Origin of the sequence: Autumnicola patrickiae (genome assembly GCF_031846525.1) — a bacterium.
Lineage (GTDB): Bacteria > Bacteroidota > Bacteroidia > Flavobacteriales > Flavobacteriaceae > Autumnicola > Autumnicola patrickiae.
This window is the reverse complement of sequence record NZ_JAVRHM010000014.1, coordinates 57672-115342: the sequence shown is the minus strand read 5'-3', so window position 1 is coordinate 115342 and position 57671 is coordinate 57672. Positions and strand designations below refer to the sequence as shown.

Annotated in this window: 48 protein-coding genes and 1 other RNA gene (2 of these 49 cut by a window edge); 19 read left to right on the top strand and 30 right to left on the bottom strand. The window is 38.4% G+C overall.

Annotated elements, in window-relative coordinates; genetic code table 11:
* Positions 1 to 248 carry the end of a Ppx/GppA phosphatase family protein gene (locus RM549_RS12830; protein ID WP_311685451.1) on the top strand. It extends 646 nt beyond the left edge of the window, so only the last 248 of its 894 coding nucleotides appear in the window; its start codon lies off the left edge, out of view; the stop codon is at positions 246 to 248.
* A 241-nt stretch (positions 249 to 489) separates the two neighbouring features.
* Here the strand turns inward: RM549_RS12830 and RM549_RS12825 are convergent, their stop codons facing one another.
* Entirely contained in the window at positions 490 to 1071 is a 582-nt protein-coding gene (locus tag RM549_RS12825; RefSeq protein WP_311685449.1) for a MiaE family protein, read from the bottom strand.
* Between the two features lie 2 nt (positions 1072 to 1073).
* Entirely contained in the window at positions 1074 to 2906 is a 1833-nt protein-coding gene (locus RM549_RS12820; protein WP_311685447.1) for a DNA polymerase III subunit gamma/tau, read from the bottom strand.
* 127 nt (positions 2907 to 3033) lie between these two features.
* On the opposite strand from RM549_RS12820, the gene rnpB reads away from it, so the two are divergent.
* Positions 3034 to 3372, top strand: an RNA gene (gene rnpB / locus RM549_RS12815) — RNase P RNA component class A.
* On the opposite strand, the gene RM549_RS12810 is transcribed toward rnpB, so the two are convergent.
* The 4 genes from RM549_RS12810 to RM549_RS12795 all read right to left on the bottom strand — a co-directional run bounded on the left by RM549_RS12810 (position 3370) and on the right by RM549_RS12795 (position 6287).
* On the bottom strand, positions 3370 to 4164 hold the full coding sequence (locus RM549_RS12810) for a glycoside hydrolase family 16 protein (protein WP_311685446.1): 795 nt from the start codon (positions 4162 to 4164) through the stop codon (positions 3370 to 3372). The two genes, rnpB and RM549_RS12810, sit on opposite strands and share 3 nt — an antisense overlap.
* A gap of 128 nt (positions 4165 to 4292) precedes the next feature.
* Positions 4293 to 4832: an RsmD family RNA methyltransferase gene (locus RM549_RS12805; protein ID WP_311685444.1), complete on the bottom strand. Its 540-nt coding sequence runs from the start codon at positions 4830 to 4832 to the stop codon at positions 4293 to 4295.
* A complete protein-coding gene (locus RM549_RS12800) occupies positions 4829 to 5650 on the bottom strand; it encodes a DUF3822 family protein (protein WP_311685442.1) in 822 nt (273 codons plus the stop codon). Before RM549_RS12800 ends, RM549_RS12805 begins: the two co-directional genes overlap by 4 nt.
* Entirely contained in the window at positions 5637 to 6287 is a 651-nt protein-coding gene (locus tag RM549_RS12795; RefSeq protein ID WP_311685440.1) for a hypothetical protein, read from the bottom strand. The genes RM549_RS12800 and RM549_RS12795 overlap by 14 nt, the downstream gene beginning before the upstream one ends.
* 121 nt (positions 6288 to 6408) lie before the next feature.
* Here RM549_RS12795 and RM549_RS12790 point away from each other — a divergent pair, with 121 nt between their 5' ends.
* Entirely contained in the window at positions 6409 to 7854 is a 1446-nt protein-coding gene (locus RM549_RS12790) for an ATP-dependent DNA helicase (protein WP_311685438.1), read from the top strand.
* Between the two features lie 373 nt (positions 7855 to 8227).
* Positions 8228 to 8947: a 3-deoxy-manno-octulosonate cytidylyltransferase gene (kdsB, locus tag RM549_RS12785; RefSeq protein ID WP_311685473.1), complete on the top strand. Its 720-nt coding sequence runs from the start codon at positions 8228 to 8230 to the stop codon at positions 8945 to 8947.
* Here kdsB and RM549_RS12780 read toward each other — a convergent pair.
* Genes RM549_RS12780 through RM549_RS12770 form a run of 3 tightly spaced genes read right to left on the bottom strand, consistent with a single transcriptional unit; the run spans position 8944 to position 11484 of the window.
* Positions 8944 to 10251, bottom strand: a complete 1308-nt coding sequence (locus RM549_RS12780; RefSeq protein ID WP_311685437.1) for a cryptochrome/photolyase family protein — start codon at positions 10249 to 10251, stop codon at positions 8944 to 8946. The genes kdsB and RM549_RS12780 overlap by 4 nt on opposite strands.
* Positions 10252 to 10950 (bottom strand): SDR family NAD(P)-dependent oxidoreductase, encoded by a 699-nt coding sequence (locus RM549_RS12775; protein WP_311685436.1) that lies wholly within the window; start codon positions 10948 to 10950, stop codon positions 10252 to 10254.
* A gap of 15 nt (positions 10951 to 10965) precedes the next feature.
* The gene (locus tag RM549_RS12770; RefSeq protein ID WP_311685434.1) at positions 10966 to 11484 is read right to left on the bottom strand and encodes an SRPBCC family protein; all 519 of its coding nucleotides are present in this window, start codon (positions 11482 to 11484) and stop codon (positions 10966 to 10968) included.
* A gap of 159 nt (positions 11485 to 11643) precedes the next feature.
* On the opposite strand from RM549_RS12770, the gene RM549_RS12765 reads away from it, so the two are divergent.
* Positions 11644 to 12492: a DUF2911 domain-containing protein gene (locus tag RM549_RS12765; RefSeq protein ID WP_311685432.1), complete on the top strand. Its 849-nt coding sequence runs from the start codon at positions 11644 to 11646 to the stop codon at positions 12490 to 12492.
* A 185-nt stretch (positions 12493 to 12677) separates the two neighbouring features.
* On the opposite strand, the gene RM549_RS12760 is transcribed toward RM549_RS12765, so the two are convergent.
* From RM549_RS12760 to RM549_RS12720, 9 genes are all read right to left on the bottom strand, one after another.
* On the bottom strand, positions 12678 to 13652 hold the full coding sequence (locus RM549_RS12760; RefSeq protein WP_311685430.1) for a Gfo/Idh/MocA family protein: 975 nt from the start codon (positions 13650 to 13652) through the stop codon (positions 12678 to 12680).
* Between the two features lies 1 nt (position 13653).
* Positions 13654 to 15345, bottom strand: a complete 1692-nt coding sequence (locus RM549_RS12755; RefSeq protein ID WP_311685428.1) for a sodium:solute symporter family protein — start codon at positions 15343 to 15345, stop codon at positions 13654 to 13656.
* Between the two features lie 106 nt (positions 15346 to 15451).
* Entirely contained in the window at positions 15452 to 17944 is a 2493-nt protein-coding gene (locus RM549_RS12750) for a PIG-L family deacetylase (RefSeq protein ID WP_311685426.1), read from the bottom strand.
* Between the two features lie 82 nt (positions 17945 to 18026).
* Entirely contained in the window at positions 18027 to 18566 is a 540-nt protein-coding gene (locus RM549_RS12745; RefSeq protein WP_311685424.1) for a mechanosensitive ion channel domain-containing protein, read from the bottom strand.
* 110 nt (positions 18567 to 18676) lie between these two features.
* On the bottom strand, positions 18677 to 19264 hold the full coding sequence (locus tag RM549_RS12740) for a Maf-like protein (protein ID WP_311685422.1): 588 nt from the start codon (positions 19262 to 19264) through the stop codon (positions 18677 to 18679).
* Between the two features lie 3 nt (positions 19265 to 19267).
* On the bottom strand, positions 19268 to 20179 hold the full coding sequence (locus RM549_RS12735) for a geranylgeranylglycerol-phosphate geranylgeranyltransferase (RefSeq protein ID WP_311685420.1): 912 nt from the start codon (positions 20177 to 20179) through the stop codon (positions 19268 to 19270).
* Positions 20180 to 20187: 8 nt separating this feature from the next.
* On the bottom strand, positions 20188 to 20514 hold the full coding sequence (locus RM549_RS12730) for a DMT family transporter (protein ID WP_311685419.1): 327 nt from the start codon (positions 20512 to 20514) through the stop codon (positions 20188 to 20190).
* Entirely contained in the window at positions 20511 to 21023 is a 513-nt protein-coding gene (locus tag RM549_RS12725) for a KdsC family phosphatase (protein ID WP_311685418.1), read from the bottom strand. Before RM549_RS12725 ends, RM549_RS12730 begins: the two co-directional genes overlap by 4 nt.
* Positions 21007 to 21765 (bottom strand): Rossmann-like and DUF2520 domain-containing protein, encoded by a 759-nt coding sequence (locus tag RM549_RS12720; protein WP_311685417.1) that lies wholly within the window; start codon positions 21763 to 21765, stop codon positions 21007 to 21009. Before RM549_RS12720 ends, RM549_RS12725 begins: the two co-directional genes overlap by 17 nt.
* Before the next feature lie 126 nt (positions 21766 to 21891).
* Here RM549_RS12720 and RM549_RS12715 point away from each other — a divergent pair, with 126 nt between their 5' ends.
* Positions 21892 to 25083 (top strand): cytochrome c biogenesis protein CcsA, encoded by a 3192-nt coding sequence (locus tag RM549_RS12715; RefSeq protein WP_311685415.1) that lies wholly within the window; start codon positions 21892 to 21894, stop codon positions 25081 to 25083.
* Between the two features lie 156 nt (positions 25084 to 25239).
* On the opposite strand, the gene fumC is transcribed toward RM549_RS12715, so the two are convergent.
* A complete protein-coding gene (fumC, locus tag RM549_RS12710) occupies positions 25240 to 26637 on the bottom strand; it encodes a class II fumarate hydratase (RefSeq protein ID WP_311685412.1) in 1398 nt (465 codons plus the stop codon).
* A 201-nt stretch (positions 26638 to 26838) separates the two neighbouring features.
* Here fumC and RM549_RS12705 point away from each other — a divergent pair, with 201 nt between their 5' ends.
* Entirely contained in the window at positions 26839 to 27024 is a 186-nt protein-coding gene (locus tag RM549_RS12705) for a hypothetical protein (protein WP_311685410.1), read from the top strand.
* Between the two features lie 50 nt (positions 27025 to 27074).
* Here RM549_RS12705 and RM549_RS12700 read toward each other — a convergent pair whose 3' ends face one another.
* The 7 genes from RM549_RS12700 to RM549_RS12670 all read right to left on the bottom strand — a co-directional run bounded on the left by RM549_RS12700 (position 27075) and on the right by RM549_RS12670 (position 35068).
* Entirely contained in the window at positions 27075 to 29639 is a 2565-nt protein-coding gene (locus tag RM549_RS12700; protein ID WP_311685409.1) for a TonB-dependent receptor, read from the bottom strand.
* A 117-nt stretch (positions 29640 to 29756) separates the two neighbouring features.
* Positions 29757 to 30128: a hypothetical protein gene (locus RM549_RS12695; RefSeq protein ID WP_311685407.1), complete on the bottom strand. Its 372-nt coding sequence runs from the start codon at positions 30126 to 30128 to the stop codon at positions 29757 to 29759.
* A 30-nt stretch (positions 30129 to 30158) separates the two neighbouring features.
* Positions 30159 to 30500 (bottom strand): arsenate reductase (glutaredoxin), encoded by a 342-nt coding sequence (arsC, locus tag RM549_RS12690; protein ID WP_311685405.1) that lies wholly within the window; start codon positions 30498 to 30500, stop codon positions 30159 to 30161.
* Between the two features lie 68 nt (positions 30501 to 30568).
* Positions 30569 to 31666: a peptide chain release factor 2 gene (gene prfB / locus RM549_RS12685; RefSeq protein WP_311685403.1), complete on the bottom strand. Its 1098-nt coding sequence runs from the start codon at positions 31664 to 31666 to the stop codon at positions 30569 to 30571.
* 65 nt (positions 31667 to 31731) lie between these two features.
* Positions 31732 to 32601 carry a transglutaminase-like domain-containing protein gene (locus RM549_RS12680; RefSeq protein ID WP_311685401.1) on the bottom strand — a complete coding sequence of 290 codons (870 nt, stop codon included), beginning with the start codon at positions 32599 to 32601 and terminating at the stop codon, positions 31732 to 31734.
* Positions 32602 to 32644: 43 nt separating this feature from the next.
* Positions 32645 to 33592 (bottom strand): alpha-E domain-containing protein, encoded by a 948-nt coding sequence (locus tag RM549_RS12675; protein ID WP_311685400.1) that lies wholly within the window; start codon positions 33590 to 33592, stop codon positions 32645 to 32647.
* 9 nt (positions 33593 to 33601) lie between these two features.
* Complete coding sequence (locus RM549_RS12670) at positions 33602 to 35068, bottom strand: circularly permuted type 2 ATP-grasp protein (RefSeq protein ID WP_311685398.1); 1467 nt, start codon at positions 35066 to 35068, stop codon at positions 33602 to 33604.
* A 253-nt stretch (positions 35069 to 35321) separates the two neighbouring features.
* Here RM549_RS12670 and RM549_RS12665 point away from each other — a divergent pair, with 253 nt between their 5' ends.
* Positions 35322 to 36356, top strand: coding sequence for a threonine aldolase family protein (locus RM549_RS12665; RefSeq protein WP_311685396.1), 1035 nt, complete (start codon positions 35322 to 35324; stop codon positions 36354 to 36356).
* Positions 36357 to 36620: 264 nt separating this feature from the next.
* A complete protein-coding gene (locus RM549_RS12660) occupies positions 36621 to 37136 on the top strand; it encodes a redoxin domain-containing protein (RefSeq protein ID WP_311685394.1) in 516 nt (171 codons plus the stop codon).
* A 174-nt stretch (positions 37137 to 37310) separates the two neighbouring features.
* Here the strand turns inward: RM549_RS12660 and RM549_RS12655 are convergent, their stop codons facing one another.
* Positions 37311 to 37634 carry a YbaB/EbfC family nucleoid-associated protein gene (locus RM549_RS12655; protein WP_311495856.1) on the bottom strand — a complete coding sequence of 108 codons (324 nt, stop codon included), beginning with the start codon at positions 37632 to 37634 and terminating at the stop codon, positions 37311 to 37313.
* Between the two features lie 124 nt (positions 37635 to 37758).
* On the opposite strand from RM549_RS12655, the gene RM549_RS12650 reads away from it, so the two are divergent.
* The 9 genes from RM549_RS12650 (at position 37759) to RM549_RS12610 (ending at position 48088) form a co-directional block, all read left to right on the top strand.
* The gene (locus RM549_RS12650; RefSeq protein ID WP_311685392.1) at positions 37759 to 39816 is read left to right on the top strand and encodes a S9 family peptidase; all 2058 of its coding nucleotides are present in this window, start codon (positions 37759 to 37761) and stop codon (positions 39814 to 39816) included.
* Between the two features lie 106 nt (positions 39817 to 39922).
* Positions 39923 to 40963: a cysteate synthase gene (gene capA, locus RM549_RS12645; protein ID WP_311685390.1), complete on the top strand. Its 1041-nt coding sequence runs from the start codon at positions 39923 to 39925 to the stop codon at positions 40961 to 40963.
* A 145-nt stretch (positions 40964 to 41108) separates the two neighbouring features.
* Complete coding sequence (gene capB, locus RM549_RS12640) at positions 41109 to 42374, top strand: cysteate-C-fatty acyltransferase (RefSeq protein ID WP_311685388.1); 1266 nt, start codon at positions 41109 to 41111, stop codon at positions 42372 to 42374.
* 293 nt (positions 42375 to 42667) lie between these two features.
* The gene (locus RM549_RS12635; RefSeq protein WP_311685386.1) at positions 42668 to 42907 is read left to right on the top strand and encodes a hypothetical protein; all 240 of its coding nucleotides are present in this window, start codon (positions 42668 to 42670) and stop codon (positions 42905 to 42907) included.
* Complete coding sequence (locus RM549_RS12630; RefSeq protein ID WP_311685384.1) at positions 42900 to 43955, top strand: LPO_1073/Vpar_1526 family protein; 1056 nt, start codon at positions 42900 to 42902, stop codon at positions 43953 to 43955. Before RM549_RS12635 ends, RM549_RS12630 begins: the two co-directional genes overlap by 8 nt.
* A gap of 90 nt (positions 43956 to 44045) precedes the next feature.
* A complete protein-coding gene (locus tag RM549_RS12625; RefSeq protein ID WP_311685383.1) occupies positions 44046 to 44642 on the top strand; it encodes a DUF4145 domain-containing protein in 597 nt (198 codons plus the stop codon).
* Positions 44643 to 45060: 418 nt separating this feature from the next.
* Positions 45061 to 45735, top strand: a complete 675-nt coding sequence (locus tag RM549_RS12620; protein WP_311685382.1) for an ATP-binding cassette domain-containing protein — start codon at positions 45061 to 45063, stop codon at positions 45733 to 45735.
* Between the two features lie 167 nt (positions 45736 to 45902).
* A complete protein-coding gene (locus RM549_RS12615) occupies positions 45903 to 46694 on the top strand; it encodes a hypothetical protein (protein WP_311685380.1) in 792 nt (263 codons plus the stop codon).
* Positions 46695 to 47122: 428 nt separating this feature from the next.
* Positions 47123 to 48088 (top strand): acyl-CoA thioester hydrolase/BAAT C-terminal domain-containing protein, encoded by a 966-nt coding sequence (locus RM549_RS12610; RefSeq protein WP_311685378.1) that lies wholly within the window; start codon positions 47123 to 47125, stop codon positions 48086 to 48088.
* Between the two features lie 369 nt (positions 48089 to 48457).
* On the opposite strand, the gene glgB is transcribed toward RM549_RS12610, so the two are convergent.
* The 3 genes from glgB to RM549_RS12595 form a co-directional block, all read right to left on the bottom strand.
* Positions 48458 to 50362: a 1,4-alpha-glucan branching protein GlgB gene (gene glgB, locus RM549_RS12605; RefSeq protein ID WP_432264715.1), complete on the bottom strand. Its 1905-nt coding sequence runs from the start codon at positions 50360 to 50362 to the stop codon at positions 48458 to 48460.
* Between the two features lie 745 nt (positions 50363 to 51107).
* Positions 51108 to 54428 carry a maltose alpha-D-glucosyltransferase gene (treS, locus tag RM549_RS12600; RefSeq protein WP_311685375.1) on the bottom strand — a complete coding sequence of 1107 codons (3321 nt, stop codon included), beginning with the start codon at positions 54426 to 54428 and terminating at the stop codon, positions 51108 to 51110.
* Positions 54429 to 54443: 15 nt separating this feature from the next.
* Positions 54444 to 56420: an alpha-1,4-glucan--maltose-1-phosphate maltosyltransferase gene (locus RM549_RS12595; RefSeq protein ID WP_311685472.1), complete on the bottom strand. Its 1977-nt coding sequence runs from the start codon at positions 56418 to 56420 to the stop codon at positions 54444 to 54446.
* A 173-nt stretch (positions 56421 to 56593) separates the two neighbouring features.
* Here RM549_RS12595 and treZ point away from each other — a divergent pair, with 173 nt between their 5' ends.
* A protein-coding gene (treZ, locus tag RM549_RS12590) for a malto-oligosyltrehalose trehalohydrolase (RefSeq protein WP_311685373.1) crosses the window boundary here: on the top strand, positions 56594 to 57671 show its 5' portion. Its footprint extends 719 nt past the window's final position; only the first 1078 of its 1797 coding nucleotides appear in the window; it begins with the start codon at positions 56594 to 56596; its stop codon lies off the right edge, out of view.

Here is a 57671-nt window from a genome sequence, read left to right as displayed (position 1 = left end):
GAAAGAAAGAAGGTAAACCTTTAAGTCTGGCTTATCTGAAGAAATATGATGAATTGATCAACTCTTACACCTACGAAGAAAGGATTACAGAGCTGGATCTTAAAAGCGATAGGGCAGATGTTATCATTCCTGCATCCAAGATTTATGTAAATTCTATGAGATGGGCTAAAGCAAATCAGATTTATGTTCCAAAAATTGGTCTTTCTGATGGGATCATTAAATCGTTATATAATGAGAATCAGAGTTAGTTGTTGTAAGGAATCAAAATCAAGAGAAGGTACGAATTTGCCAATTTTCGATATACTGAAGCAGTCGGCAATAAAAACCTTGATATTTACTTGTAATCAGCTATAATTTATAATTTTTTTTCGGATTTCTGGCAGCGATAATCAGCGGGAAAAACCCAATTTGTGCCTATAAATTACCTGGAGATCGAAAATTGCAATTTTTGAAGCTCCTTTATACTGGGGAACGAAAAGTTTTATAAGATTACCCGTGAATGCTTTCTTTTTTTCCAAGATCTTTCATTACTTCAGCTTCAAATTCGAGCAGATCCTGCCATTTTTGGTCTACAATTTCACGATCCCCGTATTTTCTTGCAAATTGAAGAAACATCGTGTAATGGTTAGCCTCACTTACCATTAAGCTACGGTAAAATTCGGCAAGTTCTTTGTCTTCCAGTTTTTCTGAAAGCAACCGGAAACGTTCGCAACTTCTGGCTTCAATTAAACCTGCAATTAATAACCTGTGTACCAGTTGGGTTGCACGGCTTCCTCCTTTGGGAAAAAAACTCCGCAGTTGAATCACATATTCGTCCTTTCTGTCATGGCCCATTATAAGTCCTCTCTTCAGGATCCTGTCGTGAACCATTTTAAAATGTCCCATTTCTTCCCTTGCTAAAGCAGTCATTGCTGTTACAAGTTCTGAATATTCAGGATAGGTAACAATTAAAGAAATTGCTGTGGATGCTGCTTTTTGTTCGCAATAAGCATGGTCAACAAGAATTTCTTCTATATTTTTTTCGGCAATATCGACCCATCTTGGATCTGTTGGTAATTTTAATCCTAACATAGTTATACATCTAAATCAAAAGTTGATCTCAGTTTGTCAATTAAAGGATTTTTTTCCTTCAGCTTATTATATTTTTCCATAGGTGTAAAAGCGAATTTCTTGGCAGTGCTTTCGTTAACCAAAATAGTGAGCGATATTTGGGAATTATGGAGCTTGTTCTTCAAAAATCCCATCAATTTATTTTGAGCTCTTTCCAGGTCAATCTTCATGGTTTCGGCAGGAAGCTCAATGATAATCTCTTTTTCCTTCAGTTTGGGCAGATCTGTTTCTAGAATTGAAGCAAGAATTTTTTCTCCGCTTTTCTTCAGTCTTTGCACATACTCGTTCCAGGCCATTTGCAGCTGAGTTTCAGAAAATCCGCTCGTCATTTCCTTCTCGGCAGGAACATTTGCCTGCTGTTTGGCTGCAATTTCTTTTTTGGCCCGGATACTTTTTAATGATAGTCCCGATACTTTTTCTTTTTTTATAGAAGGGTCATTTACCGGCTCTGCATTAGTTTTTGCAGCGACAGGAGGCGACATAGCAGGCTTCTTCTGCTCGGGTTCTTCTGCAGGACTTTGATCTGAATAGTACTCCGGATTCTCTTTTACAGGTTCACAAGCTCCGTTTTCGGTTTTGTTTTTGCCTGACGGGAGCTGCGATTCTTTGGGGGCTACAGCATCATTTGACGCATACTCGTTATTTTGAATAAGATTCCTTTCTTCTGAAGAAAGGGGAGAAGGTGCGTTTTCAAAATGAGTTGCAGGAATTATACGCCGTTCAGACTTTTTTTTTTCTCCATCAAAAGTGATAGAGGCGAGCTGCATAAGGCATAATTCCACCAGAAGACGCTGGTTTCGGCTGCTTTTGTACTTTAAATCGCAGTCGTTTGCGAGGTTTATCCCTTCCAGTAAAAACTGAAGGGAAGTTTTTTGTGATTGCTCGAAATATTTTGTTTTTGTCTGTTCCCCGACTTCCAGCAGCGAAATTGTTTTCTGATCTTTGCAAACAAGCAAGTCCCTGAAATGGGAAGCGAGCCCTGCAATGAAGTGATGGCCGTCAAACCCACTGGATAAAATCTCATTATAAGCGACCAGTAGCCCGGGAATATTATTTTCCAGGATAAGGTCTGTCACCTTCATATACGTGTCGTAATCCAGCACGTTCAGGTTCTCTGTTACGGCCTGCCGGGTAAGTTCTTTTCCGCTAAAACTTACTACACGGTCATAGATGGAGAGCGCATCCCGCATTGCTCCATCTGCTTTCTGAGCAATAATTTGCAGCGCATCTTCATCGGCAACCACGCCTTCCTGTTCAGCAATATAAGCGAGATAATTTTTAGCGTCGGTAACTCCAATCCTCTTAAAGTCGAAAATCTGACACCGGGAAAGAATCGTAGGAATTATTTTGTGCTTTTCTGTAGTAGCAAGTATAAAAATTGCATGTTTCGGAGGTTCTTCCAAAGTTTTAAGGAAAGCATTAAAAGCCGAAGCAGAAAGCATGTGCACCTCGTCAATAATATAGACTTTATAATTTCCAACCTGCGGCGGAATCCTAACCTGGTCTATTAAATTACGAATATCGTCTACAGAGTTGTTGGAGGCGGCATCCAGCTCGAAAATGTTGAAAGCAAAATCCTCATCTGGAGCATGGTTTTCATCCTGGTTGATCATTTTTGCCAAAATCCGGGCACAGGTGGTCTTGCCCACGCCACGGGGACCGGTAAAAAGCAATGCCTGCGCAAGATGGTTGTGTTGTATAGCATTGGACAAAGTGTTGGTAATGGCCTGCTGGCCCACAACATCCTTAAAGGTTTGAGGCCGGTATTTCCTGGCTGATACTACAAAATGCTCCATCAAATTTTATTGAACAACAAATATAAAAATCACAAGCCTAAGTTCTATGTTAGTTCCTTTTATTTTTGAACAAAAGCAAAGGAAAAATCAACAATTGTTTCCGGTTAAATTACAGTATCTTTGCGCCAAAGCAGGTCGCCTTGTCGCTTGATCTATTGTTTTCGGTTTAATCCGGAAATGCGAGGTTGAGAGGAAAGTCCGGACACCATAGGGCAGCATAGTGGGTAACGCCCACCGGCCGTGAGGTTAGGACAAGTGCAACAGAAAGAATGTACAGGTAATGCTGTAGTGAAACCAGGTAAACTCTATGCGGTGCAATGCCATGTAAACCGGTACTGCAGATGGCCCGTCTGCTTCCGGAGGGTAGGCAGCTAAAGGTTTTTGGTAACAGGAACTTCAGATAAATGACAAGGGCTTCCGATTTATTCGGAACGCACAGAATCCGGCTTACAGACCTGCTTTTTTATTCTTTTTCCTGGTAAACCCTTACATAATCTATTAAAAATTGCTGCGGAAGAATAGACTCATTCAGTTCTCCTGCCCAGCCACCACCAAGAGCAAGGTTTAAAAGTAAGTAATAAGGTTTCCTAAAGATATACGCCATACTCCCCGCATCTTCTATGTTAAAGGTGTGGTAGAGTTCATTATCAATAAGAAATTCAATTTTATCTTCTGTCCAGTTAATGCCGTAGACATGAAAATCTTTATGAAGATCAGGAACAAATAATTTTTCTCCATCCGAGTCATACTGTACCTTATTATCTGCAGGATAATGAACAGTGCCATGGATATGGTTGTTATCTTTTCCCACAAATTCCATGATATCTATTTCTCCGGAATATGGCCATTCCACTTCATTTACATCTGTTCCAAGCATCCATATTGCCGGCCACACCCCCTGTCCCTGTGGAAGTTTTGCACGTACACGAACTCTTCCATACTTAAAACCAAACTTGCCGAGCGTATTAATGCTCGCAGAGGTATATTTGGTTTTTTTGGGGCTCGTACGCCAGTGGGTGCTTTCTTCTTCATGAAAATCATTTCTAATCTGATCTTTCCGCCCTTCAATTATAAGATTTCCATTTTTAACCCTTGCATTTTTACGACGTTCTTTGGTGTAGTATTGTGGTTCCATATTTCTGACAAAACCTTCTTCAAAACTCCATTTTTCAGGATCGGGAAGTCCTCTGTAATTAAACTCTTCAGAAAAAGTTAATTCAAATTTACTATCTTGAGAAACCGCACCAAATGTCGTCATTAGGAAAACAAAAATTATGGGAGATTTTAAAATCATTAAAAGATATGGGTAATATGTGTTGGAAAAGGTTATTCCTGGAAAAATTCCCCAACAAAAGGAGAAATTAACTTTATTCCTTTTAATATACCCTAATCTACGTAAAAAAAGCTGAAAACAGAATTTCCGTATTTTCTGGCCTCCTGGAAGTTTATAGCTGAAGAAAGATTGGTGTGTTTGGAATGTTCAATAATAAGTTGCCCTCCCGTATTTAAAAGATCATTTTCAAAAATTATCTCAGCAATTCTGGCAAAAGTGCTTTCTTCAAAATCGTATGGTGGATCAGCAAAAATAAGGTCTGCTTTTACAGAAGCTTTTTCAAGGTATTTAAAAACATCACTTTTGATAACGGTGATATCAAAATCAAGTTCTAAAGCTGTTTTCTTGATAAACTTCACACACTCAAAATTGCTGTCCACTGCAGTTATATTTTCTGCACCACGGGAAGCAAATTCGTAAGAAATATTTCCAGTGCCGGAAAAGAGGTCAAGAACTATTAATTTATTAATATTAAAATGATTATTCAGGATATTAAAGAGGGCTTCTTTGGACATATCCTGTGTTGGTCTAACCGGAAGCTTTTTTGGAGCGGTAATTCTTCTGCCTTTATTTGTACCTGAAATTATTCTCATGATAAAGATTTTAAAAGTATATACGCCTCAGATTGCTCTTTTGTTTCTCCCAAGTTCTCATTTAAATCATAAGAATAGAATATATCAAGAAAATTTATATTCCTGATGTAATGGTAAGCCATTTTATATAACGCCGAATCCCGGTCTATATTTCCTAACAAGAGCAGATCCAGTTTCAGAGGATCAAGATTTAACTGTTCTGCAGTAAACAGTATATAATATAGAAAATCTTCTCGTGTTTCGTAGGAAAAAGTATTGCAAAGCAAAAGCTTTCCATTATCTACGATTACAAGGTCATATTCTTTATTCCTGTTGTAAAGGTAAACTTTTGGCTCAGCATTCCCCGGTAATTTTAAAAGCTCCTCAATTAGAACAGATATGGAATGACGGTATTCAAACTCACCGTACTTATCAAAAAAGTAATTAATAATATTGGTATACGGAATATAAACATTTATGATTTTTTCCTTCTCGAGTTCATCATAAGCTATAAAATCTGTCTTAAGGATTTTGGTGTTAAACTTCAGGTAGTTTGATACATTTTCTTCACTAAAAAGAGGGGAGGGAACGAGGGAATAAAAGCTGTTACTAAATATAACAATAACTTCATCCACTTCTTGTTCTAAAACAGATTCCTTCTGATAAATAAGCTCTATTTCTGCCAGGACTTTTGCAGGATTTAGTTGAGCCGTAAAAATTTGTTTCTTATAGAACACTACAGCTTTGCTTTTTGTATTTAGAATACAAAAAGAAAGTCCATTCAGGCTAACCTGAATGGACAGTTTTAAAAAATTTTGTTCTTGTTTATTCGTCACCATACGACTGTGGCCAGTTCCCGTTGGTGTTGACCTCTTGCATAGATCCTACACTTATAAAACGACCATTTACGTCATCTACGGACTGGATTTCATTTTCCTGTAGCACAAGAGTTCTGTCCTGATCATATAAAATTTTACTTTTTGCAATCTTGGCTTCAAATACAGGTATTTTGTTATCACCTTTACTAATGGTGCCTGCATCTAGATCAAATTTTGCATCTGCACCTTCTATTGGTACATTAATCATTGTTCTGTAGCGTTCCTCATTACCATTAAATAAGGAATCTTTGACAGAAACGAAAGATAAAGTATCTATTACAATATCCTCAATATATTGATCTACTCCATAAGTTGCTCTATATTCCTCATCAAGATAAGTCGTATCACGACGTTGAGTAATAGCAAATTCAGCAGTATCAATAAAACGAACCAGTTTGTCGAAATCATCTTCAAAAGATCCTGTAACTTCTCTATGAGCAAGTTCAGCAGCCCTTATATCTTTTAGGTTTTCAATTACTTTCGCGTAACGCTTCTCTTTAACTTTGTTAAACTGGATAGGTCGGTAAACGGCATCAAATGTAAGATAGGCCAGGAAAATTATCACCAACCAAAGGAGTAACTGAATTACAAGTCTCATGCTTTAATAATTTATTTAAGTAAAATTTATAGTGTATACGACAAATCTACAATTTTTTTTTATTCGTAAAAGTTTCTTCCCTAAAAATCCATTACTATATTTGATAATTTACTTAACCTCTATGGAAGTACCTTCTGGCGCCTCATTTTATAAATTACTTTTAGACGATCTTGGATTTCCTGCAAAGGCCAAACAGGATATTGCTTTGCAGCAACTATCAGCATTTGCAACAGAAGGGGGAAAAGATTCACTTTTTGTCCTAAAAGGTTTTGCAGGAACGGGAAAAACAACCATTATTAGCGCCCTTGTTAAAAACCTGTGGAAGATTAAAAAATCCGGAGTTTTGCTCGCTCCCACAGGTCGGGCTGCAAAGGTAATTTCGAATTATTCCAAACAGGAAGCTTTTACAATCCACAAGAAAATTTACTTTCCCAAGAAATCGGGCGGGGGAGGAGTCAGTTTTGTACTTCAGCCCAATAAGCACAAAAACAGCCTGTTTATTGTGGATGAAGCTTCAATGATTTCAGATGAAAATTCTGACTCAAAGTTGTTTGAAAATGGATCGCTGCTGGATGATCTTATGCAGTTTGTGTATTCGGGGAAAAACTGTCAGCTTATTCTTATAGGCGATACTGCCCAGCTCCCGCCGGTTAAGATGGATATGAGCCCCGCCTTGCAAGAGGAAAAGCTTCAGTTTAGCTATAACAAACAGGTGAAGCATATAGAACTGGACGAAGTTGTGCGGCAAAGCGAAGAAAGTGATATTTTGCTGAATGCCACAAGGATTAGGCAATGCCTTCAGGAAGAATTTTATGAGAGTTTCAAATTTGAACTCACTTCCAAAAAGGATGTTATTCGTTTAACTGATGGTTATGATATCATGGAAGCTATCCAGGATTCTTACGATAATTTGGGCAACGAAGAGACGAGTATAATTGTGCGTTCCAATAAACGGGCAAATCAATACAATCAGCAGATTAGGAATAGAATTCTTTTTCAGGAGGAAGAAATTTCTGCGGGGGATTATTTAATGGTGGTAAAGAACAATTACTTTTGGATCAAGCCAACTTCTGAAGCGGGTTTTATCGCTAACGGGGATATTGTAAAGGTGCTGGAAATCTTCGGAATTAAAGAATTGTACGGTTTCCGTTTTGCTGAAGTACAGGTACAAATGGTGGATTATCCAAAAATGCAACCTTTTGAAACCGTAGTTTTACTCGACACCCTCACCAGCAATACACCTTCCCTTTCGTATGATGAATCTAATAATCTTTACCAGGAAGTGATGAAGGATTATGCTGAAGAAACTTCAAAATATAAAAAGTTCCTGAAGGTAAAGAACAATAAGTTTTTTAATGCGCTCCAGATAAAGTTTTCCTATGCGATGACCTGCCACAAATCCCAGGGGGGGCAATGGAATACCATTTTTATTGAGCAGCCGTATTTACCAGATGGAGTAGGTAAGGAGTATCTGAGATGGCTTTATACCGCAGTTACAAGAGCGACAGATAAACTGTACCTGATTGGTTTTAAGGATGACTTTTTTGTTGAAAACGATATAAGTTAAAGAGGAAATAAGGGAAATAGTTAAAGAGAAAAAGAATCAGGAAAAAAGACCGCTTCGCTGCAAGAGAAAAGAATTTCTGAAGCTAAGGATCGATAATTGCCATTTTGAGAGCATCATTTAAAAGCAGTGAAAGTTCAAAAACTAATAATCTTGTTCTGGAAAAGAGAAAAAGGATCGCTTCGCTGCGAGAAGAAAGTATTAGAAGGTTACGCAAAGGTTTTGTGAGAAATTTGCCATTCTATAGCCACTATTTTAGTTCAACAGACAACAGACAACAAATTAACTTAACCTAAACAAGGTCACCTGCGTAAAATCGCTATTTTTGAGCAACTAAATTACAACTACATTGGATAAACAACTTAGAATAATAGCAATGATCCCCGCAAGGTTTGATGCAGCCCGATTTCCGGGGAAATTACTTGAGGATCTTAACGGAAAAACAGTTATTAGAAGAACTTACGAGGCAGCGAAGAACACAGATCTGTTTGAGGAAGTTTATGTAGTTACAGACAGTGAGAAAATTGCTTCTGAGATTTCCGGTTTTGGCGGAAAGGTGATAATGAGCAAAAAAGAGCATGAGTGTGGAAGCGACCGCCTTGCTGAAGCTGTTGAAGATATGGATGTGGACATCGTGGTAAACGTCCAGGGGGACGAGCCTTTTATAGACAGGGAAAGCCTTGCAAAGCTTTTGGTGGTGTTTCGGGAAGATCACGAAGAAGAAATTGATCTGGCTTCCTTAAAAACGGCAATGAGTGTTAGTGATGAGATCACAAATTCCAATAATGTAAAAGTAATTACAGATAAAAATAACCTGGCACTTTATTTTTCCAGGTTTCCCATTCCTTACCCCCGCGACAGGGATGCACCAATGACCTACTTCAGGCATATTGGTATTTATGCTTTCAGGAAGCAGGCTCTAATCGATTTTCACAATCTGCCAATGTTGCCATTGGAAGCTACAGAGAAAATTGAAGCAATCCGGTTTCTGGAATACGGAAAAAAGATCAAGATGGTAGATACCAATATGAATACTATTGGTATTGATACGCCGGAAGATCTTGAGCGGGCAAGAAAATTAATGCAAGAAGACTAATTACTTACGGCCTCTTTGTAAGTTTTAAGCGCCCTTTCCCGCGCTTCTTTATGGTCTACCATTTTTTCAGGATATTTATCTGTGCCAAATTCCGGAATCCATTTTTTGATATATTCCCGTTCTTTATCGAATTTCTCAATCTGGGTAGTCGGATTAAAAATCCGGAAGTATGGTGCGGCATCCACTCCGCTGCCGGCCACCCATTGCCAGTTTCCCACGTTGGACGACATTTCGTAGTCCAGCAATTTTTCAGCAAAGTAGGCTTCGCCCCAGCGCCAGTCAATAAGTAAATGCTTGCACAAAAAACTACCTACCAACATCCTCACGCGGTTATGCATAAACCCAATTTCATTTAATTGCCGCATACCCGCGTCTACAAGAGGATAACCTGTTTTTCCTTCTTTCCAAAGCTGAAATTCCTCTTTATTATTTCGCCAGTTAATGCGGTCATACTTCGGTTTAAAAGAATCTGTTAGCGTTTGTGGATTATGATCCAGAACCTGCATAAAAAATTCCCTCCAAATCAATTCATTCAGAAAAACTTTATTGTTTTCACCATTGGCTTTTTTCACCATTTTTCTAACGCTTACCGTACCAAACCTCAGGTGAGGGCCAAGGCGGGAAGTGCCGTCCTTGCCTGGAATATTGCGGGTGGATTCATACTTTTGGATAAGCGTTGGAGTAACATCATAATCCGGCGCTTTTAAACCAGAATATGAAAAACCAATATCGCTAAGGCTGAGATTTGGCAAATTTCGATCCTGAATAAGGTTATCCAGATGCTGACTGGTATAATGGATTTCAAAATCCAGATCCTTAAATTTTTCTTTCCATCTTTTCATATATGGAGTATAAACCACATACGGCCCGCCATCCTGTTTGGTAATTTCATCTCTTTCAAAAATTACCTGGTCTTTATAGGTCTGAAAATCAATATCATTTTCTGAAAGAATTGCACCAATTTCTTTATCCCGGTCCTTAGCATAAGGCTCATAATCATGATTGGTAAACACCTTTAAAACCTCAAAATCTTTAATTAATTTTTTGAAAATAGCTGAAGGTTTCCCGTGGTACATGGCGAGGGAGCTATTGTGATCTTTCTGCAATTGATCTCTTAGCTCCTGAAGCGTTTCGTAGATAAAAGTAACGCGGGCATCATCTTCAGGAAGACTGCCTAAAATTTCTGAATCGAAGATAAAAATTGGAAGAACCGGATATTCTCCTTTAAGAGCTTCAAGAAAACCTACATTATCGTCCAGACGCAAATCTCTTCGGAACCAGAAAATATTTACTTTTTTACGCATTCAGGAAAGGTTTAAAGTTGAAAGTCCGCCGTCTACACCCATCACCTGCCCGGTAATCCAGCTGCTTTCTTCGCTAAGGAGAAAGGTGGCAAGATTTGCAATATCTGAAGGTGCCCCAACACGTTTTAATGGATGACGATCATTCATTTTTTCCTTCTTCTTATCGTTATTCAGTAGTTTTTCTGAAAGTTCTGTGTCTGTCAATGAAGGAGCGATTACGTTTATGCGCATCCCTGGTGCATATTCTGCCGCTAATGATCGCGCAAAGCCTTCAATTGCACCTTTGGCTGCGGCTACGCTGGTATGGAAGGGCATCCCCACTTTTACCGCAACAGTGCTAAAGAAGACGAGACTGGCATTTTCAGCATTTTTCAGCTTCGGCATAATGCCGTTTACGGTTTTCACTAATCCGAAGAAGTTTAGATCCATTTCTGCTTTATAATCTTCTAACCTTAGCATTTTAAAAGGTTTCAGGTTAATACTCCCGGGACAATATACAAATCCGTCGAGCTTTTCGGGTAATTCCAGATCCTCAATATTATCTTTAGTAACATCAAATTCTAAATGGGTAACGTCTAATTCCTCAAGTTTTCCAATATTCCTCGAGGCCACGGTTACAGCATGTTTCTGGCTGAGTTTTTCTGCAATTTTAAAACCGATTCCTGTAGAACCTCCAATAAGTAAAATTTCTTTTTTCATAGCTTTTATTATTTCTTAATTTGATGCCTGTTCTTCTTTCTCGCTGATGCTTGTTTTTGCTTCTGCCGAAGTGCTGAATTCTCCAAAAAGTTCAATTAGCATTTTTTGCCGGTAATCAAAAATCTCCTTTAGTTTTGGTTTTACCAGGAAGGGATGTACCATGATTCCAAGGAAACCCATGGGTAGCTTGTAATCCACAATATCTTCCATTTCCACACCGCCTTTAACTTCTTTCAGGAAATGCTTGTGATGCCACAGTGAATAGGGACCAAAACGCTGTTCGTCTACAAAAAACTCTTTGTCCTTAACATGAGTGATTTCTGTTACCCATTTGGTTTTAATTCCGGCAATTGGTGTAACGATATATTGAATGATCTGCCCTTCAAACATTGGCCTGTCTGCACCAGATAAGATGTCAAAACTCATATAATCTGGAGTAATTACTTTTAAATTGGCAGGATCTGATAAGAATTTCCATGCTTCGTCAAGTGAAATTGGTAATAACTGCTTGCTCTTTAAGGTGTAGATCTTCATTACGGGGGTTTTCAACAAAAATAAAGTTTATTTTGTTTATTATTTAGTAATATAAGTTAAACAAATATGAAAATTTAAATTTTCAATTTTCTGTAGAATAATTTGAAGTTTCAGAACTTCTTCTGCTTATATTTGGAGTACTACTTTCTAAACCAGATAATGATGAAAAAAGTTCTATTATTTTTAGCCGTTTCAGCAATCAGCTTTAATGGTAAAGCACAAATCCAGACTCCGCAACCAAGCCCTTCGGCTAAAATTGAGCAAAAGGTTGGTCTTACCGATGTGACCCTGGAATATTCCCGTCCCGGAGTGCGCGGTCGCGAGGTTTTTGGTGATCTTGTACCTTATGGCAAAGTATGGCGTACCGGTGCAAATGAGAATACTAAAATCACTTTTAGTGATGATATCGTTATCGACGGTAAAGATCTTCCTGCCGGCACTTATGCAATTTATACAATTCCAAAACAGAACGAGTGGGAAGTTATGTTTTACAATAAAACCGACAACTGGGGGCTTCCTCAGGAATGGGATGAGAACGAGGTAGCACTTAAAACTACTGTTGAAGCTCAGACAATGCCTATAAATATGGAAACTTTTACCATTATGATTGATGAGCTTCAGAATGACTCTGCAGCACTTAATTTTATCTGGGATGATACTGTTGCTATACTTAAATTTGAAGTTCCTACAGATAAAAAAGCAACTACAAGTATAGAACAAGTAATGAGTGGTGAACCCGGACCAAATGATTATTTTGCTGCTGCGAGCTATTATCATGATGCCGGAAAAGATCTTGAACAAGCTTACGAATGGATTCAGAAGGCTACAGAAGGAGAAGAGGTGGCATTTTGGGTATGGAGAAGAAAATCCTTAATTGAAGCCGATATGGGCAAAAAAGAAGCTGCTGTAGAATCAGCACAGAAATCTCTGGCCGCGGCTGAAAAAGCCGGAAATGCAGATTATGCAAAAATGAATAAGGACTCCTTAGAAGAATGGGGAGCGATGTAGAAGATGCTGGTTTACAATCTTCTTTTGGGTAAAGACTATAGATCGCTTCGCTGCAAGAATCAGGAACCAAGACAAAACTTTTAAAACTATACAAATTAGGTTCTGAAGTAAAAAGTCCATTTCTTCCGCGGAAGAAATGGACTTTTTTTGTGTTATTGGTCAAGTTACAGGACGAAAATTGCCATTTAGTACACCAGGTTAATTTTCTTCCTCACTTCATCCAGAAGACCTATAAGCTGCAGACTTTTCTCAAAAGTCATTTGATCGCTTTCTGTTCTTCCCTGCTTTAGCATTTCCTGAACGTGCGCTGCTTCAAAGTTGTAACCGTTGGAGGTGACATTAAAATCTTTAGTTTCGATTCCATCTTTTGTAGAAATGCTCACGCTCGTAGGCTCGTGAAACCTTGAATTCATTGTGATTTCTGCATTTTCGCAAAAAAAAGTGGCGGTAGTTGGAGTTTCTCTTCCCACAGTGCTGTGTAATTCAGCTTCAACTCCATTTTTAAAAGTAAAGAAGATCTCGCATTCCTCATCAACTTCAGTAGTGGTAAGTTTTGCCTTCGCTGAGATTTCATCAGGTATACCAATAGCATTTAAAGCAGTAAAAACCGGATAAATTCCAATATCAAGCAGGCTTCCACCGCCAAGGGCTTTGTTGTACAGCCTGTGGTCTTCATTAAAAGGAGAATGAAACCCAAAATCGGCTTTAATTTTCTTCAGTTTGCCATATTTTTCAGTTTTCAGTAAATCCATCACAAATTGAAAATGAGGTAAAAACTGCGTCCAAAGTGCTTCCATTAAAAAGATCTTTTTTTCTCTGGCCAGACCAATCATTTCCTTTACCTGCGCTGTATCCATGGCAAAAGGTTTTTCACATAGCACAGCTTTGCCATGTTCCAGGCACAGGATGGTATTGTCAAAATGGAATACATGTGGTGTGGCGATATAAACCACATCCACCTTTTCGTCCTTTAGCATATCTGTGTAGCTGTAGTAAGCATTTGTAGCATTAAATTCTTCAGCAAAAGCATCTGCTCTTTCTTTGGAGCGACTTGCAACGGCATAAAGTTCTGCTCCTTCAACATATTTTAAACCTGTAGCAAATTTTTTAGCTATTTTTCCGGGGCCCAAAATTGCCCATTTCGTGGTTCTTTCGTTCATTTTATTTTTCTTCAGTTTTAACAAAAGCTTCAATTATAAAAGCCAGAAGCATAACAAGGCCGCAGCCCAGGATATTTAACCAGAGATAAGGAATAATGTCCATTCTAAAAACACCAATTACAATAATTTGGGTGATAATGGCAGCTATAAATGTAGCGTTGCTTTTTACCTGTTTTACAAAAAATGCCAGCAAAAAAATTCCCAGAATATTTCCGTAGAAAATAGATCCTATGATATTTACCAGCTGAATAAGGTTATCAAAAAGATCTGCCACAAACGCGAAGCTTATGGCGATTAAACCCCACAATAAGGTAAACCATTTGGATGCTTTTACAAAATGCTCTTCTTTTCTATCGGTTTTAACGGCCCTTTTATAAATATCTATGGCGGTAGTAGAGGCGAGGGCATTAAGTTCTGAAGCGGTAGAAGACATTGCTGCACTCAAAATCACCGCCAGCAGCAGCCCTACAATTCCCCGTGGTAAATTATTCAGAATAAAATGAATAAAGACGTAATCTTTATCGTTGCTTTCGGCATCTTTATCTGAAGCGTCTATAAGGACTTTTCCCTGCTCCCTTACTTCCTGTTCCCGGGTATTCAGGTTGTTTAATTTATTGTGAAACTCCTGTTTTTCAACTTCCGAATTTTGCAGCCTGCCCACTGCGTAATTATGGGTTAATTCGTGTTTTTGCTGCTGAAGCTCTTGATGTTCCATCATAAGATCCTCATATTGTTCTGAATAATCTGATTCCAGCACAGTTTTAGTCGCTGCCGGATTAAAATTAAGCGGGGTTTCATTGAACTGATAAAACACAAAAACCATCACGCCTACCAGTAAAATAAAAAATTGTAGCGGCACTTTCAGTAGTCCGTTAAAAATCATACCCATCTGACTCTCCCTTACAGATCTTCCTGTTAAATAGCGCTGTACCTGGCTTTGGTCTGTACCAAAATAGGAGAGGGCAAGAAAGGTCCCGCCAATTAGTCCGCTCCAGACTGTATAGCGGTTTTCGAAATCGAAAGAAAAATCGAGAATTTCCATTTTTCCGCTAGACCCTGCAATTTCCATGGCAGAGCTAAAATCAATATTTTCGGGCAGGTATGCCAAAATGATGAAAAAGGTAGAAATCATCCCGGTGAGGATCACCGCCATTTGCTGCTTATGGGTCACATTCACAGCTTTGGTTCCCCCGGAAACGGTATAGATGATGACGAGCGCACCAATCAGCACAATGAGCCCGTTAAGGTTCCAGCCCAGAACTGCAGATAGAATAATAGCCGGTGCAAAAATTGTGAGTCCGGCTGCCAGGCCTCGTTGAATAAGAAAAAGAATGGCAGTAAGGGTCCTGGTTTTCCTGTCGAAACGCGTCTCCAGGTATTCGTAGGCAGTATAAACTTTTAGCCTGTGGTAAATGGGAATAAAAACCATGCAAATAATAACCATTGCAATGGGCAGTCCAAAATAAAATTGAACAAACCCCATCCCGTCGTGATAAGCCTGGCCTGGAGTAGAAAGGAAGGTGATGGCGCTTGCCTGTGTGGCCATAACAGATAAGCCAATCGTCCACCATTGTGCATCGTTACCACCTCTTATATAATCCTGAACGTTTTTGCTTCCACGGGATTTATGGACGCCGTACCAGACAATAAACGTAATAGTAACTATAAGAACAAACCAGTCAATTAATTCCATTACCCGAAGTAGTTCATGATAAAGTAAAAAAGAAGAATATATATCAGGTTCGCCACTAATACCACCGTGTAACTTTTCTTCCAGATATATTTTTCAGGTTTTTCCATTATTTACCAATTGAGATCATGTTTGCAAAAAGCTTATACGCACCGGGAACCCCGGCAGGAAATTCCCTAAAGAAACTAATTCCAGTGTAAATATAATAGCCTTCACCATATTTTGCTACGAGTAAACTCCCATCTTTGGGTGTTTCCCCCTGGTCGTTCATCGAAAGTACAGGAGTAAATTCCGGTGCCCAGGCACTGGGGAAATAGAGTCCGCGTTCCTGTACCCAGTTTTCAAAGTCCTCTTTATTAATTTTATTGGGGTAATTCAGCAGGGGGTGATCTTCAGCAAGAAAACGCACTTCGGCATTTTCATCGGTCACCCGGTCCCTGGAAAGTTCGAGATGATAAGGGGCGATATTGTCGGTTTTCAAACCACGGTTTGTATTGTATTGTACGATTAAATTTCCGCCGTTTTTCACGTAATTCAACAGCACATTTTGTTTGTATTTTAGCTCTTCAACAATATTATAAGCCCTTATTCCAAGAACCACGGCATCAAACCTCTTTAAAGAAGCTTCCGAAATGCCGGCAGGGGAGATTCGGGTAACTTTATAGCCAATTTGTTCCAGGCTTTCAGGAACCACATCCCCGGCTCCTTCAATATAAGCTATTTGTTCCCCTTTTTTCTCAATATTAAGTTTGGCAACCTTTAATTTTGAAGGTAAAACCAATGTTTGATAGGGGATATGCTCATAATCTATATGAACGGTCTTTTCTGAATAGATTTTATCTTCAACTTTGGCCTTCGGAATAATATAAGTTTCACTCTCATTTGCGGGCGGAGTAATGCTGAAGTTTAAAGTGACAGAACCACCTTTTTGAGCAATATTGAAGTTTCTGGATTTGGGTTCGATTTTCCAGTTTTCTCCGGAATCAAGAGTAAGCGTACCCTGAAGGTTTTCTTTACCCGAAACTATCTTTGCCGATATTTGCCTTTTTTGGGCATTGTCAAAAATTATCACACTTTCCTCAAACTCAACAGAAACAGGCTGGATGATTTCAAAAGAGCGATAAGTTTCCCCAAAAACATTATCGTTGTACTTGTAGACCACTTCTTTGCTAAAGGGAATCTGCACTCCGTTAAAATCCAGGTAAAAGACAGCTTTTGTACTGTTGGGAGTTTCCGGCAAACCAATTAATTCCCTGTTTTCCACATTATACATGCCCGTAGTTCCTTCTTCATTAAGCCAGTAGGGGGAAGTGGCTTTAGTACTCTCTGGAATTTTTAGTGCCAGTTCTTCGCTCCAGCCATTATTATTTTTTAAAGTTACAGCGGGTTCGATGGACGAATTGTTGGGTGATAATTCTACTTTTTGCAGGGTGATGGCAAAATCGCTTCGGTTTATTGCTTCAAGTTTTACAGGCACCTCTTGTGATGGTGTTGCAGCGGAACTTCCGGCAACAGCTTCCAGGTAAAGCCCTCCAGATGCAGCAATAATATTCTTTATCTGTTCTGACTTAATTTCTTTCCAGTGTTCGTTTTTCAGTTCATTAATAAGCTGATAGGCTGCAATTAATTGGGGAAGGCTGGCTGCGGGATTGGTAAAATCGAAATCTTCCTGAACCTTATTCAAAATTTGACCAATTTCGGCACCACCTTCAAGTCGGCTCCAGGATGTATTAATACCTTCAAAAATATCTTCTTTTCCTTCAGGTATTTCACCTTTAATCAACTCCAGGTATTCCTCCTGAGTGCCCCGGCTACCTGTACTTCCAAAACCTTGAGAACGATGTTGACTCCGGCTTAAAGCAGCAATTTCGGGATTGGAAAGTCCCTTCAGTGGAAAATAAACTCCCGTGTCAAACTTCAAAAAATTGATTTTGCTGGCTTCTTCAAAAGCTTCCTCGTTGTCGTAGAACCAGGGAGAGGTATTGAAAAACAGTCTTTCTGATTGATGGGTTTCCGTATATTGCAACTGATTTTGAAAAGCGTCTTTATTATTTGCCAGTTCAAAAGCTTCCACACTCAGAATTGCTGAAGAGGTGTGATGGCCGTGAGTGGTGCCGCGGGTGCGGTGATCAAAACGGTTGATGATTACATCTGGTTTAAATTTTCTGATTACCCAAACTACATCGCTGAGTACTTCCTTCTTGTTCCAGATTTCCAAAGTTTCATCAGCGGTTTTGGAATAACCAAAGTCGTTTGCACGGGTAAAAAATTGTTGGCCGCCATCAATCCTCCTGGCAGCCAATAATTCCTGGGTTCTGATTACTCCCAGTTCTTCGCGGATTTGAGGACCAATTAAATTTTGACCACCATCGCCCCTTGTTAGGGAAAGATATGCTGTTCTTGCATTTTGTTCGTTCGAGAAATAAGAAATCAGCCTGGTATTTTCATCATCGGGATGAGCAGCCAGATATAATACTGATCCTAAAAAATTTAATTTTTCAATTTCGTGAAAAATTTCCGAAGCACTTAATTTTTCTGGTGCCTGAGCCTGGATGTCCGAAAATAAGGATAAGAATATAAAGGCAAATAGAAATTTCCGCATTCCCACAAGTATTTTTAGAGGTAGTAATATCAAATATAGAAACTTTGCAGGCTCTTCTACCGCGTTTCAGCATGTTTAACTTTTAAAGTGCATCCTTGCCTTCATCCAGCCGGGCGTTCTTCTCTACCAGCGATACCGCCTTCTGTAGGATCAGGTTATTTGGGTAGGTTATTAACTCCCCATCTAAAGTTCTGAGGTGCAGGTGAAAAGCTTTTATATCTTCAATAATAGCTTCAATAGGAATGTCTTTGTCATGGATCCTTATTTTGTCCCCGATTTTGTAGGGGAATGAAAAAAACATGATCACTCCGCAAGTGATATTACTGAGGATAGACCAAATAGCAAAAAGTGCTACTCCCAAAATTGCGAAAACAGAAGAAAATATAAGGGAAAATTCTGCCCAGCCAACCCCCCAGGCAATGGATAAAAGGAAAACAGCGAGAATAAAGATTAGAATGTTGATGTATTTAAACATCAACCTTGTTCTGGTGATATTAATTTCGGCACGTTCGCCAACCCTTTTTGCAGCTTGCTTCAGGAAAAATTGCAGAATCAGCAGCAATAGGAAAATGGCTATGCTGTAAATTACTTCTACCGGAATTACGCTGATTATTCTATTCATTAATAAACTCTAGATTTTAGCAAATATAATTGTTTTTGAATGCTTGTATTCGTCTTTGATAAAGCTTTATCAACTTAAATTAATAAAAATTTGATAGACATTGAAGGGTACTATGGTTTAACGAATTCCATCAACTTTTTATAAACAAGGTGCGTTGGTAAACCCACTACATTTACATAACTCCCCTCAATATTGGTAATCCCAATTAAGCCAATCCACTCCTGAATAGCATAACCACCTGCTTTATCAAAAGGTTTATATTGCCGCACATAATACTCTATTTCTTCGGAAGTTAAAGATTTAAATTTAACCTTAGTAACACAGTTTAGTGTTTCCTGTTTCTCTGCCGTTGTGAAACATACTGATGTAATTACCTGATGCTCTTTTCCTGAAAGGGAGGTTATCATTGCAACCGCTTCTTCGGCATCTGCAGGTTTCCCCATTGCCACACCTTCGTTGTAAACAATGGTATCGCTGGTGATAAGGATTTGTTTTGGTTCTAGATCATTAAAAGCCTCTGCTTTAAGTTCTGCAAGGAAATCTGTTATCTCTTCATTCTTTAAGTGATCAGGGAAAACCTCCTTCACCGGGCGTACATCCGCAGTAAAGGGAATTTCCATTTCCTTAAAGAATTTTTGTCTTCTTGGAGAGCCTGAAGCAAGGATAATTTCTTTGTTTTTAAGGTAATTTTTCAGCATAATCTAAAGTATAAATTTGTGCAATCCAATGGAAATTAATCCTAAGAAAAGAATCAATTTCAGAATAAGACTTAAATGCGTGAACTGCTTCTTTTTTTTAGCTTCAGGTAGTTTTACCATCACGTAAAGAAGCGGAGCGAGGATTAGCAGCAATACATAAAGTGTAGCATAAGTATTTTCATAAAGGTAGTTGTAAATGTAATAAACTATTGCAATTACAGGAATCAGTGCTACCGCTAAAATTACTTTGTTGGTGCGGGAAGTTCCCAATTGTACAGGCAGGGTCTTCATCCCGGCATTATAATCACCTTTGATATCTTCCTGATCTTTTACCATTTCCCTTAAAAGGTTTATTAAAAAAGCAAAAAGAGCATAATCCAGCAGGATTGAAAATAGCAGCGCCTGTGTAGGTTGATTTTGATCATTTATGGCAGGTAAAAGGTCGTATAATCCCACTATAACCACAACTCCTGCAATGGTACAGCTCACGATAATGTTACCAATTAAGGCCAGTTGCTTTAGGTAAGTAGCATAAAAATACAAAATAGCAGAGGCGAAGATCCACAAAGCTGCAAAGGCCGGCCAACCTGTGATATTTGACAAATAGAAGCCAATAGCCACACCAATTATATTAAGAATAATAAATAATGTAGTTCCTGTTTTTTCTGAAACATAAGTGCCGATTATTGTATTTTTCCCTCTGTTTATCCTGTCGGTCTCTACATCGTAAACATCGTTGATTATATAACCTCCGGCAGCAAGCGAAACCGTGGCCAGGGCAAGAAGTGAACAGCCAAAGAGACTAAGAGTAATATCGGCGCCTAAAGCTTCAAACAGGCCGTATTTTATTAGAAATTGTGTGAAAGCTATAAAAAGAAGATTTTTATAGCGGATGAGCTTTAAGTACTTGTACATAAATGAGCCTAATTGGAAACAAATTTTAGTCCGATTATAGACATAATTAACGTGCTAAGGAAAAATATTCTCCAGAAATGCGCCGGTTCTTTAAAAATAAGGATTCCGAGTAAGGCTGTACCTGCGGCTCCAATTCCGGTCCAGACGGCATAAGCAGTCCCGATTGGCAAGGTCTGGGTGGCTTTGTAAAGCAAAAGCATACTTGCAGTGAGGCAAAACAGAAATCCTGCTAACCAAAAAGTACTGGTATTGCCGGTGCTGAATTTGGCCTTTCCCAAGCAAAAAGCAAATCCGACTTCAAAGAGTCCGGCGAAGATCAATAAAAGCCAGTTCATTCCCTTTCCATCCATTTGCCCTGTACCTTCAGGACCTGTTCAATAACATCCCGCACGCATCCTTTTCCGCCTTTTCTATGCGAAACGTACTTGGATATTTCTTTTACTTCCGCTACGGCATCCTGCGGGCAACAAGGCAACCCAACTAGCTTCATAGGGTAATAATCGGGGATATCGTCTCCCATATAAAGAACTTCATCGGGATTAATATCATAAATGTCGAAAAATTCGTCCATTTGCTCCACTTTGTCAGAAATCCCCAGGTAAATATCGTTTATCCCAAGATCCCTGAGCCGCATTCTGACGCCTTCATTTTTTCCGCCGGAAATAATACAAACTGTATAACCGGCATTTTTTGCCAGTTTCAGGGCATAACCGTCTTTAATATTCATTGTGCGAAGTAATTCCCCGGCAGTGCTCACCTGTACAGAGCCATCTGTAAGGACACCGTCCACATCAAAAACAAAAGTGGTAATCTGGTTAAGGTATTCTTTATAATTTTTTTCCATGTAATTTGTAAATCGATGCTGTTAGCAGTTCGTAAATATTTTTCTGGTTTTCAGTTAGCAGTTCAAGGTGTCCTTCGATAGTGCCACGATCATTGCGAATAGCCGGTCCTGTTTGAGCCTCTTCAGGAGATAATTCTTCAATTTTTGAAGCGGTTTCTTTTATCAGTGGTTTTAAAATGTCAAAGGAGAGGTCGTTTTTTTGACAAATATCGGCTCCAATAGTATAAAGGTGGTTCGTGAAATTACAAACGAATACTGCGGAAGCGTGCAGCGCCTTTCTTTGTGTGGAATTGGTATCCAAAAGCTTTTCTGAGATTCCTGCAGCCAGTTTTTTTGTCTTCTGAAGGTTTTTTTCTGAATTTGCTTCCAAACACATAGGTATTTGGTTAAAATCTACCGCTCTCTTCGCTGAAAATGTCTGCAACGGATAAAAAACTCCGTGATTCCTGAATTTTGACAGCGCATCCATGCCTATTCCGCCTGAAGTATGCAGGTATAATGCACCAAAGTCAGGGACGATATTTGCCATTTTAAGGATGGCATCATCTTTTAAGGCCAAAATATAAATATCGGCTTCTTTTAATTCAGAAACAGCAGTAGTAGTAGAGGTTTCAGAGAAGTTAACCAGTTTTTCTGGCCTGTGATTGTATACCTGAATTACTTCAACATCTTCCGCTTTCTCAAAAGCCTTGTAGAGATGTATAGCGACGTTTCCGGCGCCTAAAATTACCACTTGAGTCATTCGGCTAAATTACCAAAAAAAATGCGTCTGTAAAATTAACATTTAAGTATGGAGATTGCAGGGTGGAAGTCTTACAAAACCGTTAAAATTCCTTAAATTTGCAGCCGATTTAAAGGATAACAATTCATGCAGAATAAGATAGCCTCTGTCATTTTTTCTACCCGTATAATGGCAGTTTTATTCATCGTTTTTGCCATCGCCATGGCATTGGGAACTTTTATTGAAAACTGGTATACCATTGAGACCGCTAGAGTCCTTATCTACAATACCTGGTGGTTTGAAGGAATAATGGTCTTTTTCGTTATAAATTTCCTTGGGAATATTAAGCGTTATCAGCTGTTAAAAAAGGAGAAATGGTCAACCTTGGTTTTGCACCTTTCTTTTATTCTTATCCTCGTAGGGGCTTTTGTAACCCGTTATATTAGTTACGAGGGGATTATGCCAATAAGGGAAGGCGAGACGACCAATAAATATCTCACTCAGGAAACCTATTTTACATTCTTTCTTGACGGCGAAATAGACGGAGAGCCAAGAAGAAGAATACTTCAGGAAAAAGTGCTCTTAGCCCCGGAGACAGAAAATGATTATGAGCTGAATACGGATTATAACGGGCAGCCCGTCACTTTTGAAGTCACGAATTTTATTCATGGTGCTGAAGAAACACTGGTGCCAACAGAAGACGGAGAAAGATACCTGAAAATAGTAGAATCCGGAGGTGGGCAAAGACACGATCATTACCTTCAGGAAGGGCAGGTTAGCAATATCCATAACACTCTCTTTACTCTGAATAATCCTACTGAAGGAGCTATAAATATTCAGCTAACTGAAGATGGAGAATACACCATAGATTCTCCGTTTGAAGGGGATTACATGAGAATGGCAGACCAGGCGAGAGGGGAGTTAATAGCAGACTCTACACAAACCCTTGTACTTCGTTCACTTTACAACATAGGAACAATGCAGTTTGTAGTTCCAGAACCTGTGGTAAGGGGAGAATATGATATAGTGCCTACAAAAGAGAAAATACAGGGTGATCCTGACGGAGTTACTTTAAAAGTAAGTTCCCAGGGCAAGACTGAGACGGTTACGCTTCTTGGTGGGAAAGGAATTCCAACTGAACCTGAAAAGCTTGAGCTGGCCGGATTGGAAATTTACTTAAACTATGGTTCTATAGAACAGGAACTTCCTTTTGCACTTAAACTGAATGATTTTATTGCTGAAAAATATCCCGGTACAGAAAAAAGTTACTCTTCTTTTCAAAGTAATGTTGAAGTAGTCCAGGAAGGTGAAGAAAATTTTGAATATGAAATTTATATGAATCATATCCTTGACCACGAAGGTTATCGCTTTTTCCAGTCCAGTTTTGATCCCGATGAGAAAGGAACAGTACTCTCTGTAAATCACGATTACTGGGGAACCTGGATAACCTACATTGGATATTTCCTTCTCTATCTCGGCTTAATGTGGATCTTATTTGATAAAGGCTCCCGTTTTGGACAGCTGGAAGCAAGGCTCGATAAGATAAAACAAAAGAAAAAGAAATTAGCTACTATAGCAGTTTTATTGTTTGCAACCAGTTTTAGCGGATTTGCACAGGAGGCGCAGACAGATCATGAGCACATTGAAAATACTCGCAGGCAAATAGATTCTCTTATCGTCAAAAATGCAGTAAAAGAAGATCATGCTGCGGAATTTGGACGACTGGTGATTCAGGATGCAGGTGGACGTATGAAACCGGCTAATACCTATTCTTCAGAATTACTTAGAAAGCTCAGTAAGAAGGATAGCTATAAGGGGCTGAGTTCAGATCAGGTTCTTGTTTCTATGACAGAGAACCCAATGGTTTGGTATAATGTGCCGCTTATTTTTGTAGAAAAGCAAAATGACAGTCTTCATAAAATTCTTAATGTTGAACAAGGAAAAAAATATCTAGCCCTTACAGATTTCTTTGACAGCAGCGGAAACTATAAATTATCACAATACCTGGAAGGAGCCTATCAGGCCGCGGTTCCAAATAAATTTCAGAAAGATTACATCGAAACCGATAAAAAAGTCAATCTGCTTTACCAGGCTTTGCAGGGGGAAGTACTTAAAATATTTCCTGTTCCCAACCACGAAAACAATAAGTGGGTTTCTTATCCCGAAGTGGAAGAAGCAGCTTTTAAAGGAATGGATTCTGTTTATGCTAAACAGATATTACCACTTTACATGAATGCACTGCAGGATGCCAGGGAAACCGGGGACTACGCAAGAGCAAACGAATTTTTAGGCAGTATAAAGAGTTTTCAAAAGAAATTTGGTTCTGAAGTCATGCCTTCAGAGGATAAAATTGAAGCTGAAATTGCCTATAATAAATATGACATTTTCCGGAACCTATACTGGATGTATATGGTTGCAGGTTTAGCAATGCTCGTTTTTGTTATTGCACAGATTTTTAAAGATAATAAATTTATGCGCGGCCTTATTAAAGGCAGTGTTGTGATTATTATCATTCTTTTTGTTCTTCACACCCTCGGATTGGCTGCGAGATGGTATATTTCTGGCCACGCACCCTGGAGTGATGCTTACGAGTCGATGATCTATGTTGCCTGGGCCACGATGTTTTTTGGACTTGCCTTCGGAAGAAAAAGTAATCTTACCATTGCGTCTACCGCGTTTGTAACTTCTATGATCCTGATGATTGCGCACTGGAATTGGATGGATCCTTCTATTGCAAACCTGCAACCCGTGTTGGATTCTTACTGGTTAATGATCCACGTTTCAGTAATTGTAGGTAGTTACGGCCCTTTAACATTAGGAATGATCCTGGGAGTAGTTTCGTTACTTTTAATGATCCTTACCACTTCTGAAAATAAAAAGAGGATGGAGCTTAACATAATGGAAATTACCATTATTACTGAATTAGCCATAACCGTAGGTCTGGTAATGCTTACCATCGGAAACTTCTTGGGTGGGCAATGGGCCAATGAAAGTTGGGGACGTTACTGGGGATGGGATCCAAAAGAAACCTGGGCGCTGATTAGTATTATGGTTTACGCTTTTGTTATTCACATGCGAATGGTACCAGGCTTAAGAAGCAGATGGTTCTTCAACTTAATGGCAATCGTAGCTTTTTCAAGTATTATGATGACTTATTTTGGGGTAAATTTCTACCTAAGTGGATTGCATTCTTATGCCAGTGGTGATAAAGTAATTACTCCGACTTTTATCTATTATACGATTGCTGCGGTAGCAGTTTTGGGAGCAGTTTCTTATTGGAAATATCAGAAGCATTATGCGAAGAAATCGCCAGCAGCAAGGGAAGAGGATAGTATGTAATTTTTTGGGATTAAGAAGTTTTTAAGACGCTCTTCGATGCAAGAGGCTTCCCGCTCGACAAGTAGCGAAAATTGGCATTTTTAGGCATCCTTATAAAAATAAAAAGCCACGAACACTTTCATAGTATTCGTGGCTTTTTATAATGAGAAAACTGAATTATTTCAGATTTCCAACCATATCTTTAGGTTTTACCCATTCGTCAAACTCTTCAGCTGTTAAGTGGCCAAGGTTTACGGCTTCTTCTTTTAAAGTAGTACCATTCTTATGGGCTGTATTTGCAATTTCGGCAGCTTTATAATATCCGATTTTGGTATTTAAAGCCGTTACCAGCATCAGGGAATTATTTAAATGCTCCTGAATTCTGCTTGTATTTGCTTCAATTCCCCTTGCACAATGTTCTTCAAAAGATTGGCAGGCATCGCCTAACAATTCTGCACTTTGTAGCAGGTTGGCAGCCATAACTGGTTTAAAGACATTCAACTCAAACTGCCCTTGCATACCTCCAACGCTCATACTAACATCATTACCAATTACCTGGGCGCAAACCATCGTAAGAGCTTCACACTGGGTAGGATTTACTTTACCCGGCATAATAGAAGATCCAGGTTCATTGGCCGGAATGTTAATTTCACCAATTCCGCTTCGCGGTCCGGAAGCAAGCATTCTAATATCGTTTCCGATCTTATTCAACGAAACAGCTATCTGTTTAAGTGCACCATGGGTTTCCACGAGAGCATCATGTGCAGCCAGGGCTTCAAATTTGTTCCCGGCAGATGTAAATGGAAGTTCGGTAAACTTAGCGATAAATTCTGCCACACGTTTAGAGTATCCTTTAGGAGTGTTAAGTCCGGTTCCAACTGCCGTACCACCCAAAGCGAGTTCTGCTAAATGTGGTAAGGTATTTTCAAGGGCTTTAATGCCATAATCCAGCTGCGCCACATATCCACTAAATTCCTGGCCAAGGGTTAAAGGAGTGGCGTCCATAAAGTGCGTACGGCCGATTTTCACCACTTCCTTAAACTCATCTGACTTTTTCTTAAGGGTTTCCCTTAGTTTCCTCAGACCCGGAAGGGTAATTTTTATAATCTTCTGATAAGCGGCAATATGCATTCCTGTTGGGAAAGTGTCATTAGAAGATTGCGATTTATTCACATCGTCGTTTGGCTGCAAAGTTTTTTCACCTTCACCAATTTTTTTCCCGGCAAGCTGGTGCGCCCTGTTGGCAATCACCTCATTCACATTCATATTACTCTGCGTACCGCTACCGGTTTGCCAGATTACCAGCGGAAACTGGTCATCATGCTTTCGAGCTAAAATTTCGTCACATACCTGTGCTATATAGTCTCTTTTTTCAACTGGTAAAGCGCCAAGCTCACAGTTGGTGTATGCTGCAGCTTTTTTAAGATAGGCAAAGCCGTAGATTATTTCCAGGGGCATACTGCCGGAAGGGCCAATTTTAAAATTATTTCTTGAACGCTCTGTTTGAGCTCCCCATAATTTATTTGAAGGAACTTTTACCTCCCCCATAGTATCCTTTTCTATTCTGTAATCCATAACATTATAATTGATTGCCTTACAAATTTACATTTTAGCCGCTTCTTTTGGCTAAAAAAACCATTAAATTTCCTGACCAAATGAGGCTCCAGATTTTAACAATATCGATCCTAATATGGACTGTAGGCCCAAAAATTTAAATTTTAATTGTGATAAGCCATTGATAGTTTATATCTTTGACCAGATTCAAAATTTAGAATTATGTTCGAATTCGATCAGTATCTTGGGTTTTTAGCTTTCCTAATTATAATAACAATGGGATTTTGGCTAATGATATTTCTAGTTGCAATTGTTCCTTATTGGATTGGAGGTTCCTTAACAGAATTTCTTAAAGAAAAACAGGCTGCCAGGAAAAAAGCTAAAGAAGCAGATGTAAAAAACGCATAAAAAAAGGGACAAATTTTGTCCCTTTTTTTTTATGTATTTTTCTTTTGCTTCTAGAATTCGCCATCCATATCTTCACCTCCATTTTCTGCATTCTCCCTTTGTTGTTGTCTTTTTTGCTGATTAAATCTGTATATCAAAGAAACATTTATTTGTCTTTGTCTCCACTGAAATTCTGTATCCTGTTCAAAATTGTCTGTAAGAGTGTAAGCGTTCCTTCTTCTGGAATTTAATAAATCACGCACATTTAATGAAATGGTTGCCTGTTCATTTAATATTTCCTTACTTAAGGCAAGATCTATAGAAAGAATTCCTTCCTGTGTACCTTGAACTTCATCTGATGGACCACGATAAAAAGCATTGGTTTGCCAGTCGATGCTTCCTGGTAAGGTTACTTTGGAACTGAATCGACCAAAATAACTGGTATTTTCCTGACTGTAATCTACTCCATTAAAGGAACCATCCAATGCAAACCTGAAGTAATTAAAACTACCATTTAGTCTTAACCAATCTGCGGGATTATACAGGAAACCAAGTTCAGCACCCATACGATCATTTGTAGCCAGGTTAAAAGGGATATTTCTAATTACACGCTGTTCCACATATTGTTCTGAAATTGGATCACCTTCAACATAATCAGGATTGGTTACCGAAATATTTACATTTTCCTGAACTCTCGAAAAAGCATCAGTTTCACGTTGATAATATACAGAAGAAGTAAGAGTAAGTTTTTCCCATCTTTTTAAATATCCCAAATCAAAAGCATTAGAGAATGCCGGCTGTAAATTAGGATTCCCCTGGAAAACGTTATTTCTACTACTTCTTGAAGGAAATGGATTAATAAACCAGCCACGTGGCCTGTTTATCCTTCTGTTATAACCAAGTGTAATATTTTCTTCTTCGCCTAATTCATAAATTAGGTTTACGGTAGGAAAGAGGCCTAGGTAATTGTTGTCAAAATCTGTATCGATATCGAATGAATATATTTCCTGTAACTCTTCTTCAGATAATTCAGAATCAATTTGTCCTTTTAATTGTGTATTCTCCAGGCGTAAACCTAAAAGGAAACTAAAGTCTCCAAATTTTGATCCGTACTGAGAATATAAAGCCTGAACATTTTCAGAATAATCAAAAATATTAGTTTGGTTTACATTCAGTAAAAGCTCATTATTAACATTCTCCTGAAAGAGCTTATAGTCAGTCACTTCATTTTCAAAGTTTCCGCGATACCCTGCTTCAAACTGAGAATTCTCACCTATAGGCCTTACATAATCTGCCTGGATTAGGTACTCTTTTTGCTTCTCAAGGGTGTTTGTACGCTCTCTTGGCAGAAAGATATTGTCCTGATCTGAATTATTGTACATGACCGGTTCCCTTATTAGGGTTTGTTGTGTTTCCTGATCATTTTCATACTGAACATCTGCAGTTAGTTCATGTCCCTCATTATCGAACTTGTTGATATAGTTTATGGAGAACTGGTAGCTATCATCTTCCTCAGTCTCTTTTTCATACCTTTCAGTACCTATTTGAGGACTGTTGTTAAGATAATAATCACTTATATTGGTTGTAAGATCTTCGTCATTACCCTTCCTGTAGAATATTGCACCGGTTATGGAAGACATATCATTTATATAATATTCCATTCCAAAGTTGGTATTAAATCCGCGATTAATCCTATCCATCTGCCGATCCTCTACATTTCTATTATAGGGAATGCTGTCCAGAAAAGCATCTTGCTGATTTTCAAAATATCTGGTGTCGAAAAAGGCATTTCCCGGAGATTCTGAATAGCGGTAACCGGTAGTGGTAAAGAGGTTATAATTTTCGGTTCTATAATTAAGGTTTGCATTAACCCCGGCATTTTCAGGATGTCCCGCATTTAAAGTAAGCGAACCGTTAAATCCAAGTGTTTCTTTTTTCCGAAGAATAATATTGATAATCCCTGCTGTTCCTTCAGCATCATAACGGGCAGAAGGAGAGGTGATCACCTCTACACGCTCAATAGCCTCTGCCGGAAGTTGTCCAAGAACGTCGGTTCCACCAAACCCAGCCATAGCAGAAGGTTTTCCATTAATAAGTATCCTGACATTGTCGTTACCCCTAAGGCTTATTCCACCTTCAATATCTACAGAGATTGAGGGAACATTATTAAGAGCGTCACTAACAGTTCCTCCGGCTGTAGTAAGATCCTGGCCAATATTGTATATTTTTTTATCCAGCCTTACGTCTACCTGAGTGGTTTCTGCTCTTACAACGACCTCATCCAGGCTGGCAGAACTAACTCCCAAAGGAATTGTTCCCAGATCTGTGTTTGAATCTACTGTACGATCATTAAAGCGTTTGGACTCGTAAGAAATAAACTCTACAAGAATATCATAGGTGCCTTCAGGCACATCGATTGAAAAATTACCGTCTATATCGGTAATTCCTCCTGTTAGATCCTGTGGATCGTTAGCATTAATAACAGAAATTGTGGCATATTCCAGTGGAACTTCCAGATCGTTATCAATTACTTTTCCCGAAATGGTAAATTCTTCTTGCTGAGAATATGCCTGAAACTGAAATGTAAATAAGAAAATCAGCAGTAAGCCGAATGGTGATAAAACTTTGGTGGTCATTAGATAAATTTTACCCTTTGACCGTGCAGGATTAAAATAGTTTAATCAACAAGGGTTAAGTTTCCGTTAAAGCAGCAGGGAATTATGTTAAAAGCTTCTGTTTAAGTTGATAACAGTTTAAGATTTTTTAGTTAAATTTCTATTTACTGTCAAATAGGTGTTGAATTGATCCTCAGATAAGAGTTTCTGCATTTTTAAATGTTCTTCTTTCTGAATCGCTTTAAGTTGCCTGATTTGTTTTTCGTGATTAAGTGAAGAACTAAGAACTTCGTTCTTCTTGATCGTGTATTCTATAATAAGGTTCTCGAATCCATGAACCTGATCTATGGTAAGGCCAAGCTTTGGTCTCCATGCATAAGCCAGTTCTTCGGCAACGTCTTTAATTTCCTGACGCTGTTGTTCCTGAATATATAATTTGGTATAAAAATAATAGCCGGCGGCCAATACACCTGCCAGGCTTAAAAATCCTATTTTTTGCTGCAGTTTCATAGTTATATTTTTTTTGTTTTCTGACTGTTCTTACAAAACCTCCTCAATATCTGATGCTGGTCTTCCAATTACAGCTTTACGATCATTCTCCACAATGGGTCGTTCTATAAGTTTAGGGTTTTTTACCATTACAGAAATAAGCTCCCTGTCACTTAGATCTATCTCTTTATAATTTTCCTTCCAAGCTTTTTCATTCTTTCTCACAAGCTGAATAGGTGAGATGTTCATTTTATCAATAAGTGCTGAAAGTTCTTCTTCTGTTAATGGAACTTTTAAATATTCCCTGACTCTGTAATCCTTACCAGAGTCTTTTACAACTTCTAAACCCTCCCGGGATTTTTTACATCTTGTATTGTGGTAAACCGTAATCATTCTTTATTTAATTTTCACTGTTTAAAATAAACAATTCAATTTAATATCAAAAGGTTTTTTAGTTATTATCAATGATCATTCCGTTGTCCGGTCATCATTAAAAAAGCCTTCAGGAAATTATCAATTTCGCCGTCCATCACATCGTCTACATTTCCGGTTTCTTCTGCAGTTCTCACATCTTTCACCAGTTTATAAGGATGCATAACATAATTCCTGATCTGAGATCCCCATTCAATCTTCATTTTGGAATCTTCAATTTCTCTTCGCTGTGCCTGTTGCTTTTGAAGTTCTATTTCGTATAACTGACTCTTTAACAGCTGCATGGCCTTATTCTTGTTTTCCAGCTGAGAACGGGTTTCAGAATTTTCCACCACAATCCCTGTGGGTGCATGTCGAAGACGTACTGCTGTTTCCACTTTGTTCACATTTTGTCCTCCCGCTCCTGAAGATCTCATAGTTTCCCATGAAATTTCTGATGGATTAATTTCTATTTCTATACTTTCATCTGCAAGGGGATAAACATATACTGAAGCAAAAGATGTATGGCGCTTTGCATTACTGTCAAATGGGGAGATTCTCACCAACCTGTGGACTCCATTCTCTCCTTTTAACCATCCAAAGGCATATTCACCATCAATTTCCAGGGTCACAGTCTTAATTCCGGCCACATCACCTTCCTGGTAATTAAGTTCTTTAATTTTATAGCCCTGCTTTTCTGCCCACATCATATACATCCTCATAAGCATCTGTGCCCAGTCGCAACTTTCGGTACCACCGGCACCGGCAGTGATTTGTAGTACAGCACTTAAATCATCACCTTCTTCAGAGAGCATATTTCTGAATTCCACACCTTCCAGAAGGTCAATAATTTTTTTGTACTGCTTCTCTACATCTTCATCTGAGGCTTCTCCTTCTTCGTGAAACTCCAGCAAAACCTGTAATTCTTCAAGCCAGCTTTTTGCCTGTAAATATTCTTCCACCCACTTTTTCTTCCCTCTCAATGTCCGCATAAAAGCTTCAGCTTCTCTGGGATCATTCCAAAAATCAGGATCAAAGGTTTTTTCTTCTTCGTTCTGAATTTCGATTTGTTTCTGCTCGATATCCAAATGGGTATGTAAAGCAGAAAGTCTTTCTTTAATAAGTTTTACCTGATCGGTAGTAATCATAAATTCAAATTTATTATTCGAAAGTATAACTCTTTTTTATAAAATATAAAGCCCAATCAGAAAAATTATTGTTGCTGCTGTTGTTGCTGTTGCTGTTCTGAAGATACTTCTACGGTATAGGTGGTTTCATTATCCCCGGTAGTATACACAAGACCTTTTATAGGAGGACAATCTGAATAATCTTTACCGTGTGCAACTTTTATATGATTTTCTACTGCTATAAGGTTATTGGTTGGATCGAATCCCACCCAGCCGGTGCCGGGAATAAAACTTTCTGCCCACGCGTGCATTTGGGAATCACCTTCATAACCCTGACCCTGGTGCAAATACCCTGACACGTAGCGCGTCGGAATTTTATTTTCCCTGGCTAAAGCGCAAAAGAGATGCGTAAAATCCTGGCATACACCCTTCATATTTTGCAGTACTGCCGTTAAATCTGAATCTACATCTGTTACGTCTGCTTTAAACTTAAAATTATTGTATATCCATGCATTAAGCTTTTGAAGATTTTCAAAGATACCCAGGGACAAATCGAAGCTAAAATTATTTTTGAGTTCTGCAGGGATGGAGGTAAGAGGGGTTTTTCTTAGGAACTGTTCGTGTTCTACCTTAAACTCAAGTGTTTCTAAAAGCTGGTATGCGTCTTCGTCACTTGTAGAAGGAATAGTTTCAAAGGGATTTACGACCTCCTTAGAAAGTTTAAATTCTGCCTCAAATTCTATTTCTTTAAATACTTGTTTGGGTTGAATTCTATAGGTTTTAAAGCCAAAGCCATTAATAGAATTCTCTACTATCACCTGCAGGGAATTTCGAAAATCAGCATATTCCAATGTTTGATTATCATTGTCTTCCGGAGTGATAAGAAATTGCCACAAAGCGCCATTAGCAGAGGCTTCGTAGGTGTTTTGCGCTTTGTATTTTATAATGTATTCCAAGGTGTGATTTTAAGGTCTGCAAATTTAGCCATCTTCTGTAGAATTAATAGTTAAAATATTCCTTTTCCATTTTTTGACCTATGAGTACCAGAGAGTTCAATATTTTTTCTATAAAAGTTTGAAAATCGTCCTCAATTTCTTCAATTATTTTATACTCATATTCAGCTTTTACCTTACCCACAAGAAAAGCAACAGAATCCTTTGAAGGATTTTTCTCTTGCGTAAGAACCTGAATATGTCGGCTCAATTCGTTAAGACTATTCATAATTGAGCGGGGACAATCTGGGTTAAGGATAAGAAATTCTAAAGTAGTAAAGCTTGTTGGTGTTTTCCGGTAAAATCGCCTGTTCATATCATAGGATTCTATACACTTTAAAAGTGTAATCCATTCATAACTATTTTTAATCCCGTCACCATAGCTCCCTTGTGCCAAAACAGCATCATGATACTTTGCATTTATGATCCTGGTAACCTGCGTTGCCCTTTCAATGTTAATTCCCAGCATTATGATTGCGTAAACCTCATCATGTAGAAGGGTGCCTCTTATTTTTCCGCGAAGGATAGAAGTAGATTCTGACACGCTGATAGTGAACTCATATAAACCGCTTTGAGTGAATTTTTCCCGCGGATATTTTAAAACATAGTGATAAAACCGGTTGAGAGCTTCGTATAATTCTGTAGAAATAAGATCACGCGCACTATTGGCGTTTTCCCTTGCGTACTGCACATAATTTATAATTGAATAATTCTTATCAGGATTTAGCCCAATATTATAGAGAACTTCTTCTTCGTTTAATATTTTTTCAGGATCTGCTACTTCGTCATCAGCCATAAATAGCATAGATTTTAAGACAAATTGGCGGGATTGTGAAAGTTCATTAGGTGCATCCAGTGAAGAAAAATAATTTACATTTAAGTATCTGGCTACGTGTTCGGTCCGCTCTATATAACGTCCCATCCAAAACAGGTTATTGGCTACTCTTGCTAACATATAATTTTTTTATTTTTTTAGAACCCAGGTGTCTTTTGATCCGCCTCCCTGGGAAGAATTTACTACTAAATTTCCTTTTTGAAGCGCTACGCGTGTAAGTCCGCCTTTAAGAACAAAGGATTTTTCCTGACCCAAAAGTGTAAAGGTTCTTAGATCTACATGCCGGGGTTCAAAACACTCTTCATCTTCTATATAAGTAGCATGTGTAGACAAAGACATAATGGGTTGTGCGATATATTTTCGCGGATTTGCCTGTATGGTTTCCTTTACTTTTTCAATTTCTTCTTTGGTAAGTTTATTTCCAATGGAAATCCCATAACCACCGGACTCATCTACCGGTTTAACTACCAGTTTATCTACATTCTCCAGCACATATTTTAACTCGTCGGGTCGGCTGCAGTGGTAAGTGTGGACGTTTTTAAGTATTGGTTCTTCATCGAGATAATACTTAATGATTTGCGGCATATACGTATAAACCGCTTTATCGTCGGCCACTCCTGTACCAGGAGCATTCACAAGTGTAACATTTCCTCTGCGATAGGCCGCAAGTAATCCCGGTACACCCAGGGCAGAATCAGGTTTAAATTCCAACGGATCAATAAATTGATCGTCAATCCTCCTGTATATAACGTCCACTTTTTGAGGTCCGTTAATGGTTTTCATGTACACAAAGTCATTCTCGACAAAAAGATCCCGACCCTCCACAAGTTCTACGCCCATAGCTTTGGCGAGATAAGAATGTTCGTAATATGCCGAATTATAAACCCCTGGTGTTATAACAATGCAATTTGGGCTATCTACCCCTTGTGGTTTAACGGTTTCCATAATTTCCAGCAGGTTTTCGGCGTAGTTGGTGACCGTATGCGTCTGATAATGGTTAAACACCCCGAATAGCGCACGTTTTAGCGCTGTACGATTACAAATAACATAACTCACGCCAGAAGGACAGCGAATATTATCTTCCAGTACGTAATATTCTCCGTCGGAATGTTTTATGAGATCCGTTCCGGAAATATGATTATAAACACCGCCAGGTGGATCAAGATTAATCATTTGATCCAAAAAATTTTCTGAAGAGTTTATAAGGTCAAGGGGAACAATTCCGTCTTTAATGATCTTTTTGTCGTGATAAATGTCCCAGAGAAATTCGTTTAAAGCCTTACTCCGCTGAAGAACACCTTTTTCAATATGTTCCCATTCATCGGGGTCTATAATCCTTGGAAAGAGGTCAAAAGGAAAAATTTTCTCTTTAGTCTCATGTTCCCCATATACCTGAAACGTTATTCCCTGGTTAAAAAAAGAAGCTTTTGCTTTGTTATTCAACATCGCAAAATCCTGTGGAGAATGTTCGCTGTAGAGATTTAATAATGTCTTATAAACATCCTTTACCTTGTTATTCTCATCAAAAATTTCATCGTAAAATTTTGGATCATTTTTATAAGAAGAGAAGGTAGGTTCGTTTTGCTTTGCTTTCATATATTTCTTTTTACATAATTTACGAATTTTCAGTCTTTTAGCAGCTGCTATTATGATAATATTTGCAGTTAATAAAAGTCTATACTTCAATACAGGCACGGCTTTATTGCGATTATTATATTTCCAATTATCGAAAATGTCCTTCTGCGGGATAAACATTTTTCTCTAACTTTGATGTGAAATTTCCGCAGTAGAAATGGGTTTTTAAGAGATTCCGCATTAAAATAAATTCTACGGAAAAAGAAAATGTAAAATGAAAGAGCAGGAAATAGATCTAAGGAGCGATACGGTTACCCGTCCCACTGAAGGAATGTTGAAGGCAATTATGTCTGCAGAAGTGGGGGATGATGTCTACAAAGAAGATCCTACGGTAAATAAATTAGAGAAAAAATTAGCCGAAATGTTCGGGAAGGACGAGGCTTTATTTTTCCCAACAGGAAGTATGGCTAACCAGGCAGCGATAAAATTACACACCCAACCTGCAGATCAGTTAATTTGTGATAAATGGGCGCATGTTTTTAATTATGAAGGCGGAGGTGCATCGTTTAACAGCGGAGTTTCTTGCAAGCTTGTAGACGGCCACCGCGGGATGATCACCGCAGCTCAGGTTGAGGAAAACATCAATCCCCCGGATTTCTATCATAGTCCGCTTACTACGCTTGTTTGCCTGGAAAATACAACCAATAAAGGCGGCGGAGCCTGTTATGATTTTGAAGAGTTTAAAAAGATCAGAAAAGTCTGTGACGAGCATAATTTGGGGCTTCATTTGGACGGGGCGCGGCTTTTTAACGCTCTCGTGGCAAAAAATGAAGATCCAAAGGAATACGGAAAAGTTTTCGATACTATTTCGGTTTGTCTTTCCAAAGGATTGGGAACACCAATAGGTACAGTACTTATTGGTAACCACGATATTATGAAAAATGCGATTAGGGTTCGTAAAGTGCTTGGTGGCGGCATGCGACAGATCGGATTTATGGCAGCTGCAGGAGTTTATGCCCTGGATCACCAGGTGGAGCGTCTTGCTGAAGATCATAAACGAGCTTCGGAAATAGGAGAGACACTGAAAAAGCAGGATTATGTTGGCGAAGTAGAGCCGGTAGAAACCAATATTGTCATTTTCTACCTAAAAAATCCTTCAGATGAAGCAGAATTTCTGAAAAAGCTTCAGAAGGAGAATATCAGGATAAGTAATATGGGCCAGGGCAAGCTCCGGATTGTAACGCACCTAGATTATTCTGAAGAATTGCATCAGCGTTTTCTCGAAGTGATAAAAATGATCGAGCTTTAAAAGTTCTTGGTTTGTAGTTTGGAGTTTTGTCACTTCAAGCGGAGTCGCGACGTTTTTAGTTCTCGCATTAGCGTTAAAAGCGACAGGTCAAAAATGGCAATTATCGGCCTGTAGTATATTTTAGATGCTGAACTTCTTTCAGCATTGCATAACTCCGAACTCCAAACTCCAAACTTCGAGCAACCTTAACAGAAGATTATAGGGCTTTTAATAAATTTCGAATGGGCATTTATGTATTTTGAAGAAAATCAAAAATAATTGAAAATGAAAAATGCATTACCTCGCAAAGAGGCACCCGGACTTATTGTTAATACCACCAACGGAATGCAATGGAAACTGCGGGAGCAGAAACCGGAGAATTTTATAATGGTCATTTTTTACCGCGGACTCCATTGTCCCGTATGTAAAAAATATCTTGAAGAGCTAAACACGAAAGTTGATAAATTTCGGGATAAGGGAGTGAGCGTGATTTGCGTGAGTGGTGATAGTAAAGAGCGTGCAGAAAAGACTGTTCAGGATTGGGATGTGGATAATCTTACTATCGGATACGACCTGGTTTCTGAAGATGCCCGAAAATGGGATTTATACATTTCTGAAGGTGTTAAATCTGAAGAACCGGAAGTTTTCTTTGAACCCGGACTATTCCTTATAAAACCTGATTTTACACTTTACGCAGCTTCCATCCAAAGCATGCCTTTCGCTAGACCAAAATTTGATGAACTTTTAAAAGCTATAGACTTTGTTCTTGAAAAAGACTATCCTGCAAGGGGAGAAGCGTGATTGGAAGTACGAGGTATAAAGTTAGAGGGTAGAAGTGGAGAGTGGAAAGTTCTAAGCTAAAGAGGAAAAAAGTTAAAGAGTTAAGGTAAAATAAAAATCCCGCAGATTTTCAAATCGCGGGATTTTCTCTTTATTTCACTTTAAAGTTTAAAGTTTAAACTTTAAACTTTAACTCTACTTAAACATATCCATTCCTGGAATATCTGGCATTCCTTCTTTGGCAACGGCTCCAAGTTCATTTTCGTTAACATCTGAAGCTCTTGAAATAGCTTTGTTTAAGGTAAGCACAAGATAATCTTCAAGTTGTTCTTTGTCCTCAAGCAACTCGTCTGCAATAGAAATATTCTTGATTTCCCTAGTCGCGGTGATGGTTACTTTTAATAATCCATCGCTGGATTCTTCATCTATAAGTACGGTTTTCAGTCGTTCTTTTGTAGCTTCTACTTTCTCCTGGGTTTCCTTGATCTTATTCATCATACCCATCATATCTCCAAACATAGTCTTCTTTTTTAAAAATGGTTAAACACAAATTTAATAAATTACCCGGTCAATAATGATCTTAAGCGGCTAATCTTAATTATTTTGTCAGGATGATTACCTTTGCACACAAAATAAAATTGAATTGAAGAAAGAGATATTGCCTCCAAGAGCTAAGAGGATTGAAAAGAGATTAGAAATACACGGAGACGTAAGGATTGATAATTATTACTGGATGAATGAGAGGGAAAACCCTGAAGTTATCCAATATCTTGAAGAAGAGAACCGGTACAATGATGAGATGACTGCTCATACAAAGGATTTTCAGCTTCAGTTATTTAATGAAATGAAGGGCCGCATCAAGGAAGATGACGAATCTGTTCCTTATAAGCTGAACGGCTACTGGTACCTTACCCGCTTTGAAACCGGAAAGGATTATCCAATATACTCCAGAAAAAAAGAGACGTTAGATGCCCCGGAAGAAATTCTGTTTAACGTTAATGAAATGGCTGAAGGTTACGATTATTACCGACTTGGCGGACTTAACGTGAGCCCCGATAATAAAATGGTCGCTTTTGCCACCGACACTGTCAGCCGCCGGAAATATACTATCCGGATTAAAAACCTTGAAACCGGAGAATTTTCTTCAGAAGAAATAAAGAACACCACAGGAAGTTCTACCTGGGCGAATGATAATAAGACGCTTTACTACACAAAAAAGGATGAACAGACGCTGAGGTCTTTTCAGATTTATAAGCATATTTTAGGCACAAATCCCAAGGATGATCAGCTGGTTTTTGAAGAGGAAGACGATACCTTCAGTACTTACGTCTACAAATCAAAATCACGAAAATACATCATCATTGGCTCCAGCAGTACGTTGACTACGGAGTACAGGATTCTTGAAGCAGATAACCCGAAAGGGGAATTCAGAATATTTCAGCCTCGTATAAGAGGGATCGAATATAGCGTTTCGCATTATGAGGGACATTTTTATATTCTGACGAACAAAGACAAGGCAGTTAATTTTAAACTGATGAGAACCCCGGTAGATCACACAGGGATGCAAAACTGGGTGGATGTAATTCCGCATCGTGAGGATTATTTGCTGGAAGACATCGATATTTTTAAGGATTTTCTTGTAGTAGGGGAGCGGAACAACGGGCTGAATAAGATCAGGATCATCAGGTGGGAAAATAATGAAGAATATTATATTCCTTTCGATAATGAAACTTATACTGCCTACACTTCAATAAATCCTGCTTTTAATACCAGCATTCTTCGCTATACCTATAACTCGCTTACCACTCCAACTTCAGTAGTAGATTTTAATATGGAAACCGGTGAAAAAACGGTTTTAAAGGAACAGGAAGTGCTTGGAGATTTTGATAAAGACAATTACGAATCTGAACGCATCTGGGCCACTGCTGAAGACGGTACAAGAATTCCTGTCACGATGGTGTACAGGAAAGGAATGGAACGAAACGGAGAAAGTCCGCTGCTTCAATATGCCTACGGTTCCTACGGTTCAACTATCGATCCCTATTTTTCTTCCGTAAGGTTAAGCCTTCTGGATCGCGGATTTATTTACGCTATTGCCCATATTCGCGGAGGGGAATATCTTGGTAGAGGCTGGTACGAAGACGGTAAACTGTTCAATAAACGGAATACTTTTACAGATTATATAGATGTTTCAAAGCATCTTATTAATGAAAAATATACTTCAGCAAATCACCTTTATGCCATGGGCGGTTCTGCTGGCGGCCTTTTAATGGGAGTCGTGATTAATATGGCGCCAAACCTTTATAAAGGAGTGATTGCCGCAGTACCTTTTGTAGATGTGGTGACGACGATGCTGGATGACAGCATTCCGCTTACTACAGGGGAATATGACGAATGGGGAAATCCGAACGAAGAAGGGTATTATGAATATATGAAGTCCTATTCACCTTACGACAATGTGGTGGCGCAGGATTACCCCAATATGCTGGTGACTACTGGGTTGCATGATTCACAGGTGCAGTACTGGGAACCGGCAAAATGGATCGCCAAGCTAAGGGAACTAAAGACAGATAACAACATCCTGCTTTTTCATACCAATATGGATGCGGGACATGGAGGTGCTTCCGGAAGGTTTGAAGCTTTAAAAGAAGTCGCAGAAGAGTATGCTTTTCTTCTCGATTTAGAGGGAATTAATAAATAATTAAAATTTTTGCCTTAACTTTGATTGATTTTATGGAATATTTAGTCGGTTTGCCTGACCTAATTTGATTTTTCATAAAATCTTTTTCTGTAAAACAACTTCGTTTATGAAAGAAGATTTGAAAGTGTACGACAATGTGTTACAGCTAATTGGTAATACACCTCTTGTACAAATCAATAAAATTACTGAAGAACTTAAAGGCCAATACTACGCTAAAGTAGAAGCTTTTAATCCGGGACACTCAGCCAAAGACAGGATTGCACTATATATTATTGAAGAAGCTGAAAGAAAAGGAATCCTGAAACCGGGAAATACCATTGTGGAGACCACATCTGGTAATACGGGTTTTAGTATTGCTATGGTAAGTATAATTAAAGGTTACGAGTGCATTCTGGCAGTAAGTTCCAAAGCATCCAGGGATAAAATCGATATGCTAAGGACTATGGGCGCTAAAGTTTACGTCTGTCCGGCGCACGTCTCGGCAGACGATCCAAGATCTTATTACCAGGTTGCCCGCAGGATTCATGAAGAAACAAAAGGTTCGGTTTATATTAATCAGTATTTTAATGAGCTTAATATGGAAGCGCATTATCACACTACCGGTCCCGAAATCTGGAAGCAGACAGAAGGTGAAATCACACATCTTGTTGCCTGTAGTGGGACGGGAGGAACAATTTCGGGTACCGCAAAATACCTGAAAGAGCAGAACCCCAATGTGAAAATTATTGGCGTTGATGCTTACGGTTCTGTTCTGAAGAAATTCCACGAAACGAGGGAATTTGATTCCGAAGAAATATATCCTTATAGGATTGAAGGCCTGGGAAAAAACCTGATCCCCACAGCTACAGATTTTGATGTTATCGACAAATTCGTGAAAGTAACAGATGAGGAGAGCGCGCATACAGCACGAAAACTGGCAAAAACAGAAGGCCTCTTTTTGGGATATACCAGTGGTGCGGCGATGCAGGGAATCCTTCAGTTAGCAGAAGATGGGGAGTTTAATGAAAACAGCAAGGTTGTGGTAATCTTTCCAGATCACGGTTCGCGTTATATGAGTAAAATTTACAGTGACGACTGGATGAATGAACAGGGATTCTTTGATACGCAGAACGAAATTTCTGTTCAGCAAATAGAATTTATAAAATAAGATCCATTTTTTAAATATTAGAACAATAAAACATCCGCTAAGTGCGGATGTTTCTGTTTTTAAAAGTTTCTGCTAAGGCTGCTAAATAACTTTGGGCAATTGAGGCGATTTTAAGTACTTTTGTGGCTCGTATAAAAAAGAATCAATGAGAGATTTATTTGACAAAATATACAAAGACAAAGGGCCTTTGGGCAAATGGGCAGACCAGGCTGAAGGTTATTTTGTATTTCCTAAACTGGAAGGAGAGATTTCAAACCGAATGAAGTTTAGGGGAAAAGATGTTATTACCTGGAGTATTAACGATTATTTGGGTCTTGCCAACCATCCGGAAGTGCGAAAAGTTGATGCCGAAGCTGCAAAACAATATGGATCTGCTTACCCAATGGGAGCAAGGATGATGAGCGGGCATACAGATCTTCATGAAAAATTGCAGGATGAGCTTGCTTCTTTTGTAAATAAACAGGCTGCTTATCTTTTGAATTTTGGTTACCAGGGAATGGTTTCTACCATAGATGCTTTGGTTTCGAAATCTGATGTTATTGTATACGATGTAGATGCCCACGCTTGTATTATTGACGGGGTGAGATTGCACCTTGGTCAGCGTTTTACCTATAAGCACAACGATATGGCCAGTATCGAAAAGAACCTGCAGCGTGCTACTAAAATTGCTGAACAAACCGGAGGAGGGATATTGGTGATTTCTGAAGGGGTCTTTGGAATGCGTGGCGAACAGGGAAAGCTGAAGGAAATCGTTGAGCTGAAGAAAAAGTACAATTTCAGATTATTTGTAGATGATGCACACGGCTTTGGAACTCTTGGTAAGACAGGGGCCGGAGCAGGTGAGGAGCAGGGTGTACAGGACGATATAGATGTATATTTTGCCACATTTGCCAAATCTCTTGCAAGTACTGGAGCTTTTATTGCCGGAGATAAGGAAATTATGGATTATCTAAAGTATAATTTACGTTCCCAGATGTTTGCCAAATCCTTGCAAATGCAGTTAGTGGTAGGCGCTTTAAAAAGGCTGGAAATGTTGCGTACAATGCCTGAATTAAAGGAAAAACTTTGGGAAAACGTAAATGCGCTGCAAAACGGACTTAGAGAACGAGGTTTTGATATAGGAAGCACGCAAAGTTGTGTGACTCCTGTATATTTGGAAGGAAGTATTCCGGAAGCTATGGCTTTGGTTCATGATTTAAGGGAAAATTACGGAGTTTTCTGCTCTATTGTGGTTTATCCGGTAATTCCAAAAGGAATGATTCTCTTAAGACTTATCCCAACTGCTTCGCATAACCTCACCGATGTTGAAGAAACGCTGGAAGCTTTTTCTGCAATCAGGGAGCGTTTGGAAAACGGAACCTATAAAAGATTATCTGCCACAGTAGCCGCGGCTGCTGCTGAAAAGGAATAACATAAAATATATTTATTTTAGGGGAGAGGGTGAAAATGGCAATTTTCGCCCTTTTTCTTTTTAGGCTATTAAGTTCCTGCCGTACTTCTTCTGATGCTTTTCGGCTTCAAGATGAGGTCTCATTTTTTACAATTATCGGCCTGTTGGTAAGTCTGTTAATTAGTATCCTCTGTTTCAGGTTGTTTGTTGGAGGGATTCTTTTAGATTAGTAAAGACAAAGTAGGTCTAAAGGTACTAATACGTTTTATGCTAAAAATAATAAGCACTGGTGCATTGTTCTGTGTAATTAAGCCGTGAAGAAAATTTTAATAATATTAAATACTGCCGGTCTTGTTGGTACTCTAATCTGGCTAATGCAAGAAAAATCTTGGGAGCCTCTAGTCACTTCTTTTGGATTAATAGGAAGCTTAATAGTTCTGATCTATTCTAATTCCGACTCACAGTCAAGTGTTAAAATGAAGCAAAAAGGTGGAAAAAAATCAAAAAATTACCAGTCTGCTGGAGACATGACAATAAATAGCAAAGATGATTAACGACAAGAATTTAAAACAAGAGGGAGGCGAGCAGTCTACGAATCTTCAAGGACAGAACGTAAACATTTATAATGGGATTTCATACTCAGATGCCAAAGAAATTTTTAATGATTTGTTTAAATCTAATTTTCTCCAGTTAAAACATGATGCTGCAGATGTGGCACAACAAAGAGCCGAAGAGATTACAGGTAAATTTTTAGACAATTTAAATACGAAAAGTCCTGAGTCGATTAAAGAATTCAAAGAGCCAGCAATGCAAGATGCCTTGTTCACGGCTCAAAAAGAATTTGCAAAATCAGGAGATTCTGACTTAGGAGACTTACTGGTAGATATTCTCGTTGATAGAGCTCAAACAAACAAGAGAAATATGCTTCAACTTGTATTAGATGAATCACTGAAAATTGCCCCTTCTTTAACCGTTGAGCAGCTAGACACCTTGAGTTTGAATTTTTTATTAATAAGAACTAAGTCAACAGGTATTCGAGATTCTAATGACTTGGCTGCTATGATTAAGAGAGACATAGAACCTTTTGTAAATAATTTATTATCAGATAATAATACCTACAATTATTTAGAATTTCACAGGTGTGGTCATGTTAGAACGGGAGGATTTGGAAACCTTGAAAATAACTTGAAGAAGACATACAAGGGTTTGTTTTCAAAGGGAATTTCGATGGAAGAAATTGAAAAAACATTAGGTGAAAAGAATAATTTCCCTTCATTAATTATGCCTTGCTTGCATAATAAATCTCTATACCAAATTTCTACAATTGATGATGAAGTTCTAGACCAAGAAATGGGGAAATTGAATGTTCCTGATGCCCAAAAACTTAAATTTAAACAGATTTTTAATAAATCAACAATGAATGCTACAGAGGTAAAGAATTTGTTGATTAAAACTAATTCATGTATGAAGAGGGTCTTTAAAACATGGAATAATTCAAGATTTAAAAATTTTGAGGTATCAAGTGTTGGAATTGCAATTGCTCATGCAAATTATAGAAGAAGAACGGGATGCACCTTGGACCTTTCTATATGGATAAATTAAAACTACACACAACGACATGTATTATGCATAGCTATCCTACAGTATAGCGACCCATGCAAAGAATTTAAGCCCAAGCAGAAATAAAAAGATATGAATTTAACAGAAAGTCTCGATTTAAAACGATGTCCTCACTGTAGTATAGCTAATCCAAATGTGACTCGAGTCCATCAATTTAATACTCAAAATGCCAATAAAACGGTTTCACGAATTTGGTTAGTATATGTATGTAAGACATGTGGAGGCGCTATTATAGGTGCTAGAAATCATCAATTCTCAAGAGCTTTGGAAATATATCCCACGAATAAATCTGTTGATGAAAGCATACCAAATAAAGCTAAACAATTTCTAATCCAAGCTATTGATACTATACATGCTCCATCTGGTTCAATTATGCTATCTGCCAGTTCGATAGATGCTATGCTGAAAAATAAAGGATATAAAGATGGAAGTTTATATTCAAGAATAAAAAAAGCTGCAGATGATAACATCATTACAGAAGGAATGTCAGAATGGGCCCATCAAATAAGATTAGAAGCTAATGATCAAAGACACGCTGATGAAGATGCTAGTTTACCAACTGAAAAAGATGCTCAAAGAATTGTCGATTTTGCAATGGCATTAGCTGAATTTTTATACGTGTTACCGACCAAGGTAATTGAAGGAATTGAAGAAACTAAAGATCAGTAATTTAGCGAGCACACAACAACGCATATCGCGCAATAGCTGAGATTGTCTTGCGCTGTTCCCTTTGGTCGGAACCTGCGAACAATTAAGCTCGCCAGCTCTTTTTCATAGGACGGGACCTTGTAAGTAATTTTTACATAAAGATTCACCAGATCAGACTTTTTAAAAACATACTATTATTTCAAAGGAATATTTTCCTCATAGGAATATTTATCTCTATTGTCATTGGAACCTTAGGTAGTGATTTTGGACGGATTGGATTATTCTATTTCTTTATCAGTCCAAAAATTCATTACTTAATCTACTAGATAAGAGGTAACTACGAATATTATTATTATTTCAATCTTGGGTTTCGTAGAAGTATTCTTTGGTTATCTACAATAATTCTTGGCATAATAAATATTTTAATTTTTTCAATGCTATGAAAAACCTTCATGTAGATAGCATACGAAAATATTATGATGGTAAATTAATATTGAGTGACATTTTCTTGTCTTGCAGAAAAGGAGAAATTGTAGGGTTAATTGGGAGAAACGGTTCAGGAAAATCTACTTTATTAAAAATTATTTTTGGAATTGAAAGTGCAGAAAACAGATTTGTAAGAGTTGATTATAAAGTTCTAAAGAGCTTTAGAAATTCTAAGAAGTTTATAAATTACCTCCCGCAAGAAAATTTCCTGCCCAGCGAAATTAAAGTGCAAACCATTATAAAATTATTTCTTCCAGAGAAAAGACGGATTCAATTACTCAGGAATGTTTTTATTGAACCTTTGTTAGGAAAGAAATTTAATGTTCTATCTGGTGGAGAAAAAAGAATATTGGAAATACTTTTATTATTAAACTCAGAAGCTGATTTTGTATTATTGGATGAGCCGTTTAATGGTGTTGGTCCGATTATTAAGGATTTAATTATCCAAATTATAAACGATGAAAAAGCACACAAAGGCTTTATTATAACAGATCATGACTATGAGAATGTAATGAAAGTAACAGATAGAATTTTCTTCCTTAAAAATGCGTGTTTAAAAGAGATAAAAGATAAAGAGGAGCTTGTTCAACATGGTTATCTAACAAAAACTATTTATAACAACAAATAAAATGCTTAAATCAGTCTTAAATCTAAAGTTCTTGCTCGCTTGCAGTGTCTGCTTGTGCTGTGCTGTTCCCTTCGGTCGTAACCTGTGGACAATCAAGCTCGCCGGTTTGCAATGTTTTTATACAGGACATCAATATTAATATGAGAACAAAACTAATTTTAATAACGATGCTTTTAATAGTTGGCAAAAGTTTTGCCTGTAGCTGTGACACTCCGAAACCAGCCATTGAATTCTATGAGTCTCATTATGTTTTTGAAGGAGAGGTAATTGAAAAGATCTATGCTTCAGATTCGTTAACCAATACCGTGACTTTTGAGATTAGCAAGCATTATAAAGACGGAGATAATCCACAATTTTTAAAATTTAAATTAAATTCTGAAGCAGAGGTCACAGGGCTGTATTCTTCCTGTTACTGGACTGCCAAGAAGGGAGATAAATGGTTGGTTTATGCTAAAAAGAAAGACGGAGAGTTAGATTTTCAATTTTTCTGTTCAAATAGTAAGCCGCTGGGTCGATTAAAGATATATCCTTCTGAACAAAAAGTTTTAGATAATGGAAATAAGCTGGATTTAAATCAGTACCGATACACAGCTTATAGTGCAAAACCAATAACGAATGTAGATTCTATTTTAGAAAAGTATCAAAATCAGAAGTTTGCACCTTCAAAAACATTTGCTTCCGTATGGTTGGACATAGACAAGCATGGAAATCTAAAGAAAGCTAATCTTCATCCTAACCAGGAATTAGAATACGAAGAAATAGATACCATCTTTGGGATGAATCAGTTTAAAAACGTTTACAGAGAACCAAATTCCGATTTAGAAAAAACTGCTTTAGAAATAGCTGAAAAAATTAAAGAATGGGAAAAATACTATTATCTGGATCTTGAGGAACCTGTAAAATACCGAAAATGGTTAAAAATATATGTTGATAAAGATTCGATTCTACAAGTAGAGTAATAGATTTTTTTTAAGTAGAAGCTGTAATTATGCTGCGCTCTTCCCTTAGGTCAAAACCTGCGGACAATTCACCAACTTTCACTTTTTAATCAGTAAGCTTCAGAAAATTTGGAACAACACCAGAGAATAGAAATAAAATTTATATAATTGTCTTAATACTACCCGCGTCGGTCAAACTCTTTAAAACACGATTTAAAATGAAGAATTTAATTCTTATAGGTTTAGGAATTTTACTTATTGGATCTACAATTTGTTTAATATTGGTAGACCATTTATCGGGAATTACAAAAGCTTTAATTATGGTAATAATCTTTGGTAGTAGTTATGCACTAATTCGTCTCTTTGCACAAAAAAAGATTTAATAATAGCCGATTCTATATTTTGTTATAACACAAGCCTTCAGCACCAATTATAAAATTGATTTCAAGATGAATAAAAAAGGAATAATTGGTATTTCGGCAATTCTAATTGTGGTGGCAGGATATTTTATTATTGATAGCCTTCTATTTGATGGTATAAAGCCGAGAGTTATTGATGAAAATGAATTTCATGCAAATTTTTACTCTAGCCCAGAGACTGAGAATAAAACAACTGTTGTTTTAATTGGTGGAGGTCAATGGGGAGAATACTGGGGAGCAGAAATAGCTAAGAATGGTTTTGTAGGTTTATCTATTCCCTACACAAATGTAGAGGGCCTACCCGAACTGCCTGAAGAAATTCCCATAGAGTATTTTGAAAATGCAATTAAATGGATAGGGCAGCAACCTGAAGTAAATCCGGGGAAAATAGTTGTAATGGGAGCTTCACGAAATGCGGAGCTGGCATTAGTAATTGCATCTTCTCTACCTGAACTTGTTAGTGGGGTGATAGCCTATGCACCGAGTTCCGTTTCCTGGGCTAATACTGTTTTACCATATAATTCAGATGAAATGAAGCCGGGTTGGACGTATAGAGGAGAAGCTATTCCTTATGTGCCCATGAACAAGATTTCCGGTGGTGATTCTAATACCATCAACACGTTGAAGTATTGGGAGGAGGGTTTAAATAAAGAGGAATTTGTTAAAGATGCTGCAATAAAGGTCGAAAAAATAAAAGGACCCGTTTTAATGTTTTCAGGCAAAGATGACCAGGTATGGCCTTCTTCCCAAATGGCGGACCTTATAGAAACTCGTTTAGAAGAAAATAATTTTGAATATCAGTTTAAGAATATGCAATATGATGATGCGGGACATTTAATATCCGGCAACCCGGAATCAAATTCCGAAGCAAGAACCGGTACAATGACCATCCACGGAAACCAGTACTCTTATGACTATGGAGGAACAAATGCAGGAGATTTTAAGGCTAAACAAAATGCCAGATCGGAAGTAATGAAGTTGATTAAAAATCTGTGAAATGGAGAAAATGATCTGTTGCTAAAATCTTCAAATGGAGAAAACCTGGATAATAGTAATAACAATATCGCTTTTTCTAATAATTACTTTTATTTATTGGAAGTTTACCCGTAAGAGTATTAAGACCAAATACGGGCACAATCAGAAAAAATGGGGAGCGAGAGCTTTCTACTGGCAGGATGCACTGTACATTTGTACCGGAATTACATTTCTAATCTTAGTTCTTTTAAAATGGACGAATGTCTTGAATTTTTAGTTCAAAAAGAAGAAATAAAAGAAAGACGAATTAATTGGACAATAGAAAACCCTTCCGCAATTTCCGCGGAAGGGTTTCTCATTTTAATTTACGGCTTTATAGCTCGTTCAAGATTATTGCTTTTTAAGATAAACAACTCCCATTGGTGGCAGCGTAAGCGCAATAGAATTGTCTTTACCATGTGTTGGCAAAGGTTTGGCTTCTACAGGCTCTCTGTTACTTACATTACTTCCTCCAAATTCTTCTGAATCTGAGTTGAAAATTTCTTTCCATTTTCCTGTTTCAGGAACTCCAATGCGGTAATTTTCCCTTGGAACAGGAGTTAGATTACAAACCACCATTATCGTATCCTTTTCTTTCTCACCTTTTCTCAGGAAGCTAATGATACTGTTCTCATGGTCATTAATATCTATCCATTCAAAACCTTCACTCTCAAAACTCTTTTCGTAAAGTGCAGGTTCCTCTTTGTATAACCTGTTTAGAGCCTTCAGGGTCTCCTGAATTTGCCTGTTTGGAGCATTATTGGTTTCATGCCAGTCCAGGCTGGAATCGTGGTCCCATTCTGTTCTCTGCCCAAATTCAGCACCCATAAAGAGCAACTTTGTACCCGGGTGTCCGTACATATACGCATAAAGGCTCCTCAGGTTGGCAAATTTATTCCACTCGTCTCCCGGCATTTTATTCAGAATAGCTTGTTTACCATAAACCACTTCGTCATGACTTAGCGGTAGCATAAAGTTTTCTGTAAATGCATAGGTTGTACTGAAGGTAATGGTGTTTTGATGGTATTTTCTATGGATAGGATCTTCCTGAAAGTATTGGAGCGTATCGTGCATCCATCCCATCATCCATTTCTGTCCAAATCCAAGGCCTCCCATATAAGTTGGTTTGGAAACCATTGGCCAGGCGGTTGATTCTTCAGCAATAGTTACAATATCCGGAAATTCGCCATAAACAGTTTCATTAAATTCCTTAAGGAAACTTATTGCTTCAAGATTTTCGTTTCCGCCATTTTCGTTAGTCTCCCATTCTCCTTCTTTTCTGGAGTAATCCAGGTAAAGCATAGAAGCAACGGCATCTACACGTAATCCGTCTACATGGAATTTATCAAGCCAAAAAACCGAATTACTTATTAAAAATGAGCGTACCTCATTTCTTCCGTAGTTAAAAATATAACTCTGCCAGTCGGGATGAAATCCTTTTCTTGGGTCGGCATGTTCGTAAAGAAACGTTCCGTCGAAATAGTGGAGCCCGTGTAAATCTGAAGGGAAATGTGAAGGCACCCAATCCAGGATTACACCAATTCCTGCCTGGTGAAGCGCATCTATTAAATGCATAAAATCCTGCGGACTACCAAAACGGCTTGATGGAGCAAAATATCCTGTAACCTGGTAACCCCACGATCCGAAGAACGGATGCTCCATAACGGGCATAAATTCTACGTGGGTAAAGCCCATTTCATTTAGATAAGCAGGTAATTCTTCTGCCAGTTCCCTGTATGTAAGAGAGCGGTTGTCTTCTTCGGGTTTTCTTCTCCAGGAACCAACATGAAGTTCGTAAACCGAATAAGGTTTCTTTTTCTGAGCCTCCTTTTTACGTTTCTTCATCCAATCCCCGTCATTCCAGGTTCCTTCCAGATCCCAGACTACAGAGGCCGTATTAGGCGGAGTTTCCCACTTAAATGCAAACGGATCTCCTTTTTCTGCTTCGTAACCGTTGTTATGGGAACGGATAAAGTATTTATACATACTCCCGTTCTTTGCTTCAGGAATAAAAGCTTCCCAAATACCAGATTCATCATTCCGCGGCTTCATAGGGTTGGTTTGCCTGTCCCAGCCATTAAAGTCACCAATCACCGAAACAGTTTCGGCGTTCGGAGCCCAGACAGCGAAATAAACTCCCTGTTTACCCTGGTACTCCATGAGGTGGGAGCCAAACTTTTTGTAAAGGTGATAATGTTTTCCTTCTCTAAAAAGGTGCACATCATATTCAGAAAGAAGGCTTGCTCCCTCTGCCACTTCACTTTTCTTAGTGCTTTTTTTATTAGGAGTTGCCTTAGAAGCGACTTTCTTAGCTTTTTCTTTTGCCTTCTTTGCAGCATCCTCTTTTTCATCTGGTAACAGCGTGTCAACAGCTTTATTTACTGTCTTCTTCACAGTTTTCTTTACCGTTTTTTGATCAGGAAGTATAGCCTTTGCGGTATCTCCCAGGGTTTTTTGTGTTTCTTCATCTGGTAAAACTTTTTCAGCAAAGTCTTTTACAGTAGAAGAAAGATCATCAGAATCCTTACCTGTGGTTTTCTTCTTATCAGATGTCACAGATTTTCCTGTTTTAGAAGGATCTACCTTCTTTTCTTCTGCATTCTTTTTAGCCACTTTCTTTTCTACTCCACTGGCCTTAACTGCAGATTTTGCAGTAGTACCGGCTTTAGGTTTAGATGTTTTTTTTGTTCCTGTGCTGGCTTTAGAAGTTTTCTTGGCAGCAGTTTTTTTCTCTGATGCCGAAGTTTCTTCAGGAATAGCCTTTTTTGGCTTCGGAAGCTTTCTTTTTGTAGTACCCTTTGCCGCGTTTGCCTTTGCCGTAGGCTTTATGGCGGTTTTAGTAGATTCTTTTTTTGTGTTTTCTGTATCCGGTTTTTTCTCACCAGTCCCTTTAGGCCCTTTTACTTTGCCAGATTTTGTAGGGCCTTCAGCCGTCTTTTTAACACCTTTGCCTTTTGGAGTTGATGTTAGTTTTTTGTCCTTGTCTATATCTTTATTCTCTTTATTTGCCATCTCTATACCTCCCTATAATTGTTTTTATGCCCCGTAATGGAATTAATACCCAGTCAGGACGATTATTAAGTTCGTAATTCAGTTCGTATACTGCTTTTTCAAGCAGAAATGTATCCATGAGAATTTTGAAATCTTCTTCATCCTCCGGAATAAAATTGTTTTCTCCAACATTTTCAGCATAACCCTGAAGGAATAGTCGTGTTACATGATAATACCAGGATTCTGCCCAGTCTTCAAGATCACCTTCCCGGCGTTGCTGGTCAAATTCGGGTTCCATAATACTGCTGTAAGCTGCATAATGGAAGGATCTAACCATCCCTGCGACATCTCTTAATGCAGACCTTTTTAAACGTCTTTCACTAAATGCCCTTGCAGGTTCCCCTTCAAAATCGATGATGATAAAATCTTTTCCTGTCCATAAAACCTGACCCAGGTGATAATCCCCGTGGGTTCTTATTTTCATGGTAGGGATCTTATGATCAAATACCCTTTTGAAGCAATTAAGGACTTCGCCTTTCATATCCAGAACTTCCTTAGCTTCATTTTTAACTTCCTCCGGAAGATGTTTAAGGTTCTTCTGAAGGTTGGTAAAGCTGTTCCTTGTAAGCGATTGCAACGAAGAGAAAAGTGATCTCTGGTAATGCAGGGAGAAAGCTTCATGCTCAAAATCTGGTTCTTCAGGATGCTCTGCAAGCGCTCTGTGCATCTCTGCAGTACGTTGCCCCAGCAGGGAAATCCGCTCCGGAAAAATTGCTCCCATCAGATTCTTCATATCTACCGCTATATCTGTATAATTTAGAGGTGTAAGTAAAAGATCCGTTTGTTTGGGCGTTAGTTTTACTTCCTTCGACCTGGTCATTACATTTTCAAAATAACGGTTTATGGAATCTTTGGTGTAATCCCATGCATCTCCCTGATTAGGAATTAAATCCTGCATCATTCCCAGAACAATAATGTTTTTAGCACCTGTTCTGTATTCTATAGCACCAACAAATTGCGGAGAGTTTTCAAAATCTGTTTTTTCAGAAAGATATCGGGTAATCTCCAAATCGGGATTAATTGTATTATCCAGTTTTCTGTATAATTTCAGAAAATACTTGTTGTCGTAAATTAGTGAAGTATTACTCTGTTCCGCATTAAGGATTTTGGAATGTAAAACTTCAGAATTTATGGTAATCTCCTGATCTCCGTGATAGAAGTTAAGGCTGCCTTTACCGCTGGACAACTTCTTATTCTTCTGAATGTTTTTAAAGATTGCATTTCTGAATTCTTCATTGTAAACGGCATCAAAAAGAATTCCTTCTTCTTTACCTACCGTAAGCCTGGTAATCACTCCTTTTTCCGGAATATCCCTTACATCATCTTCATTGTGATACGGAACAAAAGCGAGTGGTAACTGATAAACTTCCGGCAGGCCGTCGTTATAATTTATTTCAATAGTCACCAAAGTTGCCGGTAAGTCTTTCACCGGAATTTCAATCTGGTTGATAATTGCAATATTTTGGATCACTCTTGATTTTCCGCCGAACCATCTGCAGGAATTCAGGTAAGAAGGTAAAACTTTATTTTCCAGTTTACTCTGTGTCTTACGCTGAAGTAATTCCGGCCATTCCTTAACCTTAAGGGCAGGAATATCTGCTTTTTCAGAACGTTCTTTGTCTTTTTCCAATACAAACCAATAGTAACCGTGCGATCCCATGGTAAATAAATAAGGATCTTCAGAAATTTTCGGAAATTTATTGTGGCTGAACACTTCTATTGGGGTGTAGCCTTCGTAGCCTTCCAATTCCAGTTCAGCAGCTTGAGGAAAGCGTGAAAGGTTACCAAGCACCAATATATCTTCTTCCTCATAAGTACGGGTGTAGGCTATAATTTTTGCATTAGAAGGAGAAAGGAATTTAATATCGCCGCGCCCAAAGGCTTTAAAGCGTTTTCTCATTCCAATAATCCGTTTCATCCACCACAGTAGGGAAGAGGAATTTAATTGCTGTGCTTCTACATTAATCGCTTCGTATTTATATTCCGGATCAATAACTACCGGCAGATATAATTTGTGTGGATTCGCAGTTGAAAAACCTGCATTTCTATCTGCAGTCCATTGCATTGGCGTTCTTACACCATCACGATCACCCAGATAGAAATTATCTCCCATTCCAATTTCGTCCCCATAATAAATTACAGGCGTCCCCGGTAAAGAGAAGAGAAGCACATTCATTAATTCTATTTTGCTCCTGTTGTTTTCGAGTAGAGGAGCAAGTCTGTGCCTTATTCCTACATTTATTTTTGCCTGTGGATCTTTGGTATATACTTTATACATATAATCCCTTTCCTCATCGGTTACCATTTCCAGCGTAAGCTCATCATGGTTTCTAAGGAAAATTGCCCACTGGCAGGATTCCGGAATATCGGGTGTCTGATCAATAATGTCAATTATCGGGTACCGGTCTTCCATTTTTACCGCCATAAACATACGCGGCATAATGGGGAAGTGGTAGTTCATATGGCATTCGTCCCCATCCCCAAAATAGGCAGCGGAATCTTCCGGCCACATATTTGCTTCAGCTAAAAGAAGTTTGTTGTCGTAGTTTTTATCGATATGCGCCCTTAGTTTTTTCAGAAAAACATGGGTTTCATCAAGGTTTTCACAATTGGTGTTTTCCCTTTCAAATAGATATGGAACGGCATCAAGTCTAAATCCATCGACACCCATTTTGCACCAGTAATCCATAACTTTTAATACTTCGTCCTGAACTTCAGGATTGTCAAAGTTTAAATCGGGCTGGTGAGAAAAGAACCTGTGCCAGAAGTAGGATTTTGCAACGGGATCCCAGGACCAGTTCGAAGGCTCGGTATCTGTAAAAATTATCCTGGCATCTTTGTATTTGTTTGGATCATCACTCCACACATAATAATCCCGGTATTTTGATCCTTCAGGAGCTTTTCGCGCTCTCTGGAACCACGGGTGTTGGTCTGAAGTGTGGTTTATTACAAGCTCGGTAATAATTTTTAGTCCGCGCTTATGTGCTTCTTTTATAAGTTTTTTGAAGACTTTTACATCTCCAAAAGATGGGTTAATGTTGTAGTAATCTGCAATATCATAACCATCATCTTTTAGCGGGGAAGGGTAGAATGGTAACAGCCAGATTGCTGTTACACCAAGGTCTTCCAGGTAGTCCAGTTTCTGAAGAAGTCCCTCAAAATCACCAATTCCGTCGCCATTGCTGTCAAAAAAGGCTTTTATATGTAATTCATAAATTACGGCATCTTTATACCAATGCACGTTATCGTCAATATTTGTCTGGTTGATCATAAATTTTTAAATTTTTTATCTCTCTGTTACCGCTTCTACTCTTAATATATGTGCAGGCAGTGCCTGTGGATGAAGTTCTACATAGTTCCATTCGTTTTGCCAGATATACCTGGAGCCGGTAAGTAAATCATTAACGGCAAAAGGTTCATGGCTCTGGATATCCAGTTCCTTTAAAGGCACTTTTACCCAACCTGATTGTGTGTGATCTGGATTAATGTTCACTACAATTATTAATTTGTTTCCGGTTTGCCTGTCAACTTTTGTATAGCAGATTAGCTGGTTATTATCGGTTTCTGCAAATTCAATATTATAGGTGGTTTGTAGCGCCGAATTTTCATTTCTGATACTGTTTAGCTGGCTAATTAATTCTTTAATCCGTGTAGGCCTGTACCAGTCCCAGTTCTTTACTTCGTATTTCTCTGAACGGGTGTATTCTTCTTTTCCGGGATAGGCTTCATTTTCTCCAAACTCGAATAACGGACCATAAATTCCGTAGTTTGAAGATAAAGTGGAAGCAAGAATAATCCTTATCAAAAAGGAAGCTTCACCTTTATCCTCCAGGGATACCGGTAAAATATCAGGCGTATTTGGCCAGAAATTTGGTCTGAAATATTCCCTTAATTCTGTTTTTGTAAGTTCGGTGAGGTATTCTTCAAATTCCTCTTTTGTATTTCTCCAGGTAAAATAAGTATAGGATTGGGTGAAACCGACTTTTCCAAGTTCTTCCATTACACGCGGGCGGGTAAAGGCTTCTGCAAGGAAAATAATATCCGGGTGTTTTTTTTCAATTTCTTTAATTAACCATTCCCAAAAAATAAAAGATTTGGTATGCGGATTATCTACACGGAAGATTTTTACTCCCTTATCAATCCAGTATTCCACCACACTTTTTAATTCTTTCCAGAGGTTCTCCCAGTCTTCAGTCTCAAAATTTACAGGTAAAACATCCTGATATTTCTTCGGAGGGTTTTCTGCATATTGTACTGTCCCATCTGGTCGCCATTTGAACCACTGCGGATGTTCTTTCACATAGGGATGATCCGGGCTGCACTGTATAGCAAAGTCAATGGCCACTTCAATCCCGTGGCTTTCCGCTTTTTTTACGAAGGAAGTAAAATCTTCCAATGTCCCAAGTTCAGGATGAATGGCTTTATGCCCTCCTTCTTCAGAACCTATTGCCCACGGGGACCCGGGTTCTCCTGGTTTTGCTTCCGTAGCATTATTTATTCCTTTTCTATGGCTTTTTCCGATAGGATGAATAGGAGGGAGGTATACAACATCAAATCCCATATTTGCGATTTCCGGAAGGATTCTTTCCGAACTTTTAAACGTTCCATGTTCGCCGTGATTTTCAGCAGTAGACCGTGGGAAAAATTCGTACCAGGCACTAAACAGCGCTCTCTTTCTTTCTATTTTGGCTCTCAGGATCGTATGGTATTGTGTAGCCTTCTCACGATCCCTTGCCTGGTACATGACCTGCTTTACAGCATCTTCAAAAACTTTGGAAATAGCTTCAGACTCCTTGTCTTCATCTTTAATAAGCTTTATCCAGTTCTGCAATTGCTTTTTCTGAGCTGCGTTAGCTCTGTCTAAAGCGTCTTCCATCAGTTCGGCGCCAATCAGCAGTTCAGTCCTGATATTCTGTTTATCCTCAATTTTCTTTTTAAGTCCGTACTTCCAGGTAGAAAAGTGGTCTATCCAACCTTCAATAGTATATTCGTACATCCCCAGTTTAGAACCTTCAAAAGCAGCAGACCAATGGTCGTTACCTTCAAAAATCATTGGCAACTCCTCCCATTTTTTATCTTTACCACTGCCTTTCCTGACTTCCCTGTAGAGAAGTACGGCATCTACTTTATCATGTCCATCCCCAAAAATATCGGCTTCAACTTCAATTCTTTCATTAATAATCCTTTTTACAGGATATTTGCCGCATTCAATTTGTGGTGTTACATTTTGAATACTTACTCTTTTTTGCCCTTCCAATTTCATCAATATTTATATTTTTTGCACTTCATTTCCCCCGATGAAGTATGAATTTTTCAATTAAAACTCTTTTAAAGGTAATTAAGCATGTTAAAACAGCTAGTTAAATAATTATTAAACATCAATAATTATAATTTATCATCATTAGCTTTGGTTAAGTTTTAAAGTATAAAAACGATATGCAGAGAAAAGTAGGAGCACATTATGTGGAGGATGAAAAATGTCAATTTAGGGTATGGGCACCTTCTGCCGAAAAGGTTGAAGTGGTTATAAAGGATAGAAAAAAGCCGGTTCAGCTAGAAAGTGAAGAAAAAGGCTACTGGAGTAAAGAAGTAAACGATTTGCCTGCAGGAAGTCATTATAAATTCAGGCTAAATGGAGAAAAAGAACTTCCCGATCCTGCATCAAGATATCAGCCTAAAGGAGTGCATAACTGGTCGCAGGTAATAAATCATAAGGATTATCAATGGAAAGACAGTGAATGGAAAGGTTTGCCCATGTCGCAGATGATTATCTACGAACTTCATGTGGGTACTTTTACAAAGGAAGGTACTTTTGCTGCAATAGAAGAAAAGCTGGATTATTTGCTGGAGCTTGGGATTACAGCTATAGAAATAATGCCAATTTCTGCATTTCCCGGAAACCGTAACTGGGGCTACGACGGCGTTTATCCTTATGCGACCCAGGAAAGCTACGGAAAAATAAACGCGCTCAAAAAACTTATAGATTCCTGTCACCAGAAAGGAATTGCCGTTATTCTGGATGCGGTTTATAATCATATGGGACCGGAAGGAAATTATTTAGCCGAATTTGGTCCGTATTTTACAGATAAATATACGACACCGTGGGGAAAGGCAATTAATTTTGACGACCGCCAATCAGATCACGTGCGGAATTTCTTCTTGCAGAGTGCCTTAATGTGGCTGAAAGAATTCGGTTTTGATGGTTTACGTTTGGACGCCATTCACGAAATTATAGATCGGGGTGCAAAGCATTTCCTGAAAGAATTAAGTGAAGAGGTAGATGCACTTGAAAAGGAAACCAGACGAAAATATGTTTTAATTGCTGAAAGTGATCTTAACGATACAAAAATAATAAACGACTATAAAAAAGGAGGCTACGGACTGGAAGCACAATGGGTGGACGATTTTCACCATTCTTTACACACGTTAATTACTGGTGAAAATGAAGGCTACTATAAAGACTATGGAAAAATGGCAAATTTGGGCAAATCGCTGGAACAGGCATTTGTGTACG

Excerpts from the sequence above, each read along its gene's own strand:
- fumC (WP_311685412.1), bottom strand. The coding sequence starts at position 26,637 with ATGGATTACAGAATAGAAAAGGATACTATGGGGGAGGTAAAAGTTCCT.
- capA (WP_311685390.1), top strand. The coding sequence starts at position 39,923 with ATGAAAGAAGATTTGAAAGTGTACGACAATGTGTTACAGCTAATTGGT.
- prfB (WP_311685403.1), bottom strand. The coding sequence starts at position 31,666 with ATGATTACTACCGATCAGGTAAAACTTATTAAAGAAAGACTTTCTGCT.
- RM549_RS12795 (WP_311685440.1), bottom strand. The coding sequence starts at position 6,287 with ATGAGACTTGTAATTCAGTTACTCCTTTGGTTGGTGATAATTTTCCTG.
- RM549_RS12765 (WP_311685432.1), top strand. The coding sequence starts at position 11,644 with ATGATGAAAAAAGTTCTATTATTTTTAGCCGTTTCAGCAATCAGCTTT.
- RM549_RS12700 (WP_311685409.1), bottom strand. The coding sequence starts at position 29,639 with ATGACCACCAAAGTTTTATCACCATTCGGCTTACTGCTGATTTTCTTA.
- RM549_RS12760 (WP_311685430.1), bottom strand. The coding sequence starts at position 13,652 with ATGAACGAAAGAACCACGAAATGGGCAATTTTGGGCCCCGGAAAAATA.
- RM549_RS12745 (WP_311685424.1), bottom strand. The coding sequence starts at position 18,566 with ATGAATAGAATAATCAGCGTAATTCCGGTAGAAGTAATTTACAGCATA.
- RM549_RS12715 (WP_311685415.1), top strand. The coding sequence starts at position 21,892 with ATGCAGAATAAGATAGCCTCTGTCATTTTTTCTACCCGTATAATGGCA.
- RM549_RS12610 (WP_311685378.1), top strand. The coding sequence starts at position 47,123 with ATGAATAAAAAAGGAATAATTGGTATTTCGGCAATTCTAATTGTGGTG.
- RM549_RS12725 (WP_311685418.1), bottom strand. The coding sequence starts at position 21,023 with ATGGAAAAAAATTATAAAGAATACCTTAACCAGATTACCACTTTTGTT.
- RM549_RS12740 (WP_311685422.1), bottom strand. The coding sequence starts at position 19,264 with ATGCTGAAAAATTACCTTAAAAACAAAGAAATTATCCTTGCTTCAGGC.
- RM549_RS12735 (WP_311685420.1), bottom strand. The coding sequence starts at position 20,179 with ATGTACAAGTACTTAAAGCTCATCCGCTATAAAAATCTTCTTTTTATA.
- RM549_RS12820 (WP_311685447.1), bottom strand. The coding sequence starts at position 2,906 with ATGGAGCATTTTGTAGTATCAGCCAGGAAATACCGGCCTCAAACCTTT.
- RM549_RS12720 (WP_311685417.1), bottom strand. The coding sequence starts at position 21,765 with ATGACTCAAGTGGTAATTTTAGGCGCCGGAAACGTCGCTATACATCTC.
- RM549_RS12775 (WP_311685436.1), bottom strand. The coding sequence starts at position 10,950 with ATGAAAAAAGAAATTTTACTTATTGGAGGTTCTACAGGAATCGGTTTT.
- RM549_RS12625 (WP_311685383.1), top strand. The coding sequence starts at position 44,046 with ATGAATTTAACAGAAAGTCTCGATTTAAAACGATGTCCTCACTGTAGT.
- RM549_RS12670 (WP_311685398.1), bottom strand. The coding sequence starts at position 35,068 with ATGAAAGCAAAGCAAAACGAACCTACCTTCTCTTCTTATAAAAATGAT.
- arsC (WP_311685405.1), bottom strand. The coding sequence starts at position 30,500 with ATGATTACGGTTTACCACAATACAAGATGTAAAAAATCCCGGGAGGGT.
- RM549_RS12705 (WP_311685410.1), top strand. The coding sequence starts at position 26,839 with ATGTTCGAATTCGATCAGTATCTTGGGTTTTTAGCTTTCCTAATTATA.
- RM549_RS12695 (WP_311685407.1), bottom strand. The coding sequence starts at position 30,128 with ATGAAACTGCAGCAAAAAATAGGATTTTTAAGCCTGGCAGGTGTATTG.
- RM549_RS12665 (WP_311685396.1), top strand. The coding sequence starts at position 35,322 with ATGAAAGAGCAGGAAATAGATCTAAGGAGCGATACGGTTACCCGTCCC.
- capB (WP_311685388.1), top strand. The coding sequence starts at position 41,109 with ATGAGAGATTTATTTGACAAAATATACAAAGACAAAGGGCCTTTGGGC.
- RM549_RS12595 (WP_311685472.1), bottom strand. The coding sequence starts at position 56,420 with ATGAAATTGGAAGGGCAAAAAAGAGTAAGTATTCAAAATGTAACACCA.
- kdsB (WP_311685473.1), top strand. The coding sequence starts at position 8,228 with ATGATCCCCGCAAGGTTTGATGCAGCCCGATTTCCGGGGAAATTACTT.
- RM549_RS12805 (WP_311685444.1), bottom strand. The coding sequence starts at position 4,832 with ATGAGAATAATTTCAGGTACAAATAAAGGCAGAAGAATTACCGCTCCA.
- RM549_RS12620 (WP_311685382.1), top strand. The coding sequence starts at position 45,061 with ATGAAAAACCTTCATGTAGATAGCATACGAAAATATTATGATGGTAAA.
- RM549_RS12730 (WP_311685419.1), bottom strand. The coding sequence starts at position 20,514 with ATGAACTGGCTTTTATTGATCTTCGCCGGACTCTTTGAAGTCGGATTT.
- RM549_RS12615 (WP_311685380.1), top strand. The coding sequence starts at position 45,903 with ATGCTTTTAATAGTTGGCAAAAGTTTTGCCTGTAGCTGTGACACTCCG.
- RM549_RS12825 (WP_311685449.1), bottom strand. The coding sequence starts at position 1,071 with ATGTTAGGATTAAAATTACCAACAGATCCAAGATGGGTCGATATTGCC.
- RM549_RS12770 (WP_311685434.1), bottom strand. The coding sequence starts at position 11,484 with ATGAAGATCTACACCTTAAAGAGCAAGCAGTTATTACCAATTTCACTT.
- RM549_RS12755 (WP_311685428.1), bottom strand. The coding sequence starts at position 15,345 with ATGGAATTAATTGACTGGTTTGTTCTTATAGTTACTATTACGTTTATT.
- RM549_RS12810 (WP_311685446.1), bottom strand. The coding sequence starts at position 4,164 with ATGACGACATTTGGTGCGGTTTCTCAAGATAGTAAATTTGAATTAACT.
- RM549_RS12630 (WP_311685384.1), top strand. The coding sequence starts at position 42,900 with ATGATTAACGACAAGAATTTAAAACAAGAGGGAGGCGAGCAGTCTACG.
- RM549_RS12790 (WP_311685438.1), top strand. The coding sequence starts at position 6,409 with ATGGAAGTACCTTCTGGCGCCTCATTTTATAAATTACTTTTAGACGAT.
- treS (WP_311685375.1), bottom strand. The coding sequence starts at position 54,428 with ATGATCAACCAGACAAATATTGACGATAACGTGCATTGGTATAAAGAT.
- RM549_RS12655 (WP_311495856.1), bottom strand. The coding sequence starts at position 37,634 with ATGTTTGGAGATATGATGGGTATGATGAATAAGATCAAGGAAACCCAG.
- RM549_RS12675 (WP_311685400.1), bottom strand. The coding sequence starts at position 33,592 with ATGTTAGCAAGAGTAGCCAATAACCTGTTTTGGATGGGACGTTATATA.
- RM549_RS12750 (WP_311685426.1), bottom strand. The coding sequence starts at position 17,944 with ATGCGGAAATTTCTATTTGCCTTTATATTCTTATCCTTATTTTCGGAC.
- RM549_RS12800 (WP_311685442.1), bottom strand. The coding sequence starts at position 5,650 with ATGGTGACGAATAAACAAGAACAAAATTTTTTAAAACTGTCCATTCAG.
- RM549_RS12660 (WP_311685394.1), top strand. The coding sequence starts at position 36,621 with ATGAAAAATGCATTACCTCGCAAAGAGGCACCCGGACTTATTGTTAAT.
- RM549_RS12780 (WP_311685437.1), bottom strand. The coding sequence starts at position 10,251 with ATGCGTAAAAAAGTAAATATTTTCTGGTTCCGAAGAGATTTGCGTCTG.